Origin of the sequence: uncultured Gimesia sp. (assembly GCF_963976445.1) — a bacterium.
Lineage (GTDB): Bacteria > Planctomycetota > Planctomycetia > Planctomycetales > Planctomycetaceae > Gimesia.
Genome location: NZ_CAXBKP010000037.1, coordinates 1 through 42,035, shown reverse-complemented (window position 1 = coordinate 42,035; position 42,035 = coordinate 1). Strand labels below are relative to the sequence as shown.

At 50.1% G+C, this 42,035-nt stretch carries 34 protein-coding genes; 18 read left to right on the top strand and 16 right to left on the bottom strand.

Annotated elements, in window-relative coordinates:
• From AAC022_RS25495 to AAC022_RS25485, 3 genes are all read right to left on the bottom strand, one after another.
• Positions 1–182, bottom strand: a 182-nt coding sequence (locus AAC022_RS25495; RefSeq protein WP_339735830.1) for a Gfo/Idh/MocA family oxidoreductase, incomplete at its 3' end; no start/stop codon positions are given.
• A gap of 60 nt (positions 183–242) precedes the next feature.
• Complete coding sequence (locus tag AAC022_RS25490; RefSeq protein WP_339735829.1) at positions 243–1,295, bottom strand: TIM barrel protein; 1,053 nt, start codon at positions 1,293–1,295, stop codon at positions 243–245.
• Positions 1,296–1,379: 84 nt separating this feature from the next.
• Positions 1,380–2,603, bottom strand: coding sequence for a hypothetical protein (locus AAC022_RS25485; protein WP_339735827.1), 1,224 nt, complete (start codon positions 2,601–2,603; stop codon positions 1,380–1,382).
• A gap of 514 nt (positions 2,604–3,117) precedes the next feature.
• Between AAC022_RS25485 and argC the strand changes: the two genes are divergently transcribed.
• Together argC and argJ are read left to right on the top strand one after the other, a co-directional pair.
• Positions 3,118–4,131, top strand: coding sequence for an N-acetyl-gamma-glutamyl-phosphate reductase (gene argC, locus AAC022_RS25480; protein ID WP_339735825.1), 1,014 nt, complete (start codon positions 3,118–3,120; stop codon positions 4,129–4,131).
• 28 nt (positions 4,132–4,159) lie between these two features.
• Entirely contained in the window at positions 4,160–5,359 is a 1,200-nt protein-coding gene (gene argJ, locus AAC022_RS25475; protein ID WP_339735823.1) for a bifunctional glutamate N-acetyltransferase/amino-acid acetyltransferase ArgJ, read from the top strand.
• 120 nt (positions 5,360–5,479) lie between these two features.
• Here argJ and AAC022_RS25470 read toward each other — a convergent pair whose 3' ends face one another.
• The 3 genes from AAC022_RS25470 to AAC022_RS25460 all read right to left on the bottom strand — a co-directional run bounded on the left by AAC022_RS25470 (position 5,480) and on the right by AAC022_RS25460 (position 11,386).
• Positions 5,480–5,923 (bottom strand): hypothetical protein, encoded by a 444-nt coding sequence (locus AAC022_RS25470; protein ID WP_339735822.1) that lies wholly within the window; start codon positions 5,921–5,923, stop codon positions 5,480–5,482.
• A 190-nt stretch (positions 5,924–6,113) separates the two neighbouring features.
• Positions 6,114–6,560 (bottom strand): hypothetical protein, encoded by a 447-nt coding sequence (locus AAC022_RS25465; RefSeq protein ID WP_339735820.1) that lies wholly within the window; start codon positions 6,558–6,560, stop codon positions 6,114–6,116.
• A gap of 134 nt (positions 6,561–6,694) precedes the next feature.
• Complete coding sequence (locus tag AAC022_RS25460; protein WP_339735818.1) at positions 6,695–11,386, bottom strand: PQQ-binding-like beta-propeller repeat protein; 4,692 nt, start codon at positions 11,384–11,386, stop codon at positions 6,695–6,697.
• Positions 11,387–12,036: 650 nt separating this feature from the next.
• On the opposite strand from AAC022_RS25460, the gene AAC022_RS25455 reads away from it, so the two are divergent.
• From AAC022_RS25455 to dnaB, 6 genes are all read left to right on the top strand, one after another.
• Positions 12,037–12,645 (top strand): 50S ribosomal protein L25, encoded by a 609-nt coding sequence (locus AAC022_RS25455; RefSeq protein ID WP_339735816.1) that lies wholly within the window; start codon positions 12,037–12,039, stop codon positions 12,643–12,645.
• 29 nt (positions 12,646–12,674) lie between these two features.
• The gene (pth, locus tag AAC022_RS25450) at positions 12,675–13,271 is read left to right on the top strand and encodes an aminoacyl-tRNA hydrolase (RefSeq protein WP_339735814.1); all 597 of its coding nucleotides are present in this window, start codon (positions 12,675–12,677) and stop codon (positions 13,269–13,271) included.
• Between the two features lie 105 nt (positions 13,272–13,376).
• Positions 13,377–13,853, top strand: coding sequence for a 30S ribosomal protein S6 (gene rpsF / locus AAC022_RS25445; protein ID WP_339735811.1), 477 nt, complete (start codon positions 13,377–13,379; stop codon positions 13,851–13,853).
• An 80-nt stretch (positions 13,854–13,933) separates the two neighbouring features.
• Positions 13,934–14,428, top strand: a complete 495-nt coding sequence (ssb, locus tag AAC022_RS25440; RefSeq protein WP_339735809.1) for a single-stranded DNA-binding protein — start codon at positions 13,934–13,936, stop codon at positions 14,426–14,428.
• Positions 14,429–14,518: 90 nt separating this feature from the next.
• Positions 14,519–15,025, top strand: coding sequence for a 50S ribosomal protein L9 (gene rplI / locus AAC022_RS25435; RefSeq protein WP_339735807.1), 507 nt, complete (start codon positions 14,519–14,521; stop codon positions 15,023–15,025).
• Between the two features lie 187 nt (positions 15,026–15,212).
• Positions 15,213–16,640 carry a replicative DNA helicase gene (gene dnaB / locus AAC022_RS25430; RefSeq protein ID WP_339735805.1) on the top strand — a complete coding sequence of 476 codons (1,428 nt, stop codon included), beginning with the start codon at positions 15,213–15,215 and terminating at the stop codon, positions 16,638–16,640.
• A gap of 38 nt (positions 16,641–16,678) precedes the next feature.
• On the opposite strand, the gene AAC022_RS25425 is transcribed toward dnaB, so the two are convergent.
• The 4 genes from AAC022_RS25425 to pruA form a co-directional block, all read right to left on the bottom strand.
• Positions 16,679–17,572 (bottom strand): HDOD domain-containing protein, encoded by an 894-nt coding sequence (locus AAC022_RS25425; protein WP_339735803.1) that lies wholly within the window; start codon positions 17,570–17,572, stop codon positions 16,679–16,681.
• A gap of 45 nt (positions 17,573–17,617) precedes the next feature.
• A complete protein-coding gene (locus tag AAC022_RS25420) occupies positions 17,618–19,876 on the bottom strand; it encodes an EAL domain-containing protein (protein WP_339735801.1) in 2,259 nt (752 codons plus the stop codon).
• The gene (locus tag AAC022_RS25415; RefSeq protein WP_339735799.1) at positions 19,864–21,822 is read right to left on the bottom strand and encodes a cache domain-containing protein; all 1,959 of its coding nucleotides are present in this window, start codon (positions 21,820–21,822) and stop codon (positions 19,864–19,866) included. The genes AAC022_RS25420 and AAC022_RS25415 overlap by 13 nt, the downstream gene beginning before the upstream one ends.
• Positions 21,823–22,445: 623 nt before the next feature.
• Entirely contained in the window at positions 22,446–25,448 is a 3,003-nt protein-coding gene (gene pruA, locus AAC022_RS25410) for an L-glutamate gamma-semialdehyde dehydrogenase (protein ID WP_339735797.1), read from the bottom strand.
• 493 nt (positions 25,449–25,941) lie between these two features.
• Here pruA and AAC022_RS25405 point away from each other — a divergent pair, with 493 nt between their 5' ends.
• The 5 genes from AAC022_RS25405 (at position 25,942) to AAC022_RS25385 (ending at position 30,742) form a co-directional block, all read left to right on the top strand.
• On the top strand, positions 25,942–26,811 hold the full coding sequence (locus AAC022_RS25405) for a xanthine dehydrogenase family protein subunit M (protein WP_339735795.1): 870 nt from the start codon (positions 25,942–25,944) through the stop codon (positions 26,809–26,811).
• Positions 26,812–26,882: 71 nt separating this feature from the next.
• Complete coding sequence (locus AAC022_RS25400; protein ID WP_339735793.1) at positions 26,883–27,389, top strand: (2Fe-2S)-binding protein; 507 nt, start codon at positions 26,883–26,885, stop codon at positions 27,387–27,389.
• Complete coding sequence (locus AAC022_RS25395) at positions 27,389–29,683, top strand: xanthine dehydrogenase family protein molybdopterin-binding subunit (RefSeq protein ID WP_339735791.1); 2,295 nt, start codon at positions 27,389–27,391, stop codon at positions 29,681–29,683. The genes AAC022_RS25400 and AAC022_RS25395 overlap by 1 nt, the downstream gene beginning before the upstream one ends.
• Positions 29,684–29,701: 18 nt before the next feature.
• Entirely contained in the window at positions 29,702–29,965 is a 264-nt protein-coding gene (locus AAC022_RS25390) for a MoaD/ThiS family protein (RefSeq protein WP_339735789.1), read from the top strand.
• A 264-nt stretch (positions 29,966–30,229) separates the two neighbouring features.
• Positions 30,230–30,742 (top strand): transposase, encoded by a 513-nt coding sequence (locus AAC022_RS25385; protein ID WP_339735787.1) that lies wholly within the window; start codon positions 30,230–30,232, stop codon positions 30,740–30,742.
• A 223-nt stretch (positions 30,743–30,965) separates the two neighbouring features.
• Here AAC022_RS25385 and AAC022_RS25380 read toward each other — a convergent pair whose 3' ends face one another.
• Complete coding sequence (locus AAC022_RS25380; RefSeq protein WP_339735785.1) at positions 30,966–31,355, bottom strand: response regulator transcription factor; 390 nt, start codon at positions 31,353–31,355, stop codon at positions 30,966–30,968.
• A gap of 242 nt (positions 31,356–31,597) precedes the next feature.
• Between AAC022_RS25380 and AAC022_RS25375 the strand changes: the two genes are divergently transcribed.
• Positions 31,598–32,884, top strand: a complete 1,287-nt coding sequence (locus AAC022_RS25375; RefSeq protein WP_339735783.1) for an adenylosuccinate synthase — start codon at positions 31,598–31,600, stop codon at positions 32,882–32,884.
• 488 nt (positions 32,885–33,372) lie between these two features.
• Here the strand turns inward: AAC022_RS25375 and AAC022_RS25370 are convergent, their stop codons facing one another.
• Positions 33,373–33,804, bottom strand: a complete 432-nt coding sequence (locus AAC022_RS25370) for an RbsD/FucU family protein (RefSeq protein WP_339735781.1) — start codon at positions 33,802–33,804, stop codon at positions 33,373–33,375.
• Positions 33,805–34,065: 261 nt separating this feature from the next.
• On the opposite strand from AAC022_RS25370, the gene sucC reads away from it, so the two are divergent.
• Positions 34,066–35,253 carry an ADP-forming succinate--CoA ligase subunit beta gene (sucC, locus tag AAC022_RS25365; RefSeq protein WP_339735779.1) on the top strand — a complete coding sequence of 396 codons (1,188 nt, stop codon included), beginning with the start codon at positions 34,066–34,068 and terminating at the stop codon, positions 35,251–35,253.
• A 117-nt stretch (positions 35,254–35,370) separates the two neighbouring features.
• On the top strand, positions 35,371–36,249 hold the full coding sequence (sucD, locus tag AAC022_RS25360) for a succinate--CoA ligase subunit alpha (protein ID WP_339735777.1): 879 nt from the start codon (positions 35,371–35,373) through the stop codon (positions 36,247–36,249).
• A gap of 91 nt (positions 36,250–36,340) precedes the next feature.
• Here sucD and ndk read toward each other — a convergent pair whose 3' ends face one another.
• The 3 genes from ndk to AAC022_RS25345 form a co-directional block, all read right to left on the bottom strand.
• Positions 36,341–36,808: a nucleoside-diphosphate kinase gene (gene ndk, locus AAC022_RS25355; protein ID WP_339735775.1), complete on the bottom strand. Its 468-nt coding sequence runs from the start codon at positions 36,806–36,808 to the stop codon at positions 36,341–36,343.
• A gap of 200 nt (positions 36,809–37,008) precedes the next feature.
• A complete protein-coding gene (gene carA, locus AAC022_RS25350) occupies positions 37,009–38,187 on the bottom strand; it encodes a glutamine-hydrolyzing carbamoyl-phosphate synthase small subunit (RefSeq protein WP_339735773.1) in 1,179 nt (392 codons plus the stop codon).
• A 142-nt stretch (positions 38,188–38,329) separates the two neighbouring features.
• Positions 38,330–38,737 (bottom strand): metalloregulator ArsR/SmtB family transcription factor, encoded by a 408-nt coding sequence (locus AAC022_RS25345; RefSeq protein ID WP_339735771.1) that lies wholly within the window; start codon positions 38,735–38,737, stop codon positions 38,330–38,332.
• Between the two features lie 447 nt (positions 38,738–39,184).
• Here AAC022_RS25345 and AAC022_RS25340 point away from each other — a divergent pair, with 447 nt between their 5' ends.
• Entirely contained in the window at positions 39,185–39,955 is a 771-nt protein-coding gene (locus tag AAC022_RS25340; protein ID WP_339735769.1) for an SDR family oxidoreductase, read from the top strand.
• A gap of 129 nt (positions 39,956–40,084) precedes the next feature.
• Here the strand turns inward: AAC022_RS25340 and AAC022_RS25335 are convergent, their stop codons facing one another.
• On the bottom strand, positions 40,085–40,999 hold the full coding sequence (locus AAC022_RS25335) for an alpha/beta hydrolase (protein WP_339735767.1): 915 nt from the start codon (positions 40,997–40,999) through the stop codon (positions 40,085–40,087).
• A 121-nt stretch (positions 41,000–41,120) separates the two neighbouring features.
• On the opposite strand from AAC022_RS25335, the gene AAC022_RS25330 reads away from it, so the two are divergent.
• The gene (locus AAC022_RS25330) at positions 41,121–41,921 is read left to right on the top strand and encodes a sialate O-acetylesterase (protein ID WP_339735765.1); all 801 of its coding nucleotides are present in this window, start codon (positions 41,121–41,123) and stop codon (positions 41,919–41,921) included.
• Positions 41,922–42,035 lie beyond the last annotated feature (114 nt).

Sequence of the window (42,035 nt, the reverse complement as noted above, 5' to 3'; positions counted from 1 at the left end):
TAGGATTCCCAGCCCCAGTTGTCGGCGAAGTCTTTGACTTTATCTTCGCTGCGGGCACAGACGGCCTGCAAAACGGGGGTGTGTTCTATATCAAAAAACTTGCCGACTTGTCGATAAGCATTGGAGTGGGTTCGTCCCATGAATCCGTAGCCGATCAGACCGACGCGTATTGGCTTGGTCATTGGTGTGACTCCTTGTAGATTTTAAAAAACAGGTTGAAAATGAGAGAGTAAAGGGAGCGATTACGACCAGCCGTGGGCGTCTCTGACATTAATCATGGCTGACAGAATATCGTTCCAAGTCTGTGGATTCATCATGACTTCATTCGAAAACATGCAACCATCCCAGCAGATATGCTGAAACTTCTTTGTGGGGGTTCCGTTTTCATCATGTAGCCAGTAGCCGGCTCGTTTGGTGATATCAAGTTTGCCGTTGGGATCCTTAGGCAGGCAGTGTCTGCCGGTCTTATCGTGTGATCCGGTGCCGTGAACGGTACCATCATTCTGAGCCACATGGAAATCAATCGTCCAGGGACGCAGGGCATCGGTCAGGGTTTTGTAAGCGGCATCGAAAGTCGCTTCATCGTTCCAGTCGAAGTTTTCCGGAAGGAGACGGTCTTCGGGGGCGTTGTAACCCATCAGGTAGAGCAGGGTATGCGACATGTCGGCCTGAAAGCCCAGTACGTCTGGTCGATCAACCAGTTCCAGCAGTTGGACCATTCGTTTCCAGCTATGCATGCCTCCCCAGCAAATTTCCCCTTCTGCTGCCAGACGCTCACCATGATCGGCGGCGATATCGGCGGCCTGTTTGAAGGTTTCTGCAATTTTGGCCTGGTTGCCTTCCGGGTCTTCGATCCAGTCACCGGGGCCGGCTGCGGAGTCGATGCGAACGACGCCGTAAGGACGAACGCCGAGCTCGCGAAGTTTTTTGGCAATGCCGCAACCTTTGCGAACCTGTTCCAGGAACTGGCCGCGTTCTTCGTCGCTGCCCATAGCGGAGCCACCACCGGTGGGAGGCCAGACGGGAGCGACGACAGAGCCGATGACCAGATTGCGGGACTGTACTTTTTCGGCCAGTTGTTTCAAGTCGTCATCACTGGAATCAATGCTGACGTGCGGGTCAAACAGAAACAGGTCTGTTCCGTCGAACTTAACGCCATCCACTTCAGCGGCGGCAGTCAGATCGAGCATGGTGTCCAAGTCAATCGGGGGTTCTGAATCGGGGCCTTTTCCAACAACGCCCGGCCAGGCTGCATTATGAAGCTTGGGGAGGGAATTGGTTGTGTGATCATTCATGAGACGGTCCTTCATGTTAGCAGGAATTAGAAGATCAAAAAGAAACTGCCCGAGAGATCGGGCAGTTTTGTGTGACTGATCGGTTTATTTTCGGTAATCACCGACATTCGGTGCCCCAGGGCAGGCATCAGGGCCGAAGTAACGGAGTGAAACCAGTGGTTCACTGCCCGTGTTTTCAATCGTGACCCCTGCTTGTGCTGTTTTTTCTGTCACGAAGACTTCGTCTTCTGTCATTTCTCCGAAGCGGATCATGGCAGGTGTCTGCAGTCTGAGTTTACCGATGGAGCCTTCACCCTGGACTGTGATCCAGCTGTAAGCGCCGGAGTCTTTGATGGTGACTTTGCTACCCGGATCGACGGTCAGTTCCTTCGCAGTAAATAACTGCTCGCCTTTGACCTTGCCGTAAACGATCCAGCGGTCAACATAACCGTCCGCAGCGGTATCGCCGATTGGAATGGGCTCAAGGTAGTTGTTGTCTTTGAAATCAGGATCGACGTTGGCTTCCCAGTCGAGCGCGTCGACGAGGTATTTGTTGTCGTCGTGCTTATCTTCGGGGAAATCTTTAGTCAGCAGCGAGCGGGGAACGGCCCGACCTTCGACCATGGACTGATACATGCCGAACACGTCACTGCCCCACTGTGGTTCATAGGTGACGAGACTTCCTGGAGCGTGTAGAACGCAGGGAGGAATCAACCAGCCAGTGCCCGGCTTGAGGCGGTAGGCTTTAGAGAGATCGAGGATCCCGTTATCGCCATCATTCCAGCGGTCCAGGCAGTCAATGACATCCTGTTTTGTGGTGCCGGGTTCCAGACCCATGAACGTGTAAGGGAAATTATTTCCGATGGCATTCATCTGGGGAGGGAAGTAATACGATTCGGGTTTTCCTTCCTGTCCCACCAGTGCCGCCTGTTCGGCATTCTGGTGCATGTGGTGCGGGATCGGTCCCATGTTGTCAAAGAACTTGGAGTAAACAGGCCAGCGATTGTATTTGCCCCAGATGGTGTCACCGATGACTTCGGCTCCCAGCTCGGCTATCGCATCACGCAGAGTAAATTTTTCGCCGCCGAAGACACAGTAGCTCAAGCCTTCGTCATCCGGTGCGCCTTCGTTTGCGGCAACCGTTGTTGAGCCAAACCAGCGTTCATCAATTCCGCCTCGATGTGTTCCCAAGGCGTAGTAATCGTTGGGGTGCAGTTTCAAACGACGACCAGGTTGAAGAAACGAGCGGGGAACCCATGTTGGGGACAAGCGGAAAATTCCACCACCTTCAGTTAGCGCATCGGCGGCTAGTTTGGCAACGTTAGACATACTTTCCTCTTCTTATTCCGTGTTGAACTGGTGGTGTCCATTTGAACCATTGGCGGCTATCAACAAAATCGCCTTTTGATCAGGAACTCGGGACACCAGCAAAATGAATGACTGTCGTTAAAAAATGACTTGAATCACTGGATTTATTGTGATGTTTAAGAATGTTTTTGAAAAGGAAACCGAATTGATTTTGCGGCGAATTTGAAAGAATGACATTCATTTCCAGTGTGGGAGTTGACTTGGTTAATTCTAAACAATCATTATAAATCAGAAGTTTTTCCAGGAAATTTGGATCAGATCCTATTTCTGTTGCATTATCGTCTACGGTCTGCTTTTGTTTGATTCCCTGGTAGAATAGGATCCTGAAAAAATGGAGAACTCCGGCGATCCTTGCCGAGTCAATCCTTGTCGTCTTCTTATTCACTCTTCAGATTGTATTGTTTTTTCAATGTGCTCGGGCAGACGCCTGTTTCAGGCTTTGCAGCTTCTTTGATATTAGTCGGATCAGGAAACAATGACAAAAGTTGCGATTATGGGGGCCACAGGTTATGCGGCTCTGGAGTTAATTAAAATTCTGCTGCGTAATCCGGATGTGGAAATCGTCGCGTTGACGTCCCGTTCTGAGGAAGCACCACACATTAGTACAATTCATCCCTGTCTGGAAGGACGCCTGGATTTGCGCTGCGAAGCACTGTCTCCGGCCGAGATTGCGGATCGGGCAGACTTTGTGTTTTGTGCGCTGCCCCATGTGGCGAGCATGGAAGTCATTCCGGATCTGCTGGCTGATGGCTGCCGGGTGGTTGATTTGAGTGCCGACTATCGTTTGAGTGATCCGGCTGTCTATGAAAAATGGTATCACCATGTGCACATCGACCCGACTCGGTTAGGAAGTACCGTGTATGGTTTGCCTGAACTGTGGGCTGAGAAAATTCCGGCAGCCGATCTGATCGCCAATCCGGGTTGCTATACCAGCACGGCGATTCTGGGTTTGGCGCCGTTAATGGCGAAAGGTCTGGTTGAACCGACGGGGATCATTATTGATGCCAAGAGCGGCGTAAGTGGTGGGGGGCGAAAGCCCAAGCTCGGAACGCTCTATTCTGAATGTAACGAGAGTATTACCGCCTATGGTGTGGGCACGCATCGTCACACGCCTGAGATCGAAGAAGTACTCACCACGGTGGGTGGGAAAGAGGTCAAGGTCACGTTTACTCCCCATCTGACGCCGATGAATCGGGGAATTCTGGCGACCATGTATCCACGGCTGACAGACGCCGTCAATCGGGATGCGTTGCTGGACATTTATCGTTCGTTTTATCAGGACAAGCCGTTTGTACGTGTGATAGATCGAATTCCTGCGACTAAAGACGTGGCGGGAACAAACTATTGTGACATTTCCGTGCAGTTTGCCGGTGATCAATTGATTGTCTTTTCTGCAATCGATAATTTGATCAAAGGTGCCGCGGGCGTTGCCGTTCAGAATTTCAATTTGATGGCAGGTTACTCTGAAACCACAGGTTTAATCGTCTGAAATTTCTTATTTCATCTAGGAGAAGCAGTTGACTGTTGAAATGATCTTACCCCAGGGGTTTCGCGCTGCTGGTTTGGCTTGTGGCATCAAGGAAAACAAATCGACCTTTGATTTATCCCTGTTTGCTTCTGATGTGCCCTGTTGCGGGGCGGGTGTGTTTACGAAGAATCAGGTGTGCGGGGCTCCCGTGAAAGTTTCGCGTGAGCGCGTTCCCGGCAAATCGGTTCGCGCTGTGGTGATTAACTCCGGAAATGCGAATGCCTGCACTGGGGAGCGTGGGATTGAAGATGCGAAGTGGATGACCAGTCTGGTGGCGGACGGGTTATCGATGGCGGAAGAAGAAGTTTTGGTTTGTTCGACGGGGATAATCGGTCATTTTCTGCCGCGTGCGCCGCTGGAGCAGGGGATTCCGGAAGTGGTGCGCCAGTTGGATTCCGGTGCGCGGGCGTTTCGACAGGCGGCAACGGGAATGATGACGACTGATACGGTCCACAAGCAGGCCACCCATACGCTCTCAATCGGTGGCACCACCGTTCGTGTGAGTGGTGCGGCGAAAGGGGCCGCGATGATTGCACCAAATATGGCGACCATGTTGTCGGTGATCATGACCGACGCGCCGCTCAATTCTGCTCAGGCTGATCAATTACTGCGGAATGCCGTCAATCGCAGTTTCAATTGTGTCTCCGTTGAAGGACATACCAGTACGAGCGATACGGTCATTTTGCTGGCCAATGGCGCGGCGGGGGCTGCCGAACTTTCAGTTCAGGAGTTGAGTGATTTGCAGACTGCGATCGATGAAGTCGCCATGGAACTGGGGCAGGCGATCATTCGCGACGCAGAAGGAGCCGACCACTTTATTACGATTGAAGTTTCAGGGGCAAAGCAGAGAGAGGATGCTTTTGAAATTGCCCGGACGATCGCCAATGATGTGTTAGTCAAAACAGCCATTACTGGCGCTGACCCGAACTGGGGACGGATTGTCTCGGCTACCGGGCGGACGAGTGTCAAACTGACTGAGCGGGATATTATGCTACAGCTCAACGGCACTTTACTTTATGAGAATGGACAGCCTGTTGACTTTGATGAGCAGGCGGTCTCGAACGGTCTCCGAAAGAATCGCGATGTCTTGATTCAAGTGCAACTGCCGTTTGGAGAGGAAGCGGTCGTATTCTGGACCAGCGATCTGACGCAGGAATATGTGCGTTTGAATTCAGAATATACGACCTGATTCTCGGGGAAATAAAAAAAGAGTGGGAGCATTCCGAAAAACGCTCCCACTCTCCTATTTCTAGCTTACTTCAATGCCGCATCACGTTGGCCCGCACATGTGTGATGCGGTAATGCAAAGCTAGTCTTTCTTGGTCACTTTAAAGCCTTTAGCAAAGGCTTTGTCGTTGAAGATTAATTTGATCTGCTCATCGCCTTTTACTTTCGATGCTTTTCCTTTGCATCCACCACAGCAGAACTGCACTTTAGTACCAGCAACAGTTACAGACTGAGCTGGATTGACTGGTTTACCAGCGAAGGGGCAATTAACCTGTTTGGCCTGGCCGGTGGCTACCAGTTGCAGGTTTGCTTTGGCAGCGAATTTGGCAGGGTTTGCTGTGAATGCTTTTTTGCATTTTCCACAGCAGAGGCTGACAGTCCCCCCTTTGTAGTCAACAGTTTGGCTGGCGTTGGCTGGTTTGCCGGCAACCGGGCACATTGCTTTGCCTTTGGCATCAGCGGCAACGGTTTGACCAACGAATGCAACAACAGCCAGTAAGGCAGCGATTGATAGAACTTGACGCATGGGTTTCTCCTTGAAAGTTAAAAAGAGTAATAGTCTCAAAATTTGTACAAAACATGTCCGAGAAGCTGATCCGTTCTAATTTCCTGTCGAGAAAACAACATCGTTTGAACAGGAAGCAGCGCATGGCTCACCGAAAGCAGGTTGGCTCATGCAGAACGGAGATGGTTAATCCGTTAGAGAAGGCGGGGGATTAGATTAACCAGAGGCAGAACTGCGCGCAAAACTCCCCTGAATCATCAGGATGAACAGGAGGGGGCAGTTCAAATAAGTGTGAAGAAGCGGGGCGAGCCGAAATACAAAGCTCGTCAGCCAGATCAACTGACTCAAAATGATCGCGAAGTTGCCGCGCCAGCTCGGTAGACTTGACCGAGTTTGTCGTCGCTGGTTGCGAATAAGTTTGATGGCAGTGGCAGGTTTGTTTCTGGTACTGGATCTGGTTCGGCGTGTTTTGTTTTGCACGTTGTTGGGAAGCGTTACAGCAACAGGACTTCTGTTGTTTTGGCTGAGAAGACGCTGGTTTACTGCAACAGCAGGCATTGGTCTGGCTTGACTGCTGTTGGCTGCACTCACATCCCGCAACCGGGACGGCAGGCAGAATCAGGCAGATAGTCAGGGTCAGAACAAAAACGCGGTACATTACTGCTCTCTTCAGGTTGAGAGAAACGTCAGGAGTGAGGGTATACCATTGTATTTTTATACGTTTTGTTTCGCAAGAGCTTTTCTCATTCTTTTTCTGGGACTGTTCCTTTAAAGGGCTATTCCGGTAAAGGGCTATTCCGGCAGGGGCTGTTCTGGATTCTCCGAGCTTCGGTCAGCTAATTCATCGGTATCATATAGCCAAATTCTTGCACCATAGGTAAGGATTTCAATCATTTTCTGTTGGTAATCGATATTAATTGCCCGGATATTGGGTTCGACAGGGGCTTCCCATGTCAGGAAACTTTTCCCGGATTGCTTATTCACAGCTTGTAAATTGAAAATACTGGTATGGCGATTGCCAATTTGCTTGTATTCACGTGCAACAAGCAAGATGACGGGTAGCAGATTTTGCGGGTTGAGAACCAGATGTTTTTTCTGAAATTCCTGGTTCCAAAGCCGTTTTCCTGTCTGACGGTCATACACATAAAGCATTCCATTGATGGGAATCGCAGGGACACTGATTGAGATGGAGTTGTGTGTTGGTGTATGGCCGACAAAATAAATATAAGCCTGGTCGGTGACCAGATAGAATTTTTTATGTTTTTTAAGCTCCTCTTGGGAGAGCGGTTCCAGCGACGATTTTTTTCCTGTTCTCAAGTCAACAATCGAAATTTCCCCTTTGGGGGTTAAAACAGACAGGTAGTGCTGGTTAAACAGTTCGAATTGAGAATCTCGAGGGAAGTCGATACTCCAATTCAGTTCTTTCGACTGAAGATGAAAACAGTAGACCGCGGTTTGACCTGGTTTTTGGCCGGGCCATTTTTTGTCATTGGGAGATGAAATCGAAACGAAGGCCGCTTCGCCTTGATAGATTGCGTGCTGAAGATCATCGCCTGCCTGTGTGATTGGAACCGGTTGGCCATCGCTGACTCGTAGGATTTTTTTAGTGATACGGTCTCTGGTGACGAGGTAGATCAGATGATCGTCTCCCAGAACTCTCGTTTCATTGTCGACGTTTTCATGCGTCCAACGTATTTTTCCAGTCCTGGTATCGACCAGGATGATTTTGCGCCTGGTATAGAAACAGGTGTAATCAGCATTGGCGGCGGCGATCATTCCCACTTTGCGAATCGCGATTGAGGGGTGATGTCGAAGTACCAGCGAGCTTCCAGTTCCCATGGGGGAAGGCGTCAATTGATATGCACTGGGGTAATATCGATTGGTCTGATTTTTTTCCAACTTCTGACTCCAGATCAGCTTTTGGCCTATCAGATCAAAGAAGTGCAACATATCTCGGTGTTGCAGTATCAGATTATGGCCAACGACTTCACTTTCATTGAAGCCTGGGGAGCGATTCAGATCAGAAGATCGTAATGGAGTCGACCAGATCAGTCGTTTGCCATCAGGAGCAAAGATCGTGAGTCGATTCTGTTTCGGCTCTACTGCCAAGGTTCTCGTCTGGAAAAATGGCAGGCTGGAAGCACTCGTGTTTAAAGTGATTTCCGGAGCGGAATAATAGCGGACGGGGTTCCCGACGATCAGCTTCAGTTTCTGCGGCCGCCAGGGTTTTCGTTTGTGCTGTTCCACATCTGTGAGAGGTATTTGTTGTTTCTGTTCCAGGAACTGCTGGAGCGTCTGGTTGTCCGAGACCTGCAGATTCGGATCATAGTCTCTAAGTCGTGCCAGATAGTATTCTGCATCGGGATTCAGATGAAACTTCAGGCAAAGGTCCACCATGAGAGATAGTCCCTGCGCTGCCAGTTGCGGTTGTTTATGTTTTACCAGTCGTGTGAGCCAAAGTTCGGTTTCATAGAAGTTTCCGGAGTTCATTGAGGTTGCGATGACTTGTTGTAAAACCGGAATGGTTGCATCATCAAAGCCAAACTGTTGCAGGAAGCGTTCCTGTTGCTGCTGTTCCAGACCTAAAACCTGTTGTGCTCTTTGTGCGATCTGGAGTGAAAACTGTTCACGTTCTGCTGAAGTGACCTGCTTCGAGAGATCAGATGCCCGCCCTGCAATCCAGGAGTCAATTTGAGTTTCGGTGGCAGCCGTCTGGAAGAAGGTTTCTTCCGGTGCCTGTGCGAGTTCTAAGAGTAACGCAATCGCATCGGAAAATTGTTTTCTGGCAACGTGACGTTCAACCAGCAGTCTCTGGAATTCGATCCGCTCGCTGTCTGAGCGGACTTGTTGCTTGAGTTGCTCAACGAGATCATCATGTTTCTGGAAATCAGATCGAATCTGAGAGGAGAGGCAGTTGAGAATCAGTGTTTGAAGTTGATTCTGTTCTTGAGCCGGCAGTTGTTTTTGATCAATCTGCCGTAATCTGAGAAGCGCGTCCGGGAAGGCGTGACTCATCATCAGCATTCTTGATTCTTTTAAGAGTGCGAGTGGGTTTTGTGCATTTTGTTGTTTGGTTTTTGCGATTTGTGCTTCGAATGTCTGTTTTTGTTCATAGCTGACCAGTCCTGTTGCACTCAGCGAGAGGAATTGTCCATTCTGAATGATCAAGTTGCCCAGGGGGGAGGCGTGATTTTCGTTGAAAAGTTTGTTGATGATTTTCCCGGATTTGACATCCAGGGTCCAGACTTGCCCACTTTGCAGAGGGATGTGTAAACGTTGGTCTGCAATCACAGCCAGTCCGGAAGGCTGGCCGGCCGACTTTTCAAATCTTGTGCTCCAGTCGGTTTTTCCTGTTTTCAGTGAAATCGCTCTCGCGCCATTTGTTCCCACCAGCAGAATCTGGTTCTCAACGACGCCTGCCAGATAGAGCGAGGTTTCTTTCGCTCGTTTTGTCCAGCAGTAAGACCCGGTGATCAGGTCCAGGCAAACCAGAGTTTCGCTATCTGGTGGAGTGTAAATTACCTTGTTGCCTGAAATTACGGGGGCGGAAGGGCACCAGCGTTGATTGAGTGGTGCAAACGAAGTTTGTTGGGAACGATTAAACCGTTGGGGGGCGTCGGAGTCGTTGACGGCATATTGGGTTGACCAGAGGACCGCGTGGTTGAGGCGGTCGATGGCTGTGAGTAATCCAATTGTGGTGGGACAGACGATGACTCCCTGGTCAACGGCAACAGGAGCGATCCACCAGCGTCTTACCATATCCAGAGCAATATCCTGATCAGGATTGCCGATTTGTTGCGACCAGAGTTCTTCTCCGGTTTGCGGGTTCAGGGCATAAAGACGAATTTCTCGCTCTCGTTCTCCGATGACATATAATTCGTTGTCTGACGGAGTTGGGGCACCCATGAAAAAGGTGCCGGCGAGTGGTAGATCAAATGATTCATCATATCTGGTGCCACCAATTTTCCACTTTTGTTGTCCTGTTTGCAGGTTGTAGGCAACAATTTGATTGGATGACCAGGCATCAGCTTTGTCCTCACCTCTGCGGATGTTTCGGCGGAATCGATTCAAATTGTTGGACAAATTGGAATCTCCGAGATTCAGCTGCATGCTCTCTAGAACATATAGTTGCCGCCCATCCGTACTTTGGCTGCCCCAGTTTGCATTTCTGTAGATCAGGTTTGTTAAGGGGTGTGAGTCGGGGTTGGTCCCATTATAGACTGAGAAGGACCGGGCTTCCGGATCGAATAGTCCCCGTGCCTGGGGGGTATTGAGCCTTTTTAGTTGTGCTGCGATAAAAGATTCTTCGGGCGAGTTTTTCAGAGCCAACTCCCATAGCGGAGCGCCGGTGAGCGCGTCCAGAACCTGAATGCCCTTGAGTGTTCGGAATATAATTTTCCCCTGTGTTGTTAAAGGGGGGAGTGCCGGAATCGTTGCTCGACCGGCACTGGTAAGATCTTCCTGGATCAGATTCAACTGTGACTGGATGGAATGATTGGAAGTCAGCGGGAAGGACCAGCGGGGGATTAGTAATGGATCTGCGTGTTTAGCACGCGCTGAGTGGCTGGGAGAGCCAAAGAGCATCGGCCACTCATCCAGCAGCAGGTTTTCCGCCAGATTAAGATCCTGCTGCTTGCTCAACCAGCTTTGAGGCATTTCAACAGCGCCGCCGATTTTAATGGGTTTTTCTTCAAGGGAAGTGTCTCTGGCAGAATTAAACAGTTCTGCGATCAGTGACTCTTTGCCCGTCTGTTTGAAGATAAATGCGGCTTTCGTTTTCCAATGCAAGGATTCGGTAATTGGTGATTGTGACTTCAGCAGACGTTGCAGATATTGTTCGGCTAAGCCAAATTCCCCACGCTCCATATGATAGGAGATCAGGAAATTCATTGACTGCATGCCGGACTGCGTCCCGGAAAAGCGGCTAGCGATTTCGGCGTAGCTTTCCGGGGGTGAATGATTTTGCTGGGCGTCATTCAAGAGTTTTTCAGCGAGTGCCTCATATTGGCGGTTGAATTTTTCTCGTTGTTCGCTGGGGAGGAGTTCCAGTAGTTGATAAATCAATTCGCGATCTGTGATCAAAGAGCGTTCGCCGGAGACATGGACCGGTAGATTCAGGCTGTTTTCCAGCATTAATTGCAATTTGTCGCGTGCGGCATCCCATTGCTCATCATCAATTAATTTCTGTACGCTTTTGAATCGGCGTTCCTGTTCTAAGTCCTGGGGAAAGCGGAAATAACCTGGTGTTCTTTTTATGACAGGTGCTTTGGCCTGTGGCCCTGCTTTGGGACCGCCAAACCACCCTTGGATGATCTTCTTCAGTGGGTTGAGTGCGTTTTGGGGTGGGGCTTGCTTTTGTGCATTTGGTTGGAAGGGGTTCTTTTTATCTGCTTTCTCGTCTGCCTGCAGATTGACGGCAGAGGGCATCATCAGGCAGGTTATGATAATGAGGACGATAGTCCGGTTTAGAATGATTGAATGCATCAACTCAGCCTTCTGGTTGCCTGACAGGTAAAACAACGGTATCAGAGCTTCTTCTCCTGTAGTAAGCAGGGAGACAGTCCTGATTAAAACATCGGGGACTGGGGATGTTCTCGAAAGCTCTTTTCTATTCTACAGCCAGTTTTCTTTGAGCCAATACGTAATCTGTTGGATTCTGCGACTCTTTATTTTTGCAGGGAGGCTGGATGAGTTATGTGACAGAGTTGAAAGAGAGGTGTGTTCATGTGTATTATGGTCTGGGGCTGACTTAATTGAAACTAGGCGCCATTGTGGGGTTTTGAGAGGAAAAATCAAAAAAAACAGTCACTCTTACGACTTTCAACCAAGATAGGGGGGGGAATCGGTTGCAGATTTGCTTGCGGGAAGTTATTTTTGCACGCTTCAACTATTGCAAACTAGCCGGGATTCCGGGTGGAGTCGCTTCAGTTGCCCCTGAAGAATGTGCTTACCAGAGACGATTCTTGATGAATTGTCCTGATTGTGTTTGAAAATATGAGCACAAGACAAGTGGGGACGCATGTTGGATTTCAACCGTTTCAATTTATATAGTGTCAAGTTATAGATTCAAAAGTCTTTAATGGAAGAGTGGGTCAAGGCCTGGTGCCAGATCACTATTCGAGGAATGTTGGGAAATGTCAGACGATTTTGTATTGCCGAGAATTAGTGCTTTCAAACGGGATAAACTAGGTTCAATCGAAAGCCGCCGCATCCGCCGGGCTGGTCGAGTACCGGCTGTCGTGTATGGCCACGAGCAGGAACCTGCCCATGTGAGCGTGGAAGACTTGGATCTCCGGAATCTGATCAAAAACCGTGAACGTGTTTTTGAAATTGATGTGGATGGTCAGGTCGAAGAGACGATGCTGCGAGATCTACAGTGGGATACCTTTGGAACTCAGGTTCTTCATGTGGATTTGATCCGGATCAATGCCTCGGAACGCGTGACAGTCGAAGTGACTGTCCGATTGCGAGGAACCTCTCCTGGTGTGGTATCAGGCGGTATCCTGGATCAGCCTCTGCATGCCCTTGAACTTGACTGTCTGGCCCACAGTATTCCTGACGATATTCCCGTGCGTATCAATGCACTGGAAATTGGCGATGCGATTCATGTCAGTGAAATCGAAGTGCCTCGTGGTTCCAAGCTGCATAATGCCGGAGAGCAGGTCGTTGTGCAGGTACTGGCTCCTACGGGAGACGATGAAGAACCAGCAGAAGAAGAAACACCTGAAGCGGCAGCAGAATAGTCGTTCTCAGAATGAACAATATAGATTAAGTGGTTAGTGGCCTGGCGGGTGATGCTGTGAAAGTGGTCGTAGGGCTGGGAAATCCCGGTAAAGAATACGAGCGAACGCGGCATAATGTTGGGTTTGACGTTTTGTTTCAGCTGGCAGAGTGGCACGGTGTGACCGGGTTTAAAAGTCAGTTTGATGCGAAAGTTGGAGAGTTTTCCTGTGCGGGGGAAAAAGTTTTACTGGTTGCACCGCAAACATTTATGAACTTGAGCGGTCGCAGTGTTGCGGCATTGGTTAAGTTTTTCAAATTGCCTTCGACTGATGTGATGGTAGTTTGTGATGATATGAATTTGCCAGTCGGGCGTCTCCGCATGCGAGGAGCAGGTTCGGCCGGTGGTCAAAAAGGATTGCAAGACATTATCCAGAAGTTGGGTACTCAGGATGTACCCCGTCTGAGAATCGGCGTAGGGCGACCTCCTGCCGGGTTTCCAGCAGCGGATTATGTTTTAGGGCGTTTTCGGTCTAAAAAAGATCTGGAATTGATCCCGCAGGCGGTGGATGCCGCTGCAAAAGGGGTTGAGTGCTGGGTTCAGAATGGTCTTGAAATTGCTATGAATCAGGTGAATGCACCTGAATGATGATATCCCGGTTTGATTTTAAACCGGAAATGATAAAATAAAAACAATGAGAATCTGATCGTCATCTGGCCAAACAGAGGGCCGAATTATTCCGGGAGAAAAGTCTTGTCTGTAGCAGAGAAAAAAGCGGTAATGGTAAATTACGAAGGAATGTTCCTATTGGACAGTGGAAAGTTTGCTGCTGACCATGAAGGGACGATTGCTCATTTAATAGAAATTCTGGAAAAAGCAGGTGCCGAGATTGTGGCGCACCGTCCTTGGTTGGATGGCAAGCTTGCCTATGAAATTGAAGGCCACATGAAAGGTCTGCATTATCTGGTTTACTTCACAATGCCTGGTAGTGGGATGGACGTGATTACCCGATCTTGTCATCTGAGTGATCTTGTTATCCGTCAGATGGTGATCAAGCAGCCTCAAACCTTGTTTGATGCAATGGTTACTGCGATCGATCCTTCTTCAGCTCCTGAAGCTGAAGCACCAGCCGAAGAAGCTGCTGGCACCGAAGAAGTTGCCGGCACCGAAGAAGCTGATGTGGACGCCGCTGTTGATAATGACGCTGCCGTTGATAATGATGAAGGCTAAGTCTTTGTTGTTCTCTTGTTGTATCTGACTCAGATCTTCCGGGACGTTTAATCTCAAACCATTCATTTTCAGGGAGGCCGATGATGGCCAGTTTCAATAAAGTCATTCTAGTAGGTAACTTAACACGTGACCCACAGGTGCGTTATACACCGGGAGGGAGTGCCGTTGCTGAGATTGGACTTGCCGTGAATCGGAGTTGGTTTGATAAGAATTCTAATTCACGCAAGGAAGAAACCACATTTGTGGACGTGACTTTATGGGGGCGGACTGCTGAAGTTGCCAGTGAATACCTGACAAAAGGGCGGTCGGTTCTGGTTGAAGGTCGTTTGCAGCTGGATCAGTGGGATGACAAGGAATCAGGTCAAAAACGAAGTAAGCTCAAAGTCGTCGGCGAAAATATGACTATGCTGGGCGGCCGAGGCGAATCTGGCGGCGGAGGTGGCGCTCCTTCTGGTGGTGGTGGCTATGCCTCTCAAGGCAATGCTCCTGCACAAGGTGGGGCTTCCAGTGCTGCAGATTCATTTTATGATAACGCATCCGGCGGCGGAGTGCCTGATGACGATGTGCCTTTCTAACAGGGGTGCATTTTCAGACGGCTCGTGAAAGAGTAATAGTTTTTAATTGAAATGATTGTATCAAACAGAAAATTACGGAAGTGATTGATAATGGTTCGGAAACAACGTAACACCTCAGTCGTCGGTAGTTCGAAGTCGTCTATCGAGGTTTTGCTGGCAGAAAAAGTTGACAGCCTTGGTGACCAGGGTGATATTGTTCGGGTGAAGCCCGGATATGCTCGGAATTATTTGCTGCCCTATGGTCTGGCTACCATTGCCACAGACCATAATAAGTGGATGGTGGTTCAACACCAGAATCGAATGGCAGAGCTGGAAAAAGACCGCTTGAAGTCCTTAAAAGGTCTGGCTGATAAGCTGAGCAAGCATAGCGTGACTATGGAAGCCAACGCCAATGAAGATGGCCATCTTTACGGGTCGATCGTTGCCGTTGATGTCAGCAAATCACTCAAAGAAGGTGGTTTCGATATTCCTGCAGACAGTATCCGTCTGGAAGGCCCACTGAAAGAGTTGGGAATGTATACCGTCAAACTGCAGTTGCATGATAAGGTGAAGACCGAAGTCAAAGTCTGGGTCGTCCCTGCTGCTGAAAAAAGCTAAGCCGGTCTGGCAAGTAGCCAGTCTGCGCTTCCCGTATAAGAGAGAGGTCCGGTATATTGCCGGACCTCTTTTGGTTTTATATGATTGAAGTTGCAGAGCGGTTTTGAATTCCAGTTACCTGAGTCTTTGCGCGATCGTTCTGCATCAGAGATCTCATTTCTAACGTCTACAGAGCCAGAGGATGGTCATGTCGTTTGCCGGGAAAGGAAAATTTCGCCGCCCCAAAGAGGAATCCGTGGAGGAGTTGTTTGGAAAAATTCCCCCACAGAATCTGGAAGCTGAAAAAGCGGTCTTAGGCAGTATCCTCCTTGATAATATCGTGATCGATGATCTGGTTCAGATTGTCAAAGCCAATCACTTCTACGGCGATAAGAACACGCGGATATTTTCCGCAATTCTCCGATTACATGATGCCGGCGTTCGGGGGATTGATGCAGTCACCATTGCCGAAGAACTCGATTCCAAAGGTGAGTTGGCCGAGGCAGGTGATGTTCTGTATTTGCATGAAATTCTGGAAAGTGTGCCCCACGCGGCACATGCCGAGTATTATGCCAAAATTGTCCGAGATAAATCGGTACAACGCACGCTGATTCATTCCTGTACCGAAATTATCCGGGAAAGCTACGCTCCACAGGGAGACACTCTGGATGTGTTAAACAAGGCCGAGCAGAGCATCTTCAGCATCCTGGAACAGCAGGGTGAAGGAGATAAGATGGAGATCAAAGACATTCTGATGGATGCCTTTGATCGAATTCATGAACGCTCACAAATGGATGGAACACTTACCGGTTTGACGACCGGGTTTATTGATTTGGATACGCAGATCAATGGTTTTCAGCCATCGGAATTGATTGTTCTGGCGGCACGTCCGAGTATGGGAAAGACGGCGTTGGTCTGTAACTTTGCCGAAGCCGCCGCCGATCAGGGTGGGACGGCGACGATCGTCTTCAGTCTTGAACAATCCAAGCTTGAGCTGGCCGAACGTTTGCTGTGTATTCGCTCGGGCGTAAATGGTCACTCATTGCGGGCCGGAGATCTGGAAGATGACGAACGTCATCGCCTGATGGAGGCTTCTTCCGAGATTAGCGAGATGCCTTTGTTTATTGATGATAAAGCGGGGCGCACGATCCAGGAAATCAGCGCGATTTGCCGTCGTTTAAAACGGCTGAGCAATCTGGGGTTGATTATCATTGATTACTTGCAGTTGATCGAACCTGAAGACAAGACGATGCCGCGAGAGCAACAGATTGCACAGATCACACGTCGTCTGAAAGGATTGTGTAAAGAGTTAAACATTCCGATTATCGCGTTGGCGCAGTTAAACCGCGGCGTGGAATTACGTGAAGACAAACGGCCGCGACTGGCTGACTTGCGTGAAAGTGGAGCCATCGAACAGGACGCCGACCTGATTATGTTCCTGCACCGTCCCGATAAATATGACCCTGAAGATTCTCCGGGGCTGGCGGAAGTGGTTGTCGCGAAGCACCGTAGTGGTCCGACCGGGATTATCAATCTGACCTGGAAGGCTTCCTCAATGCGATTTTCAAACTATGCCAATCTGGATGTCCCCGAAGGGGGCTACATGGGAGATGGTGGTGGCGGCGGCTTCGGTTAAACCATAGCCATGATGCCTTCTCTCACTCAGATTATTTCTTAGCCGCCGAGTAATTGGTGTGCTTCGTGGATAGATTCTCTCAGGCTTTCTCCGAGTGATTCGACGTCTGATTCCCGCAGATTTAAGATGCTGAGCATTTCTGGATCAATGGTTTCCGTTTCGACCGTGCGAGAATAACCTTCATGAATATTTGCCGCGAGGATGTCGGCGACATGGACAAGCACGGGGATAATGCGGTCTGTTTCCGGTAGCTGCAGAGGGTGGTGGTGATAGCGGACCACATGTTCAAAATGAGGGGGGAAATTCCATTCTCTGCAGGTATAGGCACCGAATAATTCATGTGTTGCCCCGAGTACCTGTTCTTCTGCCTGACGAAATGTAGTGTCTTGTTCACGGCTCACGATGCCGATGATTTCAACGAACTCCTGGTGATTGGCCTGCATTTCGACCATGATACCAATGTCGTGAATCAGGCCGGCCAGAAAGACTTCATCGGGGTCTCCGAGCCCACTCATTACAGAGAGTTCTCGGGCGCAGATGGCAACCGCGACGGAATGTGTCCAGAGGTCACACGGATCAAAATCTGTGCCGATACGGTTCGATTTGAAGACCTTGTTCAAGCTGGTGGCGATGGCGATGTTCTTGATCGCATTTAGACCTAACAGGACGATGGCGCGATCAATGGAACCGATCTGCTGCGGGAAGCCATAGTAGGATGAGTTGACGACTTTGAGAATGCAGGCACTTAGCGCAGGGTCGTTGATGATCACTTTCCGGAGATCATCGGTAGTCGATTCCGCGTCGGCCACGAGATTCATGATTTGATGGGCGACCGCAGGCAGAGTTGCGATATTTTTAATTTTATGAAAAGACAATTCCACGATGGGGGGAAATTCGTTTGCATTGTCAATCTTTGTCTCTGTTTGAATCATTTTTCGTCTCCTGATTTATCTCACTTGTCGCTGATGATTACTGTTCTAAGTTGTGGCGGTCTGTATTTCGGATGAGTTTTTAGTCCAATCGGTGTGTGCACCGAAGAGGGCTTGGATTTCTTCTGCCGAACTCGGCTCGGCGAATAAGTAACCTTGTCCATATTCGCAGCCCAGTGCCTGCAGGAGGATCAGCTGTTCGGGATCTGAAATCCCTTCGGCTACAACTTGTAATTCCAAGTTATCCGCCAGCGTCAGGATAGCCTGCAACAGTGCTGCGTAGTCGCGGACGTGTTTGGCATTCATCACAAAGGAGCGGTCGATTTTGAGTACGTCCAGCGGGAATTCGTGCAGGCAAGATAAAGACGAATGCCCTGTACCAAAGTCGTCCATGTCGACCTTGACTCCAGTTTTTCGGAGTTCTTTCAAGATGGGGATAAATGTTTTCTGATCTTCCATAATCAGGCTTTCGGTTACTTCCAGGTGCAGGTGCTCCGGTGGAATCGCATGTTTCTCGATGACTCGTTTGACAACATTTATCAGATTTGGGTCGAGTAATTGTCTACGCGAGACGTTAACATGCAAAAAGGCTGGCGCATCGTCTCCAAATGTCTGTCGCCATTCTGCGAATTGTCGGCAGGCTTCATCGAGGCACCATTTTCCGATAGCGCTGATCAAACCAGTCTCTTCCGCGACAGGGATGAAATCGTCAGGGCTGATCAGTCCCCGTTCTGGATGCTTCCAGCGGACTAACGCTTCGAGTCCCTCCAGTTGTCCTGATTCCAGTGCGACAATTGGTTGATAGAAGAGGGTAAATTCACCTTGTTCTATTGCTTCCCGCAGATCGCCTTCGAGACGCAATCGATATTGCGCTTTTTCTCGCATGGTCTGATCAAAGAGCAGGTAGCTGCCATGCCCGGCGGCTTTTGCTTTATACATTGCCAGGTCGGCATCACGGAGCATGTCGTTGGCTGATTCATATTGGTATTCACTGGTGACCACGCCGATACTCGCTGTGGAGTAAACGGTATGTGTTCCCAGCTGGTAGCTTTGTGAAAAGACGTCGAGCAGGCGTTCCGCTACGATGGTCGCATCCGCCAGGTTGGTGAGTCTGTTGAGCAAAACGACGAATTCATCGCCCCCCAGTCGGGCTGGTTTGATTTGGTCGGTTCCCCGCAATGTTGTGGTCAAGCGTTGGGCGATTTCCTTTAAGAGTTGATCTCCCATGTCATGTCCGAGGCTGTCGTTGATCAGTTTGAATCGATCGAAATCGAGGAACAGCAATGCGAAATGATGGCTTGGGCCGCGGTCGATTGCATTCTGAATCGAATCCAAGATAGAAGCCCGGTTTGGTAGCCCTGTGAGTGAATCGTTATAGGCTTGCGTGTGGAGTTGGCCCATCAATCTTTTTCGGTCACTGATTTCAATTCGCAGTGTGAAGTAGCTGACTGTTGCGTTGTTTTCATCCAACATGGGAACGATTGTTGTATCGACCCAGTAGAGTGATCCGTTTTTCGCTTGGTTGCAGATTTCGCCACGCCAGATTTTGTTTTGTTCCACCGTCGCGTACAATTCTTCAAAGAATTCGACAGGGTGATGATCGGAGAGAACAAGATTATGATTCTGTCCGACGAGTTCGTCGTGGGTGTAGCCTGAAACTTCGCAGAAGTTATCGTTGGCTTCCAGAATTGTGCCCTCCAGGTCGATCATCGCTACAATGCCTGCCGCATCGACCGCCTTACGAAATGCTGCCAGTTCTCGGTTTTGGGTTCCGACAGTCTGCTGCAACTCGTCGAGCTTCAGCTCGGCCTTTCTGGCCAGATCCCATTTCTCCGTGAGTGAGGATGCGAGCTGTCGAACTTCCACATTGTCAAACGGTTTTTTGAGAATAAGCCAACGGTCCATGCAGCCGAGCTGTTGTGACATTTCGGTCCAGTTGTAATCGTTGTAAGCAGTGCAGATTACAATCAGCAGATCGGGGTCTACTTCCCAGAGGTGTCCGACGGTTTCAATGCCATCCCAGCCGGGGGGCATGCGAATGTCGACAAATGCCATTGCGTAAGGCCTGTCATCCTGAATCGACTGACGCACTTTTTCCAGTCCTTCCCGACCTTGAGAGGCGGCGTCGACTTCGAATGTATGCTCATCTGTAGTCGGTGCTTCTTCGCCAAAAAAAGCGGCGAACGAGTCGCCCGTTTTGCTTTTTTTTGCACTACCCACCAGCACTTTACGAAAGTCATCGTGAATGGCTTCGTTGTCATCGATGACGAGAATGCGTCGATTGCGTGATTCGTTTATTTTGTACATAAGATTGTTCCTGCCTGCTGGTAGGGTATTTCCAGGGTGAAGGTGGCTCCTGTTCCGGGGCCGTCGCTGGTGGCGACGAGACTTCCGCTTAGTTCCTTTGCTGCCAGGATGGCACTGTGCAGCCCGAAGCCGTGGCCTTCTTTACGTGTGGTGAATCCGTGGGCGAAGATTTTTGTCAGGTTTTCAGCAGTGATTCCCATGCCGTTGTCCTGCACCTCAATCGAGATACGATCTTGACCCTTGTGTTTCAAGCGAACCGTCAATAAGTGTTTCTTGTTTCCACTTTCCAGACAGGCGTATTTGGCGTTGCTGATCAGGTTCACAATGATTTGTAATAACAGTTGCTTGTCTGAAACTACTGGTTCAATGTCGTCAAATTTGCGAGTGATTTTGACGGAGTGGCGTTCCATCGAAGCGGTGTTAATGTTAATCGCGTCTTCTAGTAGTTCGACCAGAGAGAATTCTTCAATGACTCCCGCAGTACCTTTGGCGTTCTTTTGTTGGGAGGCCACGACAGCCTTAATGTGATCGATATTTCTGATCAGAGAATTAATTTCTTCTAGAATCGTGTCCTCTTCTGTTGATATTTGATGGCTGACATCGATCAACAGTTGAGGTAGATGTTTTCCTCGATCATCGTTCGTCACAAAGTCACCAATCTCTTCCAGGTGCTGTTCCATCACTCCGACAGCCCGGGTCAGGTTGTTGGCACTGGATTTGAGAACATTATCCTGAATCAGTCCTGCAGAGACGTTAACGCTGTTGAGTACGTTACCGACGTTGTGCAAGACGCTGGTTGCAATTTCCGCTTTGCCTGCCTGGTGCGCGGTTTCTATGAGTTGTTTTGACACATTTCTCAGGGATGTGATATAGATATAGCAGATCACGAACAGGACTCCGCCCACTACGAAACCAACGATCAATAGTATCCCCGCAGTCTTGCGTAGTTTTGTAACCAGCTGAGTAATGTCTTTCAACACAACGAGACTACCGACCTGTTGATTACTGGCATCCATCAGGGGCATGATTTCGCCGCGATATATTTTCCGGGTTGATGAATCTGTAAGTGAGACTGGTGTGTTTTCTCTTTTGCCCGAGTCGATCTGAGACAGCAAAGCCGGTGGGATTGTTTTGATCGTTTGATCGATGATGACAAAGTTGGCCAACTGGTCCCAGTTTCCTGTTTGTCCCAGGATGGTAAGGCCTCGTTCCCATTGCGTTCGATCAAGGCATCTTTTCTCAATGGCAAGCACCACTTGTACGCCTAGAACCTCTGACAGTTTGGGGGTGATGTGTTCAATTTCTTCACCCAGCTCGATGTAGCCGACAAGCTTACCATCGACAAGCCATGGCTGAACAACGCGTAGAGTGAAGTGTCCGAATTTTCCCAATTCGATGCCATAAGATGTTTTTCCGGTTGTCGCTGCCTGTTGCATCGTTTTTCGGCTGATGGTATCACCGTATTGTGCGGGGCGATGCACACGTAAAAAACAGGTTTGATTGAGATCGATGAAGTAAAAATGGGTGACGCGATTTGATGCGTTAATTCTCTCATAAATTGGGGCCGCGTGCTGAAGCAACTCTTCTCGGTCTCGGGAAGACCAGGCTTCCTGGAGTTTTTCATGATTGGTCAGGAACTGTTGAAATCCCATCAACAATGCAGCGTCTTCATCGAGCTGATTTGCAAGGACCCGCTGTGCGCCTTTAACACGGGCCTTCACATCCGCATCGATCGCCTGCCGGCCTTGCCAGTACATACCGAACAGGCTGCATCCCAGAATGACTACGATTGCCACAACCAAAGGCAGCAGAATGCGTAACTTCAAATTGTGATACAACCGAACGGGCTGTAGTGTTTTGTGTTGTGTCGTACCTTTTATCAATTCACTACTCGACATACTTGATTTGTTTTGCTGTTGTACTGGATCATTTTTCGAATTGGACACTTCACAGTTCCCGCTATGCTTACCTCTGATTTTGATTTCGGACCAGGCAGTGCTTTAACTCTACTAGAACGAGAGTGAGTTCTTTTTTGAGAAGCGCTCCTCGTTGCTGACACAAGGTCGACATCTCAAAAAGTCTTCCAATAACTGTTTAAGGTGTACATCGTGTGTTCGCTAATCGCGTTTAACTTAGCCACTGGAAAATCCGGTTCGAGTTCGTTCCCGGCCTGTTTCCAGATGCCATCAAAAACATATGTTGCGTTTTGACAACAGCGGTAATTGATCTGGCTTTTTAGGCGATCCAAGAAGTGTCGTATCGCTAGAATCGCAACAACCGAAACCGCGCAGCATCGTGCTGAAGTGATTTCCCTCCTTTTGTCACAGTTCTGGTGCCGAGTCTGCTACAAGCGTTGAGGGGAACGGTAGATAGTGTTCTTAGTACAGAGTAGTTCTTTGAACAAGTGGATCTGGTTCGCATTTGCTTTGCGGATCGAAACCACAAAAACCCATGCAGGTGGATTAGAATCCTGCTCGCTGCGCTCGCCCCGAAATACAAACAGGTGAGCCTGAATAGAATTCGGACTCACCTGTTTTTGTACATTGAAGGATGTCTGAGTTTGGTAGACTTATTCTTCGTCTTTCTCATCAGCGGCGGTGGGAGCAAAGCCGCGACGCATTGTATTTTCGGTCACATTGACGGGCACGACAAACTGGAGCAGGTAATCCGGGCCTCCGGTTTTGCTGCCGATGCCGGACATCTTGAAGCCACCAAACGGATGGCGTTCGACCATTGCGCCGGTGATATTTCGATTCAGATAAATATTACCCGCTACTAGTTCCATTTTTGCTTTCTGCAGGTGGGCAGGGCTACGGCTGAAGATGCCGGCGGTGAGTGCATAAGGCGTATCGTTGGCGATCGAAATCGCTTCGTCGAAATCTTCTGCTTTCATTACAGCCAACACCGGGCCGAAAATTTCTTCCACGGCAATCTGGCAGGATGAGTCAACATCTGTGAAAATGTGTGGGCCGACGAAGTAGCCTTCCTCATCGAGTTCTGAAGTATCACAGGCAAGTGCCAGTGTGGCTTCCTCTTTGCCGATTTCAATGTATTCCAGAATCCGTTGTTTGGCTTCTTCATCAATCACGGGCCCGATAACGGTACCGGGTTCTTCGGCAGGACCAATCTTCAGGCTTTTCGTCGCTTCCACAAGGCGCTTCACAAACGTGTCGTGAATAGATTCCAGTACGATGACACGAGAACAGGCCGAGCACTTCTGGCCGGCATAGTTGAATGCGGAATGGATCACACCCAGTACGGCTTCGTCGAGGTCGGCGTCATCGTCAACGATGATGGCATTTTTGCCACCCATCTCGGCGATGACTCGTTTGACCATCTTCTGGCGAATGTCTGTATTCGAAGCTGTTTCATTGATCGACAGGCCGACATCGCGTGAGCCGGTGAAAGTGATCATTTCTACGTCAGGGCTCCCAACTAATTCCGGGCCGACTTCTTCACCGATACCGGGTAGAAAGTTCACAACACCATCGGGAATGCCGGATTCGTGGATCAGGTCCATCAGTTTGGCAGCGACGATGGATGACTGCTCGGCCGGTTTCATCACGACGGTATTTCCGGTGACTAACGCGGCGGCCGTCATGCCGGTTAAAATCGCCAGCGGGAAGTTCCAGGGGGCAATCACAGCGACTGTTCCCCGGGGGCGATAGAAGTAAACGTTTTCTTCACCGGGGACATCACAGTGCAGGGGCTCAGACATTTTGCGCATCTGGTCGGCGTAGTACATGCAGAAGTCAATGGCTTCCGCGACGTCGGCGTCTGCATCTTCCCACGGCTTTCCACATTCGTAAACCATCCAGGCAGCCAGTTCAAAACGCTTGCGGCGCATGTTGGCGGCGATCAGTTCCAGATATTCGGATCGGTACTGCGGTTCTGTTTTTGACCATCCCGGAAATGCACGGCGGGCCGCATCAATGGCGTCGATCGCATCATCGGCAGAAGCGGAAGAGACGACTCCCAGCGAATCGGAACGGTGTGACGGATTGCGTGAAGTGATGGTGGCTTTGGTATCGATGGCACGTCCGTTGATTAACAGCGGGTATTCTTTACCAAACTGATCGGAGACTGCTTCCAGGGCTTCCTGCATCTGGGTGCGTGATTCTTCCAGGCTGAAGTCAATCAACGGTTCGTTCTGGAAGCCAGTTGTTTCTTCAGACTCTTTCTTGGTGGTTGCGTGGTTGGACGGGTTCATCATCAAAGTCTCCAGGTTGACGTGCTCGGTAAAGCTTTGTCGAAGGAATGAGTCGTTAGAAGTGTTTTCCAGCAGTCGTCTGACCAGATAGGCCATGCCGGGGATTAGTTCGCCGAAAGGCGTGTAAATGCGGACGCGGTGCCCCATTTCTGCAAAGACCTGTGCCTGCTCTTTTCCCATGCCATACAGCATCTGGATTTCATATGCGGAAGGGGGGACATCCAGTTCATGTGCGACCGCAATGGCATGTGCCAGGCTGCGCATGTTATGGCTCCCGAAGGCAGGTCTCAGCCACTGGTGATTTTGTAGAAGAATCAGCGTCAGTTTTTCAAAGTTGACATCCGATTCCCATTTTTCCTGAAACACGGGGATCGGCCAGTGATGGTACTGAGACGTGATCGTTTCATAGTCCCAGTAAGCCCCTTTGACGAGTCTGATCGAGATCGGCGTTTTTCGTTTCTTGGTCCATTTTAAGAGGTCCATCAGATCGTTTTCGGCTGACGACTGATAGGCCTGGATGACAATACCAATGTTGTCGAAGTCGCGGAACTCTTTTTCCATCAGCGTCTGTTTGAAGATTTCCAGCGTCAATGGTTTATAAGAGTTCTGCTCCATGTCGACGTGCAGATACGCATCGTACTTCATCGCACTTCGCAATAATGTTCTTAAGCGAGGCTGGACGGCGGCCATCGTACCAACCGGGTCGTTGGGCTTAAACTGGCTGCATAACGCTGACAGTTTGATGGAAACGTTGGTTCTGGGGAGATGCCCATTATTGTCCCAGTCGAGTTGTACGTTTTCAGACCATTTTTTGACCCGGGGGGCCAGGCCTTTGATCAGACCCAGATAGGATTGCAGATAGGCCTCGGCTTCGGCTTCGCTGATGACGGCTTCACCCAGCAGGTCGAGCGTGTAGGCAAAGTTTTCGCTTCTGAGCCGATCGACCGTGCGGTGGACTTCCTCGACCGTGGAGCCGGCGATAAAACGACTGGCCATCCGACGAGCATTCGAGCGGGCATTCAATGCCAGGGCACGCCCCAGCACAGAATTGGGCTGTGATAACTCAAGGCCGATACGGGCCGCCCAGGGAAGATGCTTGCGGACATCTTCGAAGTATTCCTGCAGGTGTCTGACGATGGATTCATGCGAGCGGAGCATCGGCAGGACGTCCACAAAGCGGAACATCTGCACTTTGACTGATTCGTCAGCCATCGCCCAGGAGAGAATCCGGTCATCCCACCAGCGTTTTTCGAACATCGTTGGCTCGCGACGTTCCAGCAGACCCCAAATCTGCTGGCCGAGCTCCTGTGTTCGCTGCTCAAATTTTTGATTCAGGCTTGAAGACGCTTTTTTTCGTGCCACTTATGTAACCTGCCTCTGAGTGCAGTCTGCACTTTCTGTATTGCAAATGTATTTTGTCTGAGTCCACAGGCCAAGGGATCAAAGGCTTTGATTACTGACATCCTGTCACTCATTAACTTACGAAAACACTCGGTCGAGTGTTGGATCTGGCCTTTTTTGATTAAATGAACCGCTGGCTGGCCATCTATATCTCTGTATGTTGTTAGCTGGGAAGCAGGTTACCAAATCCGAATAGGCGAGGTAAGTGTTGCGGGGAAGCCAATCAGAACTTTTCTGGTCTCACTGGGGAGAATCAGACTTGTCAGCATCGTGTGAAGCTTTATTCTTAAGGAAATTATAAAATTAGGAAATACGGTGTTTCTTCATCTTTGGTTGCATTGATGTTACCACACCGGTGATTGATAATAGGGCTTCCGTGAAACTGGATCAATGATCTGAGATTCGCTCGCGAAGGGATGATGATCAAGACAATTTGGAGAGGGACGAACCTGCTATGCAAGACTTTGACTATGAAGCCCCCACTTCACTGGCTGATGCCGTTGGCTTGTTAGCCAAAGGTAATGGAAGTGCCCGCCCGCTGGCGGGGGGAACCGATCTGATCGACCATGTGCGAACAGGCAGGTTATCTGCGGATCTGATTGTCGATTTAAAGAAAATTCCAGAATTGATGGTACTGGAACTGAACGACGGCGGCCTGCGACTGGGTGCCGCGGTTCCCTGTTACCAGATTTATGAACATCCGGGAATTGTCGAAAACTATTCGGCGATCGCCGATAGCAGCAATATTATTGGTGGGATGCAGATTCAAAACCGGGCCAGCGTCGGGGGAAACCTGGCGAATGCCGGTGCTGCCGCCGATTCAACGCCAGCTTTGATCGCCCTTGATGCGACTGTGGTGATTTCCGGGCCTTCCGGTACAAAAGAGGTTCCCGTCGATCAATTCTGCACCGGTCCAGGTCAGAACATGCTTGAGCCAGGCGAAATTATCGTTGAACTGAAATTTCCTGCCCGTCCGCCACATAGTGGATCGCATTATCGCCGGTTTATTCCCCGCAACGAGATGGATATCGCCGTGGTGGGAGTGGGCGCGTCGGTCGTGCTGGATGAGAGTGGTGAGAATTTTGTCTCTGCTCGCATTGGTCTGGGCGCGGTTGCTGCCAAGCCCTTTTATGCAGAGGAAGCCAGCGAGGTGCTCGCCGGTCAGCCTGTGAATGACGAAACCATTCAGAAGGCGGCTGCCGCTGCGAAAGCAGTCGTGCATCCGATTACCGATATGCGGGGCACACAGGAGTTTCGAACTCATGTGACCGGCGTGTTAACCGAACGTGTGATTAAAAAAGCGGTTGAACGTGCTCGCGGATGATTCTCCGTTTTTAACTGGTGAATCTCTCAATAATTGAATCAAACTCAGAATTTTTTAATAAGGACTTTTCAATGGCGAAGAAACGGATCGTAACCGCGACTATCAACGGCCGTGAAGAGGAGTTCCTCTGCCAGCCCCGGCAGACCTTACTCGAAATATTACGTAATACCTTGAACCTGACCGGTGCCAAAGAAGGCTGCTCCAACGGTAACTGTGGTGCCTGCTCTGTACTAGTGGATGGCAAGGCCATCAATAGCTGTATGGTGCTAGGAGTGGAAATAGAAGGCGCCGACATCGAAACGATCGAAGGTCTGGCTCCCGGTGATGGTCTGGATCCGCTGCAGTCAGCCTTTCTGGAAAATGCCGCATTGCAGTGCGGCATCTGTACTCCCGGTTATATCATGGCGGCCAAAGCGTTTCTGGCTGAAAATCCGAACCCGACCGAAGAAGAGATTCGTTTCTCGATGGCGGGTAATCTGTGTCGTTGCACCGGCTATGACAAAATTGTACGTGCCATTCAACAGGCGGCAGAACAACAGGCGGGACAACCAGCCTCATGTGCGAAGGAGACTGTCTAATGGCGACCATCGATGAAACCAAAGCCGCAGCAGGAAGTGGTGACAAACCTAAATACAAAGTCATCGGAACCCGTCCCATTCGGCACGATGGCGCTGACAAAGTGACGGGCCGCGCGTTATATGGTGCGGACATTAAAGTCAAAGGGATGATCGTCGGCGCGATTCTGCGCAGCCCGCATGCGCACGCGAATATCAAGTCTATTGATACTTCAAAGGCGGAAGCGTTTCCAGGCGTGCGTGCGGTCGCCACCAGTGCTGATCTGCCGGAGCCTGGCGACAAAATTGCCGAGCTGGGGGAAGGGGCCGTCGTCCTGAACCATCTCAGCAGCAACAATCTTGCCCGTACCAAAGTGCTTTACAAAGGGCACGCGGTCGCTGCGGTTGCCGCCGACAATCTGCATATCGCACAGGAAGCAGCCAGCCTGATCGAAGTCGAATATGAAGTTCTGCCTCCCGTGATGAATGTGCTGAAAGCGATGGAAGATTCGGCACCTGTTTTGAATCCTGATGTGCGGACAGAGGAGGCCTCCACCGGCGAAAAAGGGGACAAGCCGAGTAATATTGCCAAACATATTGTGTTTGAAAAAGGGGATATCGAAAAAGGATTCGCCGACGCCAAATATGTTGTTGAACGTGAATTTCGCACATCGACCGTGCACCAGGGGTATATCGAACCGCACGTTGCAACCGTATTGTGGAACAACGATGGTCAGATTACCGTCTGGACTCCAACGCAAGGCACGTTTTCAGTCCGCTCACAGATGGCAGAGTTGTTGCATGTGCCTCTGGCCCGCGTGAAAGTGGTCCCTGCAGAAATTGGCGGGGGTTTTGGTGGCAAGATCTCCGTTTATCTCGCTCCAGCGGCTGCAGTCTTATCTCGTAAGGCAGGGGTTCCCGTGCAAATTGTGATGGACCGGGCGGACGTGCTGCAGGCAACCGGCCCCACTCCCGGTTCTGTGATTAAGATCAAAATGGGCGTCGATGCCGACGGGCGTCTCACAGCCGCCGAGGCCTGGATGGCATATGAAGCAGGTGGTTATCCCGGTTCTCCGATTGGCGCCGGGGCGATGTGCGTCTTCTCCTGCTATGACATTCCCAACGGTCGCGTCGAAGGTTATGACGTCTGCGTCAATAAACCTCGGACCAACGCGTATCGCGCACCCGGAGCAACAAACGCTGCCTTCGCGACGGAAACCGTTGTGGACGAGCTTTGTGAAAAACTGGGCATGGAACCGGCAGAGTTTCGTCTACAGAATGCGGCAAAAGAGGGAACGCGTCGGATTGACGGCGTGACATATCCGCGCATCGGTCTGGTGGAAACACTGGAAGCCATTAAGAACAGCGAGCATTTCAAGACGCCGCTGACCGGTAAAAATCAGGGGCGGGGCATTGGTTCCGGTTTCTGGTTCAATGCCGGTTTGAAATCTGCTGTGACGGCGAACGTGAATTCGGATGGTTCTGTCGGTCTGCTGGAAGGTTCCACCGATATTGGTGGTTCTCGCACCGCGATCGCTATGCAGTTTGCTGAAGCGTTGGGTCTCGCAGCGGAAGATATCAAACCAGCCGTAGTCGATACAGACAGTGTTGGTTATACCGACGTGACCGGCGGAAGTCGTGTCACGTATGCGACAGGTTGGGCCGCTTATGAAGCAGCGCAGGACCTGAAGCGACAGATTGTCAGCCGTGCCGCTGAGTTGTGGGAAGTTGACCCGGACCAGGTTTCATACGAAGACGGTTCTGTCATCGGACCTGATAAGTCGATGACCTTCAAAGAAATCGCTATCGAATTATCTTTGACGGGTGAGCCTCTGGTCGGACGTGGTGTCTCAAATCACAACGAACCCGGCGGCGCGTTTGGAACGCATCTGGTCGATGTCGAAGTGGATCCCGATACCGGCAAAGTGGATATTCTGCGTTACACGGCTGCCCAGGACTGTGGGACGGCGATTCATCCTGCGTATGTCGAAGGACAGATTCAGGGTGGGGCTGTGCAGGGCATTGGCTGGGGGTTGAACGAAGAATACTGGTATGACGAAGAAGGCAGCATGCGGAATGCGAACTTCCTCGATTACCGGATTCCGACTTGTTATGACCTGCCGATGATTGATGCAATCATTGTGGAAGTACCCAACCCCGGCCATCCATACGGAGTGCGTGGTGTAGGGGAAGTTCCCATCGTACCGCCGCCGGCTGCTCTGGAAGCGGCGATTCACAACGCCGTCGGCGTACGGTTGTATGAACTGCCGATGTCGCCGCCACGTGTTCTGCACGAGCTGTTAAAAAAAGAGTCTTGATCAGGAGTTGAACCGAGAATGCCTCGCCTGTTTATTCCGCCCCTGCTCAGACCATACTGTGAGGGACAGGAAGAAGTGAATGTGGAAGGGGCCACCGTTCTGGAAGCGGTGCAATTTCTGGATCAACAGTATCCGGGTGTGATAGAACGTCTCTGCCCTGAGGGAAAACTCAGGGCAGGGATGGCAGTCACCGTCGATCAAAATGTGACCCCCCGCGGCCTGGCGCAAAAAGTCTCCCCCGAAAGTGAAATTCATTTTCTGCCCGCCATTGGCGGCGGATGAAGTTTAAATCTCCCCAGGTGGCTCCGAATGAAATTCGGAGTTGTCGAGAGACAACAGGAGGTTGCGGTGCACACAAACTTTGGTGAAAGAGCGCGCCTCATTTTGCTTGTTGCTTAAGGGGGGGGGGAGATCTGAGCAGGTTTGTGAGGTTGAACTGCCACCTCCTGCTCGCTTCGCTCGGACCGAATTGCATTCGGTCCCACCCCTTTTGAGTTTCTGAAAAGAAAAACTCGCAGTGAACATTCTGTTTGCTATTATTGAGTGATGAGCAAACGGCGCATCTTCGATAATCAGAGATATGTTCATTTTATTACGTTTTCCTGTTTTGGAAATCGTAGGTACTTGGATCATGACGATACGAAAAAACGTGTTTTAGGAACACTGAATCATGAGTTGACAAGGCACAATGCGATCTGCGTTGGATTCGTGATTATGCCCGATCACGTTCACTGTCTGATTTGGTTTCAAGAGCTTGGTGAACTGAGTGCTTTCATGAGAGACTGGAAGCGGAGTTCAAGTCGTTCAATTAAATTGTTCATTCAAGATCAAAGCCACTATACTGGAACCTTTCCAAAAGAAGACCCCATTTGGCAGAAACGCTATTACTCTTTTGAAATTGAGTCCGAACATAAGATCGAAGAAAAATTGAACTACATGCACATGAACCCCGTAAGAAAAGGATTGGTGAGTAGCATCACTGAATGGGGATGGAGCTCGGCACGTCATTACGAATTAAGTAAATCTGTGGGTGTACCAATCAGCTGGCCAGAGATTTGAAAACATTTCTGGGTGGCTCCGAATGTAATTCGGAGTTGTCGCGAGACAACAGGAGGTTGCGGTGCACACAAACTTTGGTGAAAGCGCGCCTCATTTTCTTGTTGCTTAAGGGGGGGGGAGATCTGAGCAGGTTTGTGAGGTTGAACCGCCACATCCTGCTCGCTGCGCGCTCGGACCGAATCGCATTCGGTCCCACCCGTCGAGTGGTGTTGTTCAGAGAATGCTATTCCATCGGTTCCGGTTTCAGCAGTTCATTCACCGCTTCCACCAGATCATCGATTTGATAGGGTTTGGGGATGAAGCGGTCGACGCCTCGGTCGAGGGCCAGTTCCCGATATTTGGGTTCGGTGTTGCCTGTGACCATGATAATGCGAGGGGGTCGGTGTTTATTGTTGAAGATGCTGTCGAGGACGGCGAAGCCGCTGCGGCGGGGCATGACCAAGTCCAGCAAGACGAGGTCGGGGGCATCCCGCTCGATCTTCATGACCCCTTCGTTGCCGTCGTGAGCCGTAAATACTTGATATCCGGCGGCTTCCATTGCCATTTGCAGGGGCTCGGTAAGCCCTTCGTCATCGTCAATGATTAAAACGCGTTTTTGAGAAGATATGTTCATTAGCTTGGTGTAATTTCCTGATCTGGCCCGCACAAAAGAAGTGTGCATAGACAATTATATCACCTGATGTACCGAAAATCCAATTATTAAGATCATCGTGAGGCGTGGCGCTCCCCAAATGGGAATCTGTTCGATAAAATGGGCCGGTGCGCGCGTAGTGTGCGCCGTTTTTGATTCACTACAGAATCAATGTTGATGGTCATTTTTCAATATATTTTTTATTCAACCAGTGGGATAGTGTAGTGTCAGCGACGTCGGTAATTGGATTACAGTGGGGCGATGAAGCCAAGGGCAAAATTGTAGATTTACTTTCAGAGCAGCACGAAATCGTGGTGCGCTATCTGGGAGGCAATAACGCAGGGCATACAGTCAAATTTGACGGAAAAACCTATAAACTCTCATTGTTGCCAGCTGGTGTGCTGAATCCGAATGTGACTTCCGTAATTACGGGCGGGGTGGTGATTAATCCCAAGGCGTTCCTGCAGGAAATGGCGTCAATTGCAGAGCAAAATGGTCCGATTGAAGCGAGTCGGCTGTTGATCAGTGACCGCGCGCATGTGATTTTTCCTTATCATATGCAGGAAGAAGTTATTTTCGAAGAAAGTCGCAAAGAGAAAGCCATCGGGACCACCATGCGGGGGATTGGCACCTGCTACCGTGATAAAGCCGGCCGTACGCATGCGATTCGTATGGGCGATTTGATCCGCCCGGACTATTTCCGCAGTCGACTGGAAGAAATTATCCCTTACAAAAACAAAATGTTTCAATCACTCGATCCCGAGTCGGAACCGTTAAGTGTTGACGCGATCTACGAAGAATATTCTGTTTATGCCGAAAAACTGAAGGCCCATGTCGTTGATACCAGTGCTTATTTGCTGAAGGCCGTTGACGAAAAACGCAAGCTTCTATTTGAAGGCGCACAGGGAAGTTTGCTTGATATCGACCACGGTACGTTTCCTTATGTGACCTCATCCAACAGTTCCGGGTGCGGCATTCATAATGGAAGTGGCGTCTCGGAACGTTATATCGACAAGATGATCGGCGTTGTCAAAGCGTATACGACACGCGTCGGCGGCGGTCCGTTTGTGACCGAACTGCACGACGAAATCGGTCAGCGGATTCGTGATGTGGGGAATGAATACGGAACCGTGACCGGCCGTCCGCGACGGTGTGGCTGGTTCGATGCGGTTGCAACCCGCTACGGAGCAAACATCAGTGGCGTGGACTGCATTGCCGTGATGCTGCTGGATGTCTTGAGTGGGTTGGATGAGCTTAAAATCTGTGAAGCCTACGATGTGAATGGCACACAAGTTACTGATTTTCCCAGTCATATTCTTGATCTGGAACAGGCAAAACCAGTTTATCGTTCCATTGCAGGTTGGCAGGAAGACATCACCGGTGTCCGCCGGATGGAAGATCTGCCCGTCAATGCGATCGCTTATATCAAGGCGGTCGAAGAGATCATCGGCAAACCAGTCGAGATCGTTTCCGTGGGACCCGACCGAGAACAGACGATTCTGCTGAAGTAAGTATTGATTTGCAACAATGTCTGCAACTGTAGCGACTGTCTTAAAATTTCAAATATTTATCATGTTTGCATCCCATTGTTTTCCTTCATTGACCATGGTGTTGAGAATGCTGAGCAGTTTTCGCATGTCTGCGTGCGAATGCTTCATCAGGCCTGCCTGTTGTTGCTATGTATCAGGGCGATGGGTAGCACCCAATGAAATTCGGTGTTGTCGGAGACAACGGGAAACTGTCAGGGGGACTCACAAGTGGTAGTCAGCATCCCCATCTCAATGGAAATGATCGCAGAATGGAATTTTTCTCTGGGAGTGGTTTCTCTGTCAATTTCCTGCTCGCTGCGCTCGGCCCGAATTGCATTCGGGCTTACCCTGGCTCCTTCAATACTTCCCAAGGATTGCGTAATAAATGATTGAGTTTCGCAAGGCGGGCGGGCACATAGGCACCGCCCCTACGAGTTGATTTTGTTTCGTCAGACAAATAATCGGAAAGCCTATTCAACCACGACTCCTTTTTTGAGAATCAGGTTGGCATACAAGGCTGTTTCGCTGGTGGCGATGATAGCGTAGGCCTGTCTGGCGCGTTCGTAAAATTCGAAGCGTTCGATTTTTTCCAGCTCGAAGTTCCGGCTGTCGTGCTTTTGAATGAGTTCCTGGTAGATGTTCCAGATCGGAGGTTCGACGGTCTTTTCGTCGACGGGATTCATCAAGCCGGCCGGCTGATCCACGAATGTGTCGAGCGGGAAAAACTGCAGGATCGCGTCTAAGATTTCGGGAACGCTGTGCCCGTCGAGTCGAATGAGGCGCTGGGCGTGGGAGTCGGCGGGAAAGTTTCCATCAGCGAGCACGATCTCATCGCCGTGTCCCATTTTCATGAGCGTGTGCATCAGGTCGGGGGAGATTATCGGAGGGATTCCTTTGAGCATCGCGTTTCCCTTCATGTTGTGAATGTGTGTGGATTGCTGTTGGTGACTGCCTTGATTTTGAAGGCTCTCAAGTGAATTGAAACAGGCGGGCCGACTGGATTTCTATTATGCAGAAATTTTACTGTGAAGGCGAGGATAGCTTGCTGGATATGCCGTCGTGAACCCGCTATGATGGCCTGAGTTCAAGGTGGTGGCTCGCCATTTTTGAATCGCCGTTAATCTAGTCGGTAGCAAATTTTCAGGAGAAAGTCTGAAAAACCAATGAAAATTCACGAATATCAGGCCAAACAGTTGTTTCGCGAAGTCGGGATTCCCGTCCCTGAGGGGATCATAGCGAAAACCGCCGATGAAGCGGTGGCCGCGTTTGAGAAACTGGGCAGTCCGTTGGTGGTTGTGAAATCGCAAATTCACGCCGGCGGCCGCGGTAAAGGCCGTTTCAAAGAACATCCTGATCAACCAGGTGTTGTTCTGGCGCGGTCTGCAGAGGAAGTTCGCGAGAACGCCGAGCGGATGCTGGGTTCGACTCTGGTGACGATCCAGACAGGCGAAGAAGGAAAGCAGGTTAATACGCTGTTCATCGAGCAGGGACTGGATATCGCTCAAGAGCTGTATCTGGGCTGTGTGATTGACCGCGAAGCCGGCGGCCCGGTGATGATTCTCTCGACCGAAGGGGGAATGGAAATTGAAGTCGTCGCAGAAGAAGCTCCAGAAAAGATTCTGAGCGAGCCGTTTTCAATTCATACCGGTTTACTCGGGTTTCAGGCCCGCAAGCTGGCGTTCAAGCTGGGCATGAAAGGGAAAACCGTTCGCAGTGCCGAGAAGTTTTTCTGCCAACTCAGCCGATTCTTTGTTGATAATGACTGCAGTATGACCGAGATCAACCCGCTGGTCATTACCGGCGAAGGTGATCTGGTTGCGTTGGACGCGAAGGTTACCTTTGATGACAACGCGATGTTCCGTCATAAGCCGTTTGACGAACTGCGAGACCTGACCGAAGAAGACCCGTCTGAAGTTGCCGCAGGGAATGCCGGTCTGAGCTACGTCAAACTGGATGGAAACATTGGTTGTCTGGTCAACGGTGCCGGCCTGGCGATGAGTACGATGGACCTGATCAAGTATCATGGCGGAGAGCCCGCGAACTTCCTGGATGTAGGAGGCGGAGCGAATGTTGATCAGGTGACCGAAGCATTTCGGATCATTCTGGCTGACGAAAATGTCAAAGCAGTCCTGGTGAATATCTTTGGCGGAATCATGAAGTGCGACACGATTGTGACCGCATTACTGGAAGCCTATGAGAAGGTGGGTTTCACGGTGCCTCTGGTGGTTCGTCTGGAAGGAACCAATGTCGAAGTGGCCCGCAAGATGCTTTCTGAAAGTGGTCGAGATATTATTTCGGCGACTGATTTAACAGATGCTGCACAGAAAGTCGTTGCCACTTTAAGTTCATAGGACAAGACGGCGGCCTGCTGTGAATTCAGCAGGCCGAGATGATTTGACGTGGTTGTTTTGCAAAAAACGATCGTAGCCATCTTTTAGAAAACACATTTCCCGCAAGGGTGACAGATTATGAGTATTTTAGTTACTGAAAAGACACGCGTCATTTGCCAGGGGATCACCGGTAAGTCCGGTCTGTTTCACAGCCAGCAGTGCCGCGAATATGGGACACCATTGTTAGGCGGCGTGACTCCCGGTAAAGGGGGGACTGAAGTCGATGGGTTTCCAGTATTTAACACCGTAGAAGAAGCGGTCGAAAAAACAGGAGCGAACACGAGCCTGGTTTTCGTACCACCGCCATTTTGTGGTGAAGCGATCATGGAAGCTGCCGACGCCGGCATCGAATTGATCATCGCCATCACCGAAGGGGTACCTGTCACTGACATGGTGCGGGTGATGGAGTATCTCAAAGGTAAAAACAGCCGCCTGATTGGTCCGAACTGTCCCGGAGTGATTACTCCCGGCATTGCAAAAATTGGCATTATGCCTGGCTATATTCATACGCCTGGTTCTGTAGGGTTGATCAGCAAGAGTGGAACGCTGACCTATGAAGCTGCCTGGCAGTTGGGTAATGTTGGTCTGGGACAGACGACTGCGGTTGGTATTGGTGGTGACCCGATTATCGGCACCACATTTATTGATCTGCTGGAATTGTTCGAGAACGATCCTGCGACGGAATCAATCATGCTGATTGGTGAAATCGGTGGAACGGCCGAGATTGAAGCGGCAGAATATATCAAGGAACATGTCACCAAACCGGTGGCCGGGTTCATTGCCGGTAAGACGGCACCTCCCGGAAAACGGATGGGACACGCGGGAGCGATCATCAGCGGGGGAAGTGGAACCGCCGATGAAAAGATCGCCGCTCTGGAAGCAGCCGGTGTTGTCGTGGCAGAAAGCCCCGCCGACATGGGAGCTGCAGTCAAGCGGGCGATTGAAGCAGCCGCTTAAATCTGGTGGACTGAATGAGTCTAAAAGCGAAAAGGGCAACCAGTGAATCTGGTTGCCCTTTTTTTGTCTTTTCAGTGCTGGTCGTAAACGCTTATCTTTCGTCGTCAGCACAGACCCAGCCGCCGAGAGAGGTATCGTAGTTGATCAGCTCTTCGGGCTTGAAGTAGATTTTGATTTCGCGGGCAGATGCTTCCGGGCCATCACTGCCATGAACCAGATTCATCTGGCGACTGACTCCATACTCGCCGCGAATGGTGCCTGGGGCGGATTCGCGACCGTTGGTGGAACCCATCATGGACCGTACGACGGAGATTGCTTCGGGGCCTTCAGCGACAATTGCGACAACGGGGCCGGCGGTGATAAATTCTTCGAGCAGAGGGTAGAATGGTTTTTCCACATGTTCTGCATAATGTTCGGCTGCTAATTCTTTGGTGACCTGCAGCATTTTCAGCCCGACGATTTTTAGCCCTTTGTTTTCAAAGCGGGATAAAAGGGTGCCCGCCAGACGTCGTTGCACCGCATCAGGTTTAATCAGGATCAATGTTCGTTCGAGTGCCATGTAGATTTCTTTCTATCGTATCGATTATCTGTGAGGTTTTGAGGGGATTGATTCTATCCCTGCTCAGTCTGAAAGTGTTTGCTTTGAAGTTCGTTTTAGTTCTGGGGCAGAATTTCTTATGCAGAACATTCACGCCAGATTGAATTGGAATGAAAATCTTTGCTCATTTCAAGCCTGATTTGCTGACCCGGGTAAGGCGATCAGGAGGAAACTTGTGCCTGCTGAATGCTGTCAAAGAACTGTTGAAACAGGTAGTGGCTGTCATGCGGGCCTGCTGAAGCTTCGGGGTGGTATTGTACGCTGAACGCGGGGTAAGTTTTATGCCTCAAGCCTGCGACGGTATCGTCGTTCATGTTAATGTGCGTGATTTCGACGTCGTCGGACATGGATTCAGGGGCGATGGCAAATCCATGATTCTGTGAGGTAATTTCAACCTGTCCGGTAGCATGGTTGATGACGGGGTGATTTGCACCGCGGTGTCCGAATTTGAGTTTGAAGGTCTTGCAGCCACAGGCTAAGCCCAGCAGCTGATGTCCCAGGCAGATTCCGAAAATCGGAACTTTTCCTAAGAGTCCACGAATGGTTTCGATGGCGTAGGTCAGCGGTTCCGGGTCGCCGGGGCCGTTTGAAAGGAAGACGCCATCCGGATTCAGATCGAGGACATCCTGTGCCGTACAATTACCGGGGATGACTGTGACCTTGCATCCCAGTTGTTTGAGGTGTCGGGCGATATTCCATTTCATGCCGTAATCGATGGCTACAACGTGAAAACCACAGGCGGCATTACCTTCATTTTCAGCCAGGGTGTCGATATTGTTTCCTGCAAGTGAGTGAGTGGAGCTGCTCTGTGCAAGTTTGGACAGACCTTCGTTCCATTCGCATGCTGATTTGGGAATGACCTGACTGACTAAATCCTGCCCGACCAGTTGAGGGCTGTTTTGTGCTTTTTTGACCAGCGATTCATCGTCGAGGTCTTCGGTCGAAAGGACTCCGGTCATCGCGCCATGGGTGCGAATTTTTCGGACCAGGGCTCGGGTGTCGATGCCTTGCAGGCCGATCACGCCAGCTGCTTTGAGGTATTCATCCAGTGTCTGTGTCGCGCGATAATTACTGGGGATCTCACAAAGTTCACGGATAATAAAGCCTTGTAAGGCGATTCCCGAAGATTCGACATCTTCGGGCACGATTCCGTAATTACCGATTTGCGGATAGGTCATCGTGACGATTTGACCACAGTAAGAGGGGTCGGTCAGGATTTCCTGGTAACCGGTCATGCTCGTATTGAACACAACTTCACCGTGGACTTCCCCGTCTGCACCAAAAGCCGTCCCTGTGAACACACTACCATCGGCAAGGGCTAACTTCGCTGTTTTCTGCATTGTCTACACTGATCTCAGGACATGGGAATAAATTTGGTTAAACCTGATATGTTCTATCAAAGATCAGCGCAAATAAAAAGAGACCGGCAGTAGTCTGCCGGCCTCTTCGATCGGATTTTTCTGATTTGATCCGCTGAGGAGATCAGCTCGGATTTTGTGTCAGGACAAAATTGTCAATTCGGATGACATTCTCATCGGGATCGTTAAAACTATCGTTAAAACTATTGAACAATTCACCCATAATCGAATGGAAGTGTTCGCGGCAAATCGAGTAGAAATTGTGTTTTCCGTCGCGACGTGCTTCAATCAGGCCGGCATCTCGCAGTAATGCCAGGTGGTGGCTGACTGCGGGTTGACTCTGGTTCAGCCGTTCGCATAAAGCAGTTACGAATAATTCTTCTTCCTGGGCCAAGTAGAGCATGATTCTGAGTCGTGTTTCATCAGACAGTAACTTAAAGACTTTAACTAAGTTTTTTTCAAGATGATCGGGCAGCGTAGGAAAACGCGGTGTCGATCGTTCTTGGGGCGGATCCACAAGATTTGTGGCCATATTAGTAGTTTCCTTTTTTAAATTCATGCAAAAAAGCTCTTTTTAAACCGTCGCATATTTTCAGCGACCGGTCTGTGGGGCATAATTAGTACGTTCCGAACACGTAAATCGTGGGGGATGTATTTCACAAAAAACAAGTAGCCAACTTTTGGCCATACTAAACTTTTACTACTTTGTGGCCCAATATCGCCTGTAATTCATGGCGCGCAGATCTGAGCTGAAGTACCATACTCAACTACTTGTATTGTTTGCCAGACAGGCGAAAGATGTGAGATCGGGGAGACGCTTCACCTTCAAATTAAAAACAAAGAACGCTCCCTCAATTCGTTGGCAATTATGGTAGTGCTCTGCCCAATCGTCAACTAGTATTTATCCAGTTTATCTAATTATTCAATAAATAGCATTTGGGATATGATCTTAAGTCTCTTTTAATATTGGAGTTATGTAGTGTCTGTATCTTCGTTCTGTAATCTTACCGGCATGAAGGCTTTAGTGACCGGATCTTCCACTGGAATTGGCAAAGCGATTGCATTGGAGCTGGCCGACGCGGGCGCTGATGTGCTGATTCATTATCGCAATTCTGCAGACGCAGCGCAGGACGTGGTTGCACAAATTCAAAAGCGTGGTCGAAAGTCGGTGGCTCTTTCCGCAGATCTTTCTCATCGAGAAAACTATTCCGAATTCATCGAGCAGGCGTTCGAGGAATGGGGGACGTTGGATCTCTGGATTAATAACGCCGGCGTTGATTTATTAACGGGCGTTGATTCGAAACTGGACTACGATCACAAGTTGGAAAAACTGTTCGAAGTTGATGTCCGAGGAACGGTATTGTTGTCGCGCGAAGTCGGTCAACGGATGCAGCAACAGGGAACCGGCTGCATTCTGAATATTGGCTGGGATCAATCGGATCGAGGGATGGAGGGAGACAGCGGCGAATTATTTGCGGCGAGTAAGAATGCCATTATGGGCTTCAGCCGTTCGTTGGCCGTTTCTTTGGCACCCGAAGTACGCGTGAACTGCATTGCTCCCGGATGGATTCAGACGGCCTGGGGCGAAGCTGCGAGTGATGTCTGGCAGGAACGGGTCAAGCAGGAAACCCCCATGAAATGTTGGGGGAAACCTGAAGACATTGCCAAGATGGCGCGTTTTCTCTGCAGCCGTGAAGCGGCTTATATTACCGGGCAGGTGATCAATGTGAATGGGGGCGCCGTTCGGTAAACTTGTTTGTTATGATCAGTCGGCAGTGTGATCAGTCGCAGATGTTTTTTTTGCGGACTCAGACAATCAGATTTCGGAATTCCTGCTGCATCATCCGATCATTGTCACGATGTCTATTTCTGCAGAGTGTTACTGTTTCGGGGCCAGATATCCCAGTGAAGTCAGGAACTGATCCAGTTTTTCGATAGTGGAATCGTAGTTCTCACTGCTCTTGTTTTTTCTCAGATTGAAAAAACCGTGTCCCTGATCTTTAAAGGCGACGAGTTCACAGCGATTTCCGTTTTGTTTCATCTGTTTGGTAAACCGTTCCACATTTTCGAAGAGTACGGTGGTATCAGCCGTACCATGAAAAATAATCGTGGGGGGCAGATCCTGGCGCATGAAATGGATGGGGGAGATCTCTTTGCAGCGATCGCCGAGTTGTCTTGGTCCCCCTTTCCAGCCTGTTTCGGTGGTATCGACGACTGGGTTGAATAGTGCCATAGCATTGGGGACAGACGAAATCTTTTTGTTTTCGCTGGGTTCTTCAAAGCCAATGACGGTTCCCGTACAGGCGGCGACATGACCACCGGCTGATCCTCCGCCGGCGACGATGCGGTTGGGATCGATGCCTAGCTCGTCGGCGTGTTGGCGAATCCAGCGGACGGCTGATTTGCCATCGGCGACACATTCGAAGGGGGTTGTTTTGTGTTTGGATTTAATGCGATATTCGGCAGCACAGGCGACCATGCCTTTCGACGCCAGGTGTTTGCAGTGTGGTTCGAACTGACTGGGGCTGCCGCCGGTCCAGCCACCACCAAAAAAGAAGACGATTGCCGGACGGGAATCGCTTGGCTTCCAGTCCTTGGGTTTGAAGATGTTGAGATGCAGGTCGCCTTGTTCTGTGGTTTTATAGACTTGGGATTCCGCGCCGTTTAACGGTTTCCAGGCTTTGTTTTTGGTGGCACGCTTTGTGTCAGCTGACTCGACGGTTGTTCCTAAGGACTGTCCCAAAAGACAAATCAGGGAGAAAAAAATGAGTGCTTGCCGGGAGATTGAATTCATGCTGCTGATATTCCTGCTAAAAGTGATGAAACCGATTGTTTGATATCGAATCAGGTCTTCCTCTATAGTAAATTAAAGTTTGATCAAAATGTCTCTCCATTTCCTGTTGGAATAATAAAAAATGAAAATTAAATTGATTCTGAGTGTGACCATGTTCATGGGACTGTTTGCTGCTTTCCACTCCGCACGGGCAGAGGAAAAAACAGCCAAGTTGCCAGTGAATGAGAACTTTCACATCTACCTGCTCATCGGGCAGTCGAATATGGCGGGCCGTGGTATTGTTGATCCCGCTGCGAATAAGCCACACCCCCGGGTTTTGAAGCTGGACAAAAAAGGGAACTGGGTTCCTGCGACTGATCCGCTGCACTTTGATAAACCCAAAATTGCCGGCGTGGGACCTGGTTCGGGATTTGGTCCTGTGATTGCAGACGCCTACCCGGATGTCACGATTGGATTGATCCCGGCTGCAGTCGGGGGCACACCACTCAGTCGCTGGGTCAAAGGGGGCGATTTATATGAACGGGCAGTCAAATTGGCCAAACAGAACCAGAAGCAGGGCGTGATTAAAGGGGCGATCTGGCATCAGGGGGAAGGAGATTCTTCCAATCCGAAATTGTATGACACATATCAGAAACGTTTGTCCGGAATGATTGTTGATTTGCGAACCGATCTGAATGAGCCCGACATGCCATTCGTGATGGGAGAGCTGGGAGAATTTTTCATGCGTCCCGGAGTGAGTACAGTGAATGAGGCATTGCATGGGATTGCGAAGGCAGTGCCCGGGACTGCGGTGGCTTCGTCCAAAGAGCTGAAAGCAAAAGGTGATCAGGTTCACTTCAATGCGGCGGCGGAAAAGGAATTCGGGAAACGTTATGCGGAGCAGATGTTGAAACTGCAGAAGCAGGCGGCTGAGAAAAAGTGAGCGGCACGGCGCTAGCCGCCGTTGGGGAGTTGGCTATGTTTCTGAAAACGGTGGCTAGCGCCTAATGGCACTTACTTTAGAAAATCATTGTAACCCACGGCAGACTGGCATGAT

Bases quoted from the DNA above. Each gene is read 5' to 3' on its own strand.
- AAC022_RS25400 (WP_339735793.1), top strand. From the start codon at position 26,883: ATGGCGAAGAAACGGATCGTAACCGCGACTATCAACGGCCGTGAAGAG.
- AAC022_RS25335 (WP_339735767.1), bottom strand. From the start codon at position 40,999: ATGAATTCAATCTCCCGGCAAGCACTCATTTTTTTCTCCCTGATTTGT.
- AAC022_RS25470 (WP_339735822.1), bottom strand. From the start codon at position 5,923: ATGCGTCAAGTTCTATCAATCGCTGCCTTACTGGCTGTTGTTGCATTC.
- sucC (WP_339735779.1), top strand. From the start codon at position 34,066: ATGAAAATTCACGAATATCAGGCCAAACAGTTGTTTCGCGAAGTCGGG.
- AAC022_RS25395 (WP_339735791.1), top strand. From the start codon at position 27,389: ATGGCGACCATCGATGAAACCAAAGCCGCAGCAGGAAGTGGTGACAAA.
- AAC022_RS25460 (WP_339735818.1), bottom strand. From the start codon at position 11,386: ATGCATTCAATCATTCTAAACCGGACTATCGTCCTCATTATCATAACC.
- ndk (WP_339735775.1), bottom strand. From the start codon at position 36,808: ATGGCACTCGAACGAACATTGATCCTGATTAAACCTGATGCGGTGCAA.
- AAC022_RS25455 (WP_339735816.1), top strand. From the start codon at position 12,037: ATGTCAGACGATTTTGTATTGCCGAGAATTAGTGCTTTCAAACGGGAT.
- AAC022_RS25490 (WP_339735829.1), bottom strand. From the start codon at position 1,295: ATGAATGATCACACAACCAATTCCCTCCCCAAGCTTCATAATGCAGCC.
- AAC022_RS25330 (WP_339735765.1), top strand. From the start codon at position 41,121: ATGAAAATTAAATTGATTCTGAGTGTGACCATGTTCATGGGACTGTTT.
- AAC022_RS25385 (WP_339735787.1), top strand. From the start codon at position 30,230: ATGAGCAAACGGCGCATCTTCGATAATCAGAGATATGTTCATTTTATT.
- AAC022_RS25425 (WP_339735803.1), bottom strand. From the start codon at position 17,572: ATGATTCAAACAGAGACAAAGATTGACAATGCAAACGAATTTCCCCCC.
- sucD (WP_339735777.1), top strand. From the start codon at position 35,371: ATGAGTATTTTAGTTACTGAAAAGACACGCGTCATTTGCCAGGGGATC.
- AAC022_RS25405 (WP_339735795.1), top strand. From the start codon at position 25,942: ATGCAAGACTTTGACTATGAAGCCCCCACTTCACTGGCTGATGCCGTT.
- AAC022_RS25420 (WP_339735801.1), bottom strand. From the start codon at position 19,876: ATGTACAAAATAAACGAATCACGCAATCGACGCATTCTCGTCATCGAT.
- AAC022_RS25370 (WP_339735781.1), bottom strand. From the start codon at position 33,804: ATGCTCAAAGGAATCCCTCCGATAATCTCCCCCGACCTGATGCACACG.
- AAC022_RS25380 (WP_339735785.1), bottom strand. From the start codon at position 31,355: ATGAACATATCTTCTCAAAAACGCGTTTTAATCATTGACGATGACGAA.
- argC (WP_339735825.1), top strand. From the start codon at position 3,118: ATGACAAAAGTTGCGATTATGGGGGCCACAGGTTATGCGGCTCTGGAG.
- AAC022_RS25390 (WP_339735789.1), top strand. From the start codon at position 29,702: ATGCCTCGCCTGTTTATTCCGCCCCTGCTCAGACCATACTGTGAGGGA.
- rplI (WP_339735807.1), top strand. From the start codon at position 14,519: ATGGTTCGGAAACAACGTAACACCTCAGTCGTCGGTAGTTCGAAGTCG.
- AAC022_RS25485 (WP_339735827.1), bottom strand. From the start codon at position 2,603: ATGTCTAACGTTGCCAAACTAGCCGCCGATGCGCTAACTGAAGGTGGT.
- dnaB (WP_339735805.1), top strand. From the start codon at position 15,213: ATGTCGTTTGCCGGGAAAGGAAAATTTCGCCGCCCCAAAGAGGAATCC.
- carA (WP_339735773.1), bottom strand. From the start codon at position 38,187: ATGCAGAAAACAGCGAAGTTAGCCCTTGCCGATGGTAGTGTGTTCACA.
- AAC022_RS25345 (WP_339735771.1), bottom strand. From the start codon at position 38,737: ATGGCCACAAATCTTGTGGATCCGCCCCAAGAACGATCGACACCGCGT.
- ssb (WP_339735809.1), top strand. From the start codon at position 13,934: ATGATGGCCAGTTTCAATAAAGTCATTCTAGTAGGTAACTTAACACGT.
- AAC022_RS25465 (WP_339735820.1), bottom strand. From the start codon at position 6,560: ATGTACCGCGTTTTTGTTCTGACCCTGACTATCTGCCTGATTCTGCCT.